Below are 48,619 nucleotides of genomic sequence, written 5' to 3'. Positions count from 1 at the left end.
TACAAAAAACTACATAGAAAATTATTCGGATATAAGTGTAGCATATTTTGGGTTAAAGTTAAGATGCGTTTACCCTGCCCTAACATCGACTTAATCTGCGACGAGGAATTCTTACACAAGCAATTGCCTTTAACCTGCATTACCACCCGAAGTATTGCACTCTGCGGTCAAGTAATTGCTGTTGCATCTACAGAAGATGGTGAAACAATAGGCTTGACCGAAGCTCAGTTTCAATTAGTAGCCACTAATCTGAGTTTGGTGATTCCTTCCTAAAAAAAGGTGCCTCAAGTTTTTACTTGGGGCAACTCCGCTATTGGAAAAGTTACCTAAAAACCCATAAAAAATAGGTAACAAAAGGAAAACAAAATAGCTATCGCAATCGGTGCAAACAATTAAAACAATAGGAAACACATCATGGCCAGAAAGAAAGCGCAATCAACCGTATCCCTAGAAGCTCCTACTTCCACTGCATTGATTGAATCAACGCCCAACACTTCCTTATTGGATGCCATTGTTGCTCAATTACTAGCAGCATCAGAGCAAGGAATAGAAGCACTGACTAACCTCAAAGCTCAACTAACAGCACAGCACGATACTTCCGATACTCCTGAATCCGACTCCATTGTGCAGCGAGCGTGGCAACACATGAATCCAGACCAACGTGCTCTTATCTCCAGTCGCTGTGAGGCGCACCGAGAAAAAGAACGAGTGCGTGGTAAATCATTGCACCAACTCACGGCTCAATTGGAGGATTTGGATGAACTAATCGACAGCACCGAAGGTGAAGAAATCACCCCTGAATTAGAAGCAGCGGTGCAACAACTCCTCGAACAACGGGATGGCACATACGAGCAATGGCTCACCAAAATTGATAACTACTGCGCTGTCATTACCAACCTCCACGCTTTAAGTAAACAACGAAAATCTGAAGCAGAACGGTTGAGTAAACTTGCAGCTACCGATAGCAAACGGGTGGATTGGATGAAGCAACAACTTAAAATTTGCCTTGAATCCCAGGGTGTCAATAAGCTAAGTTTGCACCGCTTTAACTTAACTATCAGCAACAACGGCGGAGTCTTGCCCCTCAAACTTTCTTGTGAACCCCAAGAACTTCCTCCCCAATTTCAGCGCGTTGAAGTATCACCCGATAACTCAGCTATCCGACAAGCCTTAGAAGCGGGAGATATCGAAGCTCAACGAGTTGCACAATTCGGAGAACGTGAAACTCATTTGAGAGTTCGATAGATTGCCAGCAAGCCTGAAATAATCATTGCCCAAAAGTGATTGTTTCAGGCTTAATGTTAAAATAAAAACACAAAATAAATTTAATAAGATGGCTATTGCTAGTGTAGAAACAATACTAAGTTAGAGGTAACATCATGCACTGCACTTTAGGGTTAGATTGCGCTCAAATGGGCTTAGATGAAGGCGGAGAGTGCATCAATGAAGAACTATGCCATGAATACACAAAAGCGTGGAATCTTTACGACATAGTGCTGTTAAAAGGATTACCTGGAGCGGTGTACGTATGCTGGTACGGCAAAGATTCGAGCACTGAATGGGCTGATGAAAAGTGGGGATTCAATCATCTCAACAACTGCGATTGGTTATTGCATTACACTGCATCCTTGAATGCGTTTGCAGAGTGGCAACACGCCTATTACAAACTGTCGAGCCGAAAAAGCAGCACCTACGTCCGCACTGAATTATTTGATGAATTTGACCTACTGAGAAAGCAGGTAGACATCGAATATGCCAAGAATCATGAAGATGATGATAAAGCGTTGTTTTTATTTGAATAGGAGAAGAATGATGTTAGGAACGCACTTTATCGAATTACCCGTACTTATGCCACCCATGCTGCCCGAAATGGTCGGAGTCAGCAACACTCAATACTTTGCTCTTTACTATCAAGGAAGCAAAGCTACATGGAGCAGTGGCAGAGCAATGGCTACATTCAGTTACTACGCCGTGTATGCACCCTTGGTCGAACACATAGCCTTAGCTATTCACTTAGAACCCTACAATTTAGGCTCCGATGATGAAATACCAGAACACGCTATTTTATGCGACACAGTTTGCCATAAAATGTATGTCGGCGCATACAAAGAAATCGATTATTTCCTGTTACAGCAGCATCCCAAGGAGTTACCCACCTTATCAGAGCAAGAGTTTAAAGAAGCCGTAAAAGCGGTAGAGGATATGACCTTAGAGCAGATGCAGAAGTTGGGAATGTTCGAGATGTTCGGCAACACCAATCCCCAAGCACGCCAAGCAACCATAGAATTGGTGCAATGGCTAGACCAACAAATAACCGAAGAATTGATACAGCAATATATTCAATTAGCTAACCGGGGTAATTGGACAGCGATAATGGCATTAGACACCCTGAAGCTTAGAATCTCAGAAGGTAAGAAGCAACAGCAGCAACTAGAGAACAACTAAATAATCCATGCCGGGGAAGGAAGTATCAATATTACAGCCTCGGCATGGGTACAAAACACCCATACTGTAGTCAAAAGGAAGCCAAGCAATGAAGCGAACGACTTGGAGAGATAAAGCAATTTATAGCATTGCCGATGCTCTTTTAGAGTACGAAGCTCAATGCTTGTTAATGGGAGAAGCGATAGAAGGAAAAGCGGCTAAGAAATGGATATCCAGAGAGCGCTTTCCATTTGGATTTAGAAAATACACTCCCTACAGAACATGGTTGCAAGAAGTTGCCAAGATTCCCCATTTTATCAGTACGGGATGGCCAGCAGAAACCTATCCGGGGTGGCGCAGCGGACTCCCAAAACGCCCTCGCAAATGCCCTGTAAGCGAGGGTCAACTCAGTCTATTTTAAAAAGTAAGGAGTATTAGATTCAGAAACACAGCGCTATTTCTTCATCTAATACACGCCAAACGATCGCTAATCTTTCCCTAGTGCTACTCCACAGCTCTTGTGCGTCCTGGATTTATGGTGTTTGCGATCGCGCCGGGGATTGCAGATAGGGCAGAGCAATCGGTTGTTGTGGAGCTTTTTAAGTTCCCGTTCCCGATGCCACCCCCCGCGCCAAGTCCTCACCAACACCAACTCCCGCCCCTGTTCCACCGCAGCTTTGGTGATTCGCGCTCCCACTTTGGACTTGTGTTCCCTCAAACGATCGCCCACGGGTTTATTAGTGCTGCCCAAATAGTGGGATGCCGTGGCTCTGGGATTAGTTAGATTACCAATGGCGGGTTGCCAGTGAATTAAATAACAGCCGGGTTGATTTTGGTTCATGGCTTTGATTAATCTTGTTTGCAACCAAAGCGTTAGCCATTTTATTGAAGTGACTTAAATTATCGATAAATCCTAATTTTAATGAGTTATAAAATATCAAAGTAATGGCTATCGCTTGGGGTGAAACTAGCCAATAATTTCCATGCTAATTCAACCCAATAAACCCATTCAATTACCCAAGCCTTACCGCATTCCATTAACTACTCAAACCATCGAGTTGCGCTGTTGCCTCGAAGTTGCAGCAGACTCAGACGAGTGGATAATCCCCACCCCGGCATACTTTATCGGTCAAAAAGTGTGGCTGATTAGCCCAGATTTACCCGTTGATGATTGGGAAGAAAAGCGCATCTTCGGCATCGAACTCTACGCCGCTAGGTGGCAGCACGGCTCTTTGATGGCTGAACCAGTTTGGTACTACGGAGTCAAAGCTCTCACGGGACAAGGAGAAACTAAGTGGCGGACGGAGGACGAGATCACCCCAAATCCCCAAGCTTATGATTTTGAATCAAACCATTTCTAACAGCATCAATAACCCACAAAACTCCCAAGTAATTGCTAACGCTTGGGGTGCAACACTAGGAAAAATAAACCCATGAACATCAGAACTATCGCCGTAAGCTACACCCGTAAATTTAACTTGGGTGGATTTAATTCAGTTGACTTATCCTGTTCGCTGTGGGCGCAAATAGACCCCGAAGAAGATGAAGATTGCTGCATCGAAATTTTACAAAACAAAGCAAGAGAAGCTGTGCGTTCCGAGTATCACAAAGTTACAAGCAATCACAAAGCTGTAGCCACAGTTAAAGTAAACGGCGCTTTAGTTGAAGACTTCATCCCAGAAGGCGAAGAATATGGAGCGCTTGTGGTGAATCCAGTACATCTGCAATAGCGGCTGACTGATGGAGAAAGAAAAGCCCCAGGTAAGTGCTATCGCCTGGGGTACAACATTCATTGAGTTGAGATAAAAGTGATCAACAATCGAGTATTTGAGGGTGAGTACCGCGTTGAAGGTGACAAGCGCATCTTGCAGTGCCATTCCCGTGGAGACAAGCGCTACAGCCCGTTCTTTTGCTTTGTGAAAGCTTTGGTACAACAGATTGCATCGAGAACCACTACCAATGCGCCAAGCGTTTTGAAGGTTGCCCCGAACCCGGTAACTGGATGGACTGCTGCGAGGTATTGGAAGCGCCAAGGATGCAAGCAAATAGCGTGGCAAATAGGCGATCGCGAGTTACCCGTGAAGTCGAACGAACAAGGCACCAGTTTTGCTATCGATGATTGGGGGATTCAATACTACATCGCTTTGTGGCACCGACACTTATCTCAACATCCTGAAAAAGTAGAATGGGCTCGACAATTTGATGAATTTGAAGACCCGTTTAAACGCAATTTTCCTTTCGGTCAAGCTGATGTTATCCGAGTTGCTGCTCGCGAAGGAGTAGAAGCATTGTTGCCTTATTTCGCTCCCCTAAAGCAACTCTTCGATACCAAGTAATCTTAGCTCGGCTGCAAGTTATGAACTATAAACTTGCAGCCAATCAAAGCTAAAACTCGATAACTAACAATCAATGAAAGTGAAAGTAAATGGCTTTCGCTTTGAGTGAAAAATAGGAGGTTTTATCATGGCTAAGAAATCAGATACAAATGTTCAATCCGATGCTGATGTCCAATCCGAAGCAAGGCCCGTACCCGAAATTGTAGAAGCTACCATCGAACGCGATGAGTTTGCCAGTCCCGATTTCGTAGACCCCGAAGCTCGCCTACCACGCATTCAAGCAGTGCGGGGGGAATCCAACCTTGAACACTGCGGCTACTTCATAACTGCGGATAATATGGCACAAGCAGGTTGGCTAAATTTCGATGAATCCCAACTAATCGAGTACACTTTCAATTCAGGAAAAACCGAGCAGGGTATCCTCATCCGCAAACCCCGGATGCTCGTTTGTCCTAAAACACCTGTGCTTGCCTTTGACCGGGATGAAAGTGAAAAGCTTCAACAAACGGTCATTCTGGGTCTGTACGATCGCACTTGCAAAGAGAACGATCGCATTGGCAACGTCCAGTATTTCCAAATCTTTCTCGTTAATGCCCAGAACCAACCCCTGCACTCCATTCCTTTGAGTTACAAAGCCAAGGGTGCGACTCAAGGCAGTTTTAGCCAGCACTGGCAGCAATTCTGCACCGAGATTACAGCTTGCCATGCCATCGAAAACCGCATCGCTGCCAAACCCAAGAATGCGGCTTTCAAGAGCTTGTGCGTGTTCGAGTTCGAGGTAGAGCGCCAGATAGTCGGAGAGAAAAAGAAATCAGCCTGCTGTTACGTTACCTCGCACACAAAACCCACTCTAGAAACTTGGAAGCAGCACTTTTTGGGTTACGACCAACAAACCAAAAAATGGACTTGGGAAGCCCTTGAACCGGAGCGCCCTTTGACCATCCCCGTACTCCCGCAATTTCAACCGCTAGCTTTATCTGAGAGCTAATTCACCTCTGGGGAATTGAGTAACTTCAATTCCCCAGAACTCAAACAATTTAAAAGCATAGAGGAAACCCCAACAAAACGGCTACCGCAATGGTGAAAACAACGATAACGAGGTACAATATGGCTCGCACAACTGCCAAACAACCCCAACCCCCTAACTTTGATGCAGCTTTTGGTGATGATTTCACCGTCAAAGATTACTCGGAAAAAGAGTGGGAAAGTGTGTATTATGCTATCCGAGAACTGCAAGGAAAAGCGCTCAGGAAATCTAAAATAGCTCAGGGCGAGCTGTTCTCTTGGGATACCTACAAAGCTAAATTTGCAGAAGTATTCGGAACGCCCCAGGAAAAGCGCTTTACTCTAGAACAACTCGCGAGTTACGGTATGCAAAAGTGGGGGATGAATTTGGAGGAGCTTAAAGCCTACAACCGCCGTTCTTGGGAAAGGCGCAATGTTGAAGTCGAGGTATCGGTACTTCCCGCATCTGTGAAAACTCCCAAACTGCTCCCAAATGTTAGTTCTTGGGATATTAGCAATCGAGTAACAGATACTTGGGCAACATGATATTCCCTACTAATTGAATCGCACTCCCAGGTTAGTCCTGGGAGGTACAATCTTATTAGTGGAATCAGCGCACCCAACGCCAAACAAAATGCTACACCGCCACAAAGCAGCTATCAACCGCCATAAACTATCGCGACCTTGCCAAAGAGCGATAGAGTTTGGATTGATTACCCCAGAAACTACCATTACCGATTACGGTTGCGGTTACGGGCAAGATGCAGAACGGTTGAGTGCAATGGGATATCCCGTAATCAGCCGTTACGACCCGTACTATTTCCCCGATTCGAGTCCCTTACCCGCTGATGCGGTAATGCTCAACTTCGTGTTATCGGTAATCGAAGACCCAGCAGAACGCGAACAAGTGTTGGTTGCTGCCTGGAACTTAGCTCAGAAATATCTCATAGTGGGATTGCTATCGGGTAGGGCAAAAGATGCGGCACCCCGCTTCAATGATGGCATCATCACCAAGTGGAACACCTTTGAAAAGCACTACTCCGCCACCTCGGGAAAAGCTTACCTGCAAGCAATATTGGGATGCGATTTAGTGCGCTTAGAAAACTGCATTTGGGCTATCCCCAAGGTTCCCTCAAAAGTCCTAACCGCTTACAATACTCCGCCTTCCGAACTTCAGCGCTTGCTGGTCAATTATAAGAAACAACGCTATCGGTTGGGGTGTCAAACTTTACTGCCCCAAGGTGCTTACATTGAAGATTATTCACCCAGCAATAGCAATCAAACTTATTACCGATTGCGCTCTCCCAATCGAGATTTACCGGGTAAAAAGGGCAAGAGCTTTGTAGTCCATTTGGGAACGGTTGAGTCTCCCGAGTTCAAGGAAGCAGCTAAAGCATTGCAACGCCGAGAACAATTGGATTTCCTTACCTCCCGAATCGAGTACATCCAGCAAGTTCTTAAAGAACCTGCACCCACCGCGACTAAAGTGACAGTGGCTCCCAAACCAGGTTTCATGGCTCACTTTTCTATGGCGCAAATGGATTTGTCACCCCCTTCCACGTTTTAGGAAGTACAGACCAGCGCCCCGGTCTAACTTGTTTGATGCCGTATTTTCCCTTCGTCTTCGGGTTCTCTTCCAGCATCGCTAACCTCTGAAGCGCTTCCTCAAACTTGTTGCCCCATCCCCCGCTGCTCCTACCGCCCATCCTTACCCGCTCCTTCTCCCTCAAATTTACCAGTTGCCCTTTCCCAAAAGCTGGGAGCCCATATCCAATGGCGCTTGGTACACTGTTCCTTAATTTTCTTGCCGCCTCCCACTACCAAAAATACGATCTCCTTCGTCTCGGCTCGTTCGCACGCCATCTCCCACTGGTCTAGGTTGTACTGGAAATTATCGCCACATCCCCGAGTCGAGTAAGCCCTCCATCCCTTGGGTACTCCCAACAGTTGCCAAGGAGCTTGTTCTGCTGCAAAATTAACATCCACCCAAATCCGAATTGCTGCTTCTGATTGCCAAACTCGGCTCGTCCACCGCTTGGCATAAATCAATCCCATCAGGTAAGCCAGGGGCGTATTGAGGTCGGTGCTGAAATTCAATTCGCAGGCTGCCTTGGGATAAAGCGCCGGTAATGCCATCGGATTCGACAGCAGTTGCGTAAATTTGTAATCATCTTGGTAAAAGTGGAACGTTCCCGTAGTTCCCCGCTTCTTGGCTTTACTTCCCCAAGCGTCCAGGGGAAGTTCTAAACCCGTTGCTTGCCATTCGAGCATCAGCATGGGTACATCCCAATCATCGGCAGGGAATACCAAACCCCCCGCCCGCAGCAGCTTCCTTTGCAACTTCCCCGCTTCAGTACGATCGCTCGCAATTGTTTCTGGCTTTGGATGTAACATTGTTCGTTGGCTCTTCCTTTGTTAACCCGCTCTACAAGTTGCTGCAAACCGTGGAAACCAACTTTATTGATGCTCTCCTGTTCGCCCGCTACTTGCTGCTAACCGTGAAAACTCAAACTCACCGATGTTATTTCGTATGTAGTAGTTGTCGAAAGTTTTGAACACAGAAGAAAAAAGCTCGTTTTCAATCACAATAAGCGTTTTGGAAAGTGTAGATTGTCCTTTTTTGAGCTTCCTGATGTTCCCTTTTAGCAGAATAATCAGCCTTATTTTAGGACAATTATAGTCAAGGAATCGGTGAATAGGGGGAACACCCATGCACCGAGCGGCGTGTCTGCATCCACGATCGCCCCCAGCGCTATTGGGATCGCGGTTGTCGATCGCGATCGCACTTTTTTGACCGCGAAGCGATTGTCCTACACGACCGCCCGCTGCAATCCAAACATTTGGGAAACCTTCACTACCCGCACTATCGATCGCACTTGAAATTCAAAAGGTTGCTGCGCTTTGGTTTCGTTGCCCCCCCCTGCCCCCTCGGGGGGAGACACTCCTCAGAAGTTCGGGGGAGGATTTCTAGCATGAATGCGAAATTGCTCCCCCGAACTTCCTCGCAAAAGCAGTTGCTTCGCTTTTATTTGTTTGGGGCCGCTCAGGCCGCTGGGCCGTCACTACATTGGGCAGTATACAGAGGCGGTCGGAAACGGTGCAAGGCCTCACGCACGCTAACTCCGACTAAGCAAATAGGCTTCACTAACAAACTGCAAGGAATTTTCACTGTCTCACTAAGCGAATAGGCTTTACTAAGTGTCAGTAAGCTCGAAGACTCGCTAACTGACACTAACTAAACCGTATTCGCTAAGTGAGTCTGTGAAAATTTGCAGTTTGTAAGTGAACCGTATTTGCTAAGTCTCCGTAAGCGTCCGAGAGCAAGTAAGAGTTTGCAATCGTTAGACTCGCTAACAATTGGGACGTGCCGCCGACAACGATTTTTTATTGGTGCTTGAGTGTTGTCGGCGGCACTAAGATTTCAAACGCCGCCAACGAATTTTTCTATTTTATTTACGCGTGTTGGCGGCGTCTGAAATCTTCCCAATTCTAACCTCTTCTAAGCGAGCAAACTCTAAGCCTTGACATAAGCAACATTTTGTAAGACTTGGCTCGCGGACAACTTCTAAGCTAATCGGGTAGCTGGCAGTTTTGTAAGCTTCACGCCCCGTATCAAGTAGCAGTAAGGCTCGAAGACTCGCTAACTGCTACTAAACACAGGGCGAGAAGCCAACAAAACGGTCGCAACTACCGGATTAGCTAAGAAGTAGTTGACGCTCACGCAAGCCTAACAAAATCTAACTTTTCCTCGCACCCCTGTCTCCTAAAAGTGTAGTGACTGAGGAAAAGAAAATGTTTAGAATCATCAACAAAGTAGACCAGGATTCAATCGAGGATTTGAGAAACTGGTGTCAAGATAGAACAATGAATATGAGAGAAGATCGATCCAGCTATGCACCCGGTCGATTGAGAATGTGGATTTTTGCCGAATGTGATTTGCGAACCAATGCCAAAATTTATCCAGCTTATTCGGACAATCGAATTGAGAAATTTGCTCAACGAGTTTTCCCCGGCTGTGATATTGCATTGCTGACTTATAACGGAAAAATTGATTGGCATCGAGATCACAACTACGCCACATTAATTGCACGAGGAGTGAACCTCGGACAAGCCAAGTTTGGGATTGGTTTACCCAACAATCGGGAAGTAATTGATTTGGAGGATGGAGATATCTATGAATTTAACTGCAAATTACCCCATGCAATCTTGTGGCACAGCCAAGAACGCTTCAGCATTACCTTTTGGAAAATGAGGAGCGAGTACAAACAATAACTGAATTAACGAGATTTGAAACGAGGTAGAGAGTAACATCTCTGCCTTTTTTTGTACTAACAACAGGAGGAAAAGACAATGCTCAAAGTAATCATCGCGGGTTCGAGAGATTTCAACGATTACCAATTACTCGAAAGCTTGGTAGATATGTACCTCCAGCGCTATTCTCCCGACCAGGTAGAAATAGTATCTGGAGGTGCGCGGGGTGCCGATCGCCTCGGCGAACGCTACGCCCGATCGCGGGGAATGGCACTCAAGGTAATGCCCGCCGATTGGAATCGATACGGTAAATCAGCGGGTTATCGGCGCAACGAATCAATGGCGCAATATGCCACTCACTGCATCGTTTTCTGGGATGGCTCGTCACGGGGAACCCAGCACATGATTAATCTAGCCAATCAATACAACTTGGCTCTGAGAATTGTGCGCTATCGTCCCTAGAAAGTTGCCCTGAGCAAGGCATTAAAAGGCTCACATACAAGAAGAGCAAAGAAAAAAAGGAAAGTAAATAAAACTGCTTTCGCAATCTGTGTAAACACAAGTCCACTCAGGAGAAACGACCGTGAACTTCATCAACAAATCCCAACTCGGAATCTACGCACCCAAGGCTTCAGAAAAAGCGGCAATCAGTGCCGAAGCCCAAACCGTTATCAAGGATGCCATCGCTACATACAAGAAACTCTACTACGGGGTGAGACAAGTCGCTTGGCAGCATCGAGATAAACGAGCCAGCTTCATGGATGCTAAATCCAAGGGAGAATTAGAGCAATTCATCATCGCACCGGGTTGCCGCCAAGATGATGGTTCCTATTCCAAAGATGAATGGGATTATCAACAGCTCAATAAATACCTGTGGGAGCGTTTCTGCGCCCATTTCGAGGATACCTTCGGCTTAGAACGCATTAAAGAATTGACAAAACTCAAGGATTTGTTAGCCGTTACCGAAGAACTGCTCTCAGTAGCCCTGGACGAGTGGGGACACCGCATCCTCGAACGCATTGAAGATGAATCATCAGAATCCCTAGATTCAGTACCCCGCTACACGACCGACCTTCCCAACGGCACCCGCATCGAAGCCGATTTCCGAAATCCCAACAAACGGACGATCGCCCTCTCCGCACCCAATTTCTCGAATATCCCGGATGTATTGGTCGAACAGATGCGGGGCGATACTTGCTGGCAGGGAAGGATTTACTTTGACAGCACGGGAGCAACGGCGCTCACATCAAAGTCAGCCAAACTTCTGGGTGAAATGCTCGAACTAGCCGCCAAAGTGAACAGCGGCATCAAGGAATTTATCGCAGCACCAGATTTCTTCCTAGGTTTGGAATCAGCCCAAGCCCGCAAGCGCAATCTCCAACGGGTGAAGGCAAGGCTCCTCGAAATTAACGAGAACAAACTCACCCAACGCCAAGTGGAAGCTCCCGAAAAGCAGGCAACCCGCCGCATCAACGAAGCGATAGATGCAGCCGAGAATGCTGAACCAGAGCAATTTGAGGAAGCTCGGAACCAAGCCAACCGCATCAAAGCCCAGCATCCGAAGCCCCAACAACCGCAACCAAGGCCGTTGAAACGGCGCGCTGCCACCCTAGATGAAGTTAGCGAATGGATGGAGCGCAATGTCCATTTATTAGGAATGGAACCCGACATCGACGCCGAACTCGGAATCAAAAGCGTAAAACAATCCAAACGCCGAGTTAGCGAAGCTGACCGAGAGTAAGCGCGCTCTCGAATAACTGAGCGGTCGTACTTAACCAGAGTGCGATCGCTTTTTTGTTTATCAACTACTTCAGGTAACAAGAAACAGGAAATACCAAGAAAACAGCTACCGCATGGGTGCAAACAATATGAGGCAACTGTCATGCGCTATTCCACCGATTCTGGATTCACGCTAACCGAAAAACTCATTCTCATAGTAGTCCTCAACATCCTGTGCGCCATCGCAGTGCCGGGATGGATTGGGTTTATGAATTCCCAACAAGTTAGCGTAGCGAACGATCGGATTTATTGGTGCTTCCAAAAAGCGAAATCGGAAGCTCGACGCGAAAGATTAATCATGGAGTGTCAGATTAGACAAACACCCCAGGGCATCCAATATTCGGTACACCGAGTTGATGAACCTCCCCAGTGGCAAAGTGCGGGCATCGACCCCAAAGTGGTTATCAAAACTGCCACTTTCTACTTTGATAAAAAAGATGGAGCTTATCGGATGCAGTACAACTGGCTCGGCGTGAGTAACGGGCGCTTGGGTCGCATTCACCTAACGAAAGAAAATGCAGAACGCTGCACCGTGGTGAGTACCCTTTTAGGCTCCACGCGCACCGGACGAAGGGGCAACTCATCCAATCCCTGCATCTAATCCCAAGCACAGCGTACCGAGAGTTTGTGCGCTGGGTGTTTGGGTGCCCCCGCAGACCTAGATTGCCCAGCAATCCTGAATTATATTGGTGCCTTGGTACATAAATTATGGGATTGCTGGGAATAGGAAAAACCAAGTATCAACGCTACACCATTACCAATAAAAATTTAATTAAACGGTTATCGCAAGGGGTATAAAACACAAATAGCAATCCTGATTCCCATGCTCCTAATTAGCTTAGTGCAATTCATTGCTGTGTTCTTACAGCAAGAATTAGCACAATACATCGACCCAGAACCATCCCTCGCACCTTATTTAGCTTACCTAGAACTCCAGCACGAAATAGAATCGGATTACTATCACGCTTGCGGGCGCTGGTAGCTCCTAAACTTGGGGCAACGGTTGCATTCTATCCACTTCTCCCGTTGCCCGATATTCCTCGCTATTTCAATGCTTTGGTACACTAAGGCATTGGTCGTGTTTCGGTGCTGGGGTACACTCTCGCTATTCGTTGTGTTTCGGTGCTCTCGCATGAGATATCCCTTGAGTTCTGGTACGCGAAGCCATTGGTCGTGTTTTGATGCTTGGGTACACTCCCGTTATTGGCTTGTTTCGGTGCTCCCACATACTCAGATATTCGCTGTGTTTCGGTGCTCCCGCATATCAAGATATTCGCTGTGTTTCGGTGCACTCGCCCATGAAGATAATCTGCATTTGTTATTCCCAGACTTGCCCTATTCAAGGTTACTTTGATGCTGCACTAATTAATCTTTAATCCAGGTTATTACAGTTTGTTACAGAACCATTACTTTCAACAACTTGGATTTGTTTAGCATTTCCAACAGGCGAGTATCATAAGGCACATGGTACTAGAAATAAAGCTGAAAATCATCCCCGATATTGAAACGGGCATCATCGCTCACCAAGTGTGCTGCACGGGTGTGCTGCATACGGGTTTGGGCAGGGCAATTGCATCCGAGTGGCCCTTTGTAGAGTTGGAGTATCAACGCTTCTGCGGCCCCGATGCAGGTGGAGAGCGCTTTGTTCCCGGCAAAATTCAAATGGTTCGGGTTAGCTCCACTCCAGAGCTTTGGGTGTGCAATATGGCTGGTCAAAACTTGCACGGCAGCAAGAAACGCTATACCGATTACGAAGCCCTGGCGCTTTGTTTGTCCAAACTCCACGCTAAATCTTTGGAATTGCAGCTAACTCCTTTCTTGCCTTACAAACTCGGATGGTCTGGGGGGCGTGGTGAGTGGAGTGTTGTCCGTTCCCTCATCGAACAACACTGCCCCAATGCCATCATCTGCATGGATTGATTAAACCTCAGTCAAGGTAAACTTCGAGGTAAACAAAGACCCAATGGAAGATTCAGTGCTGAACTGAATAAAGTAGACTCCAGGCTCCAAAGTGGTTGTCAAGTTGCTCGAATATCCGTCGCTCGAATCCACAACCACGCGGTAGCTAGAGTTCACAATTGCTGCGATGGCGTTGTCCGTTACTAAATTCACTTGCACCGGAACATTCACTTTAAACCTCGCCCAGTCGGTGATGTCGTCCCCCCCGATGCTTTCAGAGATACTCGAAACTCCGCTGCGGTTCTTGCTCGTTGCGCCCTCGTTCCAATCCGCACCAGTCAGGATATCCCTGCTTTCCCCGGTTTGGGGATTCCTCCGCCTTTTCGCTAAGGTTCCCATGTTCCACGCTCCGCTTTCCTTGTTGCCCATGTCGCTTTGCATTGTTTCTCATTCCAGCTTGGTTTGTTAGACACCGTTAAGTAACAAAATATACTAATTGTACGGATTTACTCACAGTGGAATAACGGAGCTAAACTCGTGGTGGATTCCGGTTCGATATTCCAGTTGATAAGTGGATTTTGTGCGGTGTATAGTTCATATTATGTAAATCTGATATTAAAAAACTACCAAAATTCCAATGACAACAGAACTTTCCACGAAATGGCGACCAGAACAAGTTTGTGAACAGTTAAGTATCGGATCGTCTACGTATTACAACAGATTGAAGCACCTGGGAATTGAGGCAAGCAAAGATGCGGATGGCCCGTATCTCAATGCCGAGCAAATGAAACTGATGGAGGATTTGAGCGAGCACATCAAAGCAACGGGGAAGATGCAGGGATTCGGTGGCGGCGGCCAACTAGCGCTATCAGAAAATTCCGGTTTGGCATCGGAATTAGATATTCCCGTACAGCCGGAGATACCGGGCATTGACGAAGATGAGGAGGTGCGAAACCGATTAATTTGGGAAGCAGGCGAACTCAAAGTGCAACAAGAAGCCACGCCACACCTCCTTAAGTTGCACCTGGCTGCCCTGATGACCGAGGAGGAGCTGTCTGACGAGCAAAGAGCAAAACTCCAAGCTATTAGGGAGGCAGCCACCCCAAAGCCGAATGCCGCAGCATCAATAGCCCAGCAACTGTTGCAGCGGCACCGTCAGAACCAAGGCAAGAATCCAGAAACGAAGTAACCAAAGTTTGTGAAATCCTCCGCAGCGGTCATTGCTGTATCGTCACCGGAGAGCTGGGAACCGGTCTGGAAGATGTAGCGACAGGCGTTGCTTTGGAATTGGCGGGGGAGTTCTCCATTGCTACGGCTACTTACAAAGGAAGTGGTAAGAAATTCTTTCAGCAGTTAGCCGAACAATTGGACATTCCTACCGAAGTGGAGGATGACAAAGGTAAAGTTAAACAATTGACCTTAGACCAACTCAAAGAAGAAATCGCGCTCAATATTTCCACGGATGCGTTATTGCTGCTGCCCGAAGCCAAGCGCCTCACCACGGGAATTCGATTCTGGCTTGAGGATCTAATCGAAGCTGGTTGTCGGGTTTGTTGCTTGGCTGTGGCTAACCCCGGTCGCGATATCTTCATCAAGATGATCGAAGTTGAATTAGAATTGCCCAGCGATCGCGCTATTAGATCTGCAATGGAAGATGAAGCGGCTAAGTTGGGTTTGAATCTCACAGCAGCTCGGCTTTCCCAACTGCAACCGCTAGCGGGGAGGAATCCGATGCTGGCGAGGAAAGTAGTGCAGCAAGAGAAACTCGGTATCAATCAAACAGTGGAGCACCGCCAATATTTAGTAATGATGCCCATCCTGCTAGCTGGATTGTTCTCTTTTGCCGTGATTCGCTATGTGGGAATGGGAACAGGCAACAAGAACTGGCAAATCTTTGGTGGCGTTGCTTTAACTGCGGCGATGGCTGCCAAACAATTAGGGCGGGTCGAAGGTGCAAAGAAGAGGCTGGGTCAATGATTAGAGGTATTCCTGCAACAGAATCGCACAACTTACACCCAGAACAATGGGTGAATATTTACGAGCTTGGCATTGCAGGCGATGCTGAGTTTTATGACTGCTGTCAGGTGTCAGATTTAGATTTAGATGACCCCTCCGAATACCGTTTAGAGCTAATAGATGAAGCCGGAAAACTTATGCCTGTGGGAGAAGCTTTGAAATGATGGCGCTCACCCACTCTATTATTTCAGCAGCAGGAGTTTCATTGCTCCTAGGTACTGGTAATTCCCTGCATCTGGCATTAGCAATTGCCGGCAGTCAGTTACCCGATGTGGATACTTCTACGAGTACCATCGGGCAAATCCTATTTCCGATTAGCAACTGGATTGAGGAGCGCTTTCCCCACCGCTCGATTACTCACTGCTTCCTGGCAACTTGCGCTTTGGCTTTAGTCTCTGTACCTGTCTACTTTTACGCTGATTGGAAAACGTGGCTATCTTTACCATTGGGACACTTCATAAGTTGCTTCTCCGATATATTCACCAAACAGGGAGTGCAGTTCTTCTGGCCCTATCCCACTTGGTGTATATCGGTTTCAAACCCCAATCGACGCTTGCAAACCGGAGGCGCTGGCGAATACTGGGTGTTAGTTATTGCCACCATTACTTTGGCTGTAGCGATTAAACTAAGCGGAACGGGTGGCCCGACAGCATTGGTGGGGAATTCCCTGGGATTGCGCTCGAATGCCACGGAGATTTATCAAACCAACTCGGCTTCTTACCACGTTTACGCTCAGGTAAGCGGCACTTTTGCCAGCGATTCTAGTTCAGCAAACGGTAAGTATTTTATAGTAGCGGGGGAAGGTAACGAGTTTATTATTTACAATCAAGCGGGTTTGTGGAAAACAGGTACAAATCTAATCAGCAGCCGATTAACTGCGGAAGTAGGGCAACCCGCATCTGCATCAGTTCAATTGTTGCAGTTTGACGAGGAAGAGTTTGCCATAGCTCCCATTCCCGATACTCTCATCTTTGTGACGGGTACGCTAACAGTAGATGAACCAGATTCAATTAAAATAGTCGCTAACCCCAAACAGTTAGAGATAGCGAAACTAATCGGTGATAAAATAACTTTTAACTACTGTCCACTAGAAACAGCCATCAAACTACTGAGCGGACAATACATCACGGGTTCCCTAGAAGCCAAGATATTTAGCCCTAAACCAGACTTATGAGGTAGCCTATGAAAGAATATATAGCAACTGCATTGGGAGCGGGAGTTGTCGGATTCTTGCCTTTCCTCAACCTCAACCCGCAGTCTAATACACTAACACCCTCACCCGCATCCGCACCCATCCCCCGCTTACAAAAGCAACCGATTATTCAGCTACAGCAATCAACAAAACCAGGAAAAAGACATCGCATTCAAGTGCAAGTGATTTCCCTCAACGATTTAAAGATTGCTGAAGGATCGGAGGTAGCAGCCGGACAAATCATCAGCGACCGCACCGAAGAACGCCAATCCTTGGAAGCAGAACGCAAGCAAATCGAGAACAGCATCCAACAATTATCAATTCCTACGAGTAAACTAGCCGAACTTCCCGCACCCAACTTTGCCATAGAAGAAGCAGCCATCCAACAAATTAAGGATGAACTGCAACTAATGGAAGCCCACTCGGTAGCACCAGCACCAGAAACCTCGTTCAGATTTAAGGATGAGACGCTCAGGAAGTTATTAGAAGCCAAACAACTAGAAGAAAGAGCAGAAGCCATCACCGTTGAAGCGAACAACCGCACCAAACTTGCTGAATCTAAAGCAAGATTAGTGGGGCAACTAAATAGCGCCATTGCTGCACTCAACAAAGCTAAGAGCAATTACCAACACCAACAGTACGAGCATTCGCTGAACCTGGTGAGGCAACAATCCGAGATGCAGAGGCAGCAGTACCAAGTAGCCAGCTTGGTAGCTCAGAAACAGGAAATAGAATCGAAACTGCGGGAAATAACTCAGATTAAATCCCCCGTAGCTGGTAGAGTACGCCGCATTAAAAACCTGGGTCAAAAGGACAGGCAGATTAACTTAGAGGTGGTGATTGATGTTAAGTAAGAGCTATCAAGACTGTATCATTACTCCGCAAGAAGTAGGCTTTTTAGTTCAATTTATTTCTGGTGGTAAGGTATTGATAAAAGATGCCCACTTTTTTGAAGATTGCGAGAATTGGATTGACAGACAATTGACACATTTGACAATAGAAAAAGCGTTGGGGCATCCATAAATGCAGAAGTTCCTCAATGCCCTACCCCTGTTAGCCATTGCAGGTTTGATTTGGTTCCACTTCTACCAACCCGACGGCGATCAACCTAAACTAGCCAAGCCTCCCAGTCAAACAGAATCGCGTCGGTGTCAGGTGGTTGAAGGCTCGATTTACGACGGCGATACTTTTCGGGTTAAGTGTGACAATCGCGAACAAAAGATTCGACTGTGCGGCATAGATGCACCGGAAGCCAAGCAACCCCTGGGTATTGAGTCTCGGAATTACCTGCGTTCCCTAGTTGCCCAAGCAAAAGGTCAGGTCATAGTTATTGAGATGGATCGGGACAAGTACGGTCGCAGTGTCGCCGAAGTATTGCTAGAGTCACCATCAGGCGAACAATCAGTGCAAGAGGAAATGCTCAAAGCGGGTATGGCTTATCACTACAAACAGTACAGCGCCAATTGTCACAACCGTGAGGCGTTCGATATCGCAGAGGAGATGGGGCGATCGCAACAGCGGGGAGTGTGGGGGTTTCCCAATGGTGGTGAAAGACCTTGGGATTATCGCAAGCAAGATAAGAGCTGATTTACGCCAATGTTTGGTATACACCAAGCCAGTCAGGAGCGATCGCAACAGCAGGAAATGTGGCAGCTTTCCAATGGTGATAAACAACGGTGAAATTATCCTCAGCCAAAGCGTTAAATAGGGGTGCGGAATTGTTGTTTTGCCCAATCCAAGAGTTCGTCATAGGTGGAATAAGCGCACAGTATCCGCGACGAATCCCCTTTTTTCCTTACCGCAATCACTTTGCCTCTTCTATCTTCATAACCGGGCTTCCCGGTCATTTCTTCTAGCTCTAACTCAAAAAATTTAAGCGCTTGAATGAATTGGGAAATCTTATTGTCTTCCATGAGTTAATAGCTTTTTAATTTAATTGGTTCACCATTACACTGGATATATTTTAACTTGTCCGACGTATCCTTACGCACATTAGAAAAACACAATCCGTTGAGCTTTGGAAACAGGAAAATCGCTGGCTTTGAGCCTCCTTGAAGGAATGCTTAAAGCCGGGATTGTGGCAGTTGCCGGGAGCCAGCGTCAAGCTGGATTATCGCAAACAGAAGTAGGATGGGTCCCGCCGATGCAAGTGCGACGGCAAGCAGTTGCGACAAATCCACCCACTCAAAGAAGTTGATGGGTGTTTGCTGCCCCGATCCGCCGAGTACAGCGTCATAAGGGCGGGGTTCTGATTGGTGCATATTTTGGTTCAATCCCAGTAAAGCCCCTTTTTAAGGGGGCATAATTCCTAATTTCCCTTGTCAGGGGTTAACTCCTCAAGTATCTGCCAGACAACTTCAATATCGCGTAAATCAGCTTTTGTTTTCTTGCGCTTACCTTTCAGTAAGTTAAGTACCTCTGGGGGTTGTAATAATTTAAATTCAGCCACTGCCGGAAAAATCGGCGAGCAAGTCGCTGAGCCAAGTAGTGAGCGCACTACTCCCACTTCCCATTCAAGCTCGTATTTTTCTTCCTCGAACCCCTTAAAAGCTTTTTCCCACCGTCGATTCTCAGCCCTTAGTGCTTCTAATTCTTGCCTGAGTGATTCAACCTCATCATTTAATCTATTTACTTCATCAATCGAACCGCTTGTGTCATGGGATTCATCTGTCTTTACCTCTACTTCTGATCTGAAATTATTATTTATGTAACGCGGTTCAGCACCTCGGTCAAGCTGTCGGGCATAGTCGAGAGTAGAGTCCGCTAGGGCGCTCGGAACTCGAATGGTGCGAGTCGGGCCGCTATGCCAAGCAGCTTTAAAACGGGAATTTTTGATTGAGTCTTCGTATTTTTTAGGGTTAGGCATAACAAGCGAATCCCGTGTGTCAAGCGTTTCATTTAACATGACAGTCATGCCAAACAGTGTCAAGCGCGTGACACACGGTTTCTTGATTCCTGGCAACAGTTAAGGAGGGTGGCGGCTATTTTTCCGACGGTCTGAAACCGATTTTCTTCATTTCAGAAAAAATTTAGCAGCCCGTCGAAAAAATCCCGCTAGGGCTTTAGGCGGGGAAACTGCAATTTCTATATCTAGGGCATAGAAGCAAAATAAAACTATGATATCTAATTTCCATTGTAAGAACAATCCTAAATTAACAAATTATAAAGGTGGAGTATATTTTTTTAGTGCAGATACAATATCATTTTTACGCTCACTAGACAGCAACCTTAAAATTAATTTAAGGTATCCATTAGATTTTAAATCAAAAAAAGGCGAAATTAGAGTATGTAAATTTTTTTGATGATAAACAATTAGCGCTTTCTTATAATCTTTAGACAAAATTATATTCTTATATAAATCCAAATTTTTTTCGTAAATTTCATTAGCATTAATAGATGTCACTAAATTATCAAAAGTTTTTTCCAAAGAAAATTTGTCTTTACTCTCTTTTTCATTAAACTTATTTAACTTAAATTGAATTTCTGATGCAGAACGTTTGGCTACCTGATTTTGCAAATCCTGCTCTAGTTTATTAATAACAAAATTTGCAATTCGCTGACAGATATCGGACGAGTTATCAAAATTGAGGTGATTAGCAACAACTTCTAATAGTTCAGGAACACAGAATATGTTCTCAATTTCAGCCACATTCAACGCAAATATATTAAATGTTCTCAAAGAATCAATCTGATTTTGAGGTCTGTAATCCATATCAATGATACCAAAAGCTTCAACATCAGGATAAAGAGCTGAATTACCTCGCATTGCTTTAGTTGCCTCAATCACTTTTTCACAACCACCGCAAGGCATTATCAAAAATTCTGGATATACCGCCTCATAAACCTTATAATCTAAACCTCCTATATTACTTTCGACAAAAAGAATTTTTTTCCTGCTTCCTAAAATTTCTAATAAAATTGGTTCGGGTAAACCTTCAGTTTCTGGAACTTCACCCCAATTCCAGTGCTTACCATCATAACTTTTGAGCCATAATTTTTTAGCGCCTACTCTAGAAGCTGCAAAATCAATGTCATGAGTAATATAAACAAACAAGCAGCCCGGTTGTGCTTCCTCAATTCTTGACCAAAGTTGGCTCATTAAGGATTTATGAAGATGAATTTCAGGCTCATCTATAATTACAATTGAATCAGACGGTACACAGAGGCATTGTGCCATTAAATAAAAAGCTATCCGTTCTCCATCACTCATTTTTCCCCCGTGATAGATAGTCTTACCTGAAGTTAAAACATTAATTTTGTTGTCTTCAATCACAAGTTCTCTATGAGGTAAGAGATCTTTCCAAATTTCCAATAAAATATCATCTGGAGACTTTGGTATTTTAACAGTCTCGTTTTTACCTTCGCGTTCCCTTTTTTTAAGAAGTTTAACTACTTGGCTATCTCTTTGAGCTTTTCTAGCAAAAAGGAGAGTAAGTGCTTTTTCAGAGTCATTTAGACCATCCCTTATAGCTGAGTCATCGGAGAGGCCAGCATTTGACCATCTACTCATCATCTTTGCTATAGGGAAGTTCGACTTTAACAAAGAAGAGTCGCTAGTACCAAACAGTAATTCCTTTTCGGCTTCCTCTAAGCCCTTCAATGGCACGTATTCCGGAAAATACAAAGATTTTTGTGCTGAAATTCTATGAACTTTTTCAGAATTTAATTGATTCTGCTCTATCCAAACACCAAACTTGCTTTTCCCAGCACCGTTAGCTCCTATAATTACTACTGACCCGCAACAATCTAAAATTTCGGGTTTACTGTTTGCCTGCTTAGGAGGAACTTTCAATTTGTGGGTCGATATTACTTTGTGTTTCAACATTACAAAGAAGATAAATAAGTAACGTCTGTTCGGAATAAGCAAGGAAAGGGAGAAGCCAGTTAAGCTGAAGATTGTCAAACCGATTCAGCACGCATCTCCCACCTCTAGTTTAGAAGAACTATAGTGCCACATCGACGGTTTCTGCAAAATTTGAACTTCTCTGGCAACAGCAGTTGCTCGGCCAGGCGGTGAAAACACACCGACGCGCACAGGGACGCTCGCCTGAGCGAAATCATGACTATCTTGGTAGTGTTCCACCAGCATCACTACCGCACATTCAAACACTTTTATCTGGAACAAGTATATCGCTACGGGAATACCCCATTTTCCAGCTCACTCCAAAACCTTGTTCTAGGCGGGGATACTCTAATTTCCCCGCCTAAGTCCTGTAACCCTTGCTGTTACGTCAGGAAAGGGTTTTAAACTTATTGGTTTCATCCCCGGATTAAACAACGCCTTTTGCCCGTATATCGGCTACACCCTTACTTGGGAACGCAAGACCAACTATGCTTGCACTTGGGACAGGTTAAATTCAGTTGTCCTAAATTACTTGGAGCGCGTAGCTTTTGAGAACAATTTGGACAATCAATAACTACTTTTATAGGTTGAGCTATTGGAGTATCTGAAAAAAGTTGTTCGACAAGTTGGTAGACTTCACTAAGGGAAATATGACCATTTTCTAAAGATTGCACCAATTGATGAGCATCGTCAGGACTAATTAAATTATTAGTGACCGCTTCTTTCAGCACCAAATAAAATCTTGTCTTATCTTGCTGATCAGAGTTAGACCGCCTCTCTTTAGCTTCCATTTCTCTTAACAGTTCTTCATACTCATTCAATAACTGCTTACGTTTACCTTCATGAGAACCACCATCTTTGATGAGTCTTGATACACCATATACAGTAGCTCCGCCAACTACAGCAGCACCCGCAACGAGGGCAGCAGGAGCAGCTAAAAGCATACTAATACCTGTTACGGCTGTGACAATGGGTATGGAAGCGGTGGTTGTCCCTAAAAGTGCTGCTGCTGCTCCAGCTCCACCAGCGCCTAATGCAGTCACTCCAGCACTAGCAATAACTTCCAATCCATCAGTCGGATTATTTTTCATTTCATCAATTAGTTTAATCAGTTGTTCTTTCGTCAATTCTTCCTTGTTATACATTAGTAACTCTCGGTAATTTCAGGTGGAAAATTAAGCTGTAACAACGTTACGAAATACAATATTGAATACGTCTGCAAACAGAGAAAAGAAATCTTTAACGATTTCACCAACATCTTCACCCACGTTTGGAAATTGTTTGTCTAGTCTATACCCAACCACAGCACCCATTACAGTAACAGTTATTCCCAATGCTGCTGCCACCGGAACTAAAACTTGTCCTAAAAATGGTACTGAAGTTATTAAACCTGCAATAGCAGCCCCAACTACAGCACCTATGCCAGCACCCACTACTAAAAATGGATGAGCCTTAACAAACTCAAGAATTTTTAGCAGTACAATTTTTCCAACAGCAAAAACTTTACCTCCAACCTTTTTGGTAAAGGTAATTAGTTCATGCAATCGACTGATAAATTCTTTGGGAAGGTTAAGCTCTTGAAGTTGTGCGTATACTTCACTACTTTTTGTTGAGTTAGCTTGTGCATTCCAAAGTGCAAGTTTTAAATTTGCTTGTCCTTTAGATAAATTTTGATTGTTCATCTGTAACTATTGATAGTGGCAGCTATATACATATAGTATATTTAACCTTTTTTCAATTCAGTGTCTACCGAAATAATACTTAAACATCAACTCTTTACATAAAGACCTGTGACATAAAAAAGCTAGAAAGTGCCAACCTTACCAAAAACCTCACCGCTCCGACCGCTCTCTGTGTGCCAGCCCCTCCCACCTCTCCCAGTTTTTAAAAAAGTGCGAGGTTTGATGTCGCACCTGTGAAGCAAAAAAGCTAGACCGCCACCGCTCCGACCAACACTGCCTGCCACTGCCACCGCTAGACCAGGGCAACTGTGGCAACACTCCGACCGATGCCGCTAGACCCGCACTAGACCCCCGTGTTGTGCGCTTGTGACGCACTTGCCACCGCTAAAGGTGGAATCATCCCCAAACCCGCTAGACCCCGCCAAATCGTGCTTTTTTCAGCCTGTCGCCGTCGGTTCAGTCGATTGCCCCCTGTCAAGACGATCGGATTGAAGCCCTAACCCCGTACTTATTGGTTGAAAACCCCCTGTTATTGACAGTAAAAAAGCCTCATTTCTCCGCCTAAGCCCTGTAAACTTTGACGCTTCATCAAAATACTCGCACATCCTAAGATACAGATTGAAACATCTATAAATCAAATTTCTGTAACTGATGTTTCAAAACCTGTATTACCTTTCTTGATATTTACCAGATAATTATTTTTATTGGCTGGTATAATTCGCTTATCTGGTAATATATCATCACCCAATTTATAAACAAAAATATTTAATTCACACTGATCTGGTTCCAAAAAAATACCAACACTTCTTATTTCAAAAACTTTGATTTTGTTATTATCCAATGTTATATCTTCAATATTACCATCTCGATAAATTACTTTTACCCGAACAGATTCACCATAAGTGTTGGCAACTTGTACAGTTCTAGAAGTCATGTTTTTATATTTCATTAATAGAGAGTAGATAAAATATATCATAATACATCAACTATTTATATAAATACCACTCAAACCCGCTGCCGTCAGGTGGTGGCGGGTTTTGCTTTTTAAAAATATGTGAGGTTTGCACTCGCACCTGTGACAAGAGAAAGCTAGACCGCCATCGCTCGACACTCCGATCGCCCCGACAGTGGCAAACGCATTAACACAAATTTCCCCGTCTAAAGCTTATAACCCTTGCTGCCACATCAGAAAATTTATTTTCTTTCAGTGTCAAAATATCTCTCAGATTCATTTTCTGGCGCTCTCCATCTAGCTCAAGTAGTGCACGATTGGGCGTGTGGAAGTAAGAGTCGAGAATGGTTCGCAAATCACCCCAACCTCCATAACTTTGACCGTACCCCAGAACTTACGGGGGAATTGGCACCGGATTACCTCACAAATCTAGTTTTTTCAAATTTTTCATGTTGCGAATCGCCTCCGGGATTTCAGTAATCTGATTATAACTGAGGTCAAGTAATTCCAAATTCGACAGTTGTCCCAGCGCCTCTGGGATGGAGCTAATCTGATTATAACTGAGGTCAAGTAATTCCAAATTCGACAATTGCCCAAGCGCTTCTGGGATGGAGCTAATCTGATTTTTACGAAGTTTAAGCTCTGTCAGATTGGATAGTTGCCCAAGTGCTTCTGGGATGGAGCTAATCTGATTGTTATAGAGGGCAAGCTCTGTTAAATTTGACAGTTGCCCGAGTGTTTCTGGGATGGAGCTAATTTGATTATCACCGAGGTAAAGCTCTGTCAGATTCGACAATTGGCCAAGCGTCTCTGGTATGGAAGTAATCTGATTCCAACTGAGGTAAAGCCATGTCAGATTCGATAGTTGCTCGAACGCCTCTGGGATGGAGGTAAGCTCATTGCCCCAGAGGTCAAGCCGTCTTAGGTTCGACAGTTGACCAAACATCTCTGGTATGGAAGTAATCTGATTCATCCTGAAGTCAAGCCGTGTCAGATTGGACAGTTGCCCGAACGCCTCTGGGATAGAAGTAATATTATTGTTACTGAGATAAAGACTTTTCAGATTGGACAATTGCCCGAGCGCCCCTGGAATGGAGGTAATCTGATTGTTATAGAGGTCAAGCCCTCTCAGATTGGACAATTGCCCGAGCACCTCTGGGATGGAAATAATTTGATTGTTAGCAAGGTCAAGCCATTTCAGATTGGACAATTGCCCGAGCGCCTCTGGAATAGAGGTAATCTGATTGCCCCTAATGTCAAGCTCTATCAAATTGAAAAGTTGCCCAAGTGCTTCTGGAATAGAGGTAATCTGATTGTTACTGAGGTCAAGCCGTGTCAGACTTGACAGTTGCCCGAGCGCTTCTGGAATAAAGATAATATTATTGTGACTGAGGTCAAGACCTTTCAAATTGAACATTTGTCCGAGCGCTTTTGGGATGGAGGTAATCTGATTGTTATTGAGCTCAAGCCGTTCTAGATTGGACAATTGGCTGAGCGTTTCTGGGATGGAGGTAATCTGGTTGTTATTGAGGCCAAGCCATGTCAGATGCGTACACTTGACAATTTCCGGTGGTACTTCTTGCAACTGCAAACCCGATAAATTTAATTTAGTCAAATTTTCATCAGCAACCTGCTCAATTCGTCGCACTGCTTCTTCTCGACTCATGCAGTTTACCTCTCAGTAACATTTATTTCATTGTGACCAGAATTTAGCTTGTTGGAAAGCGACATTTTCCTGCCTAAGCCCTGTAACCCTTGCTGCTACATCAGGATATCAGCATATCCTGAGCCAGAGCCTGGAACCGCTAAGGTCATTGAATAGTTTCAAGCGCGTGACACACGAGTTTGGGTGTCCTTTCGGACGGCAGTGCGGAGATTTTTCCGACGGGCTTCTAAATTTTTTCACTTCGGCAAAGGTTTAACAGCCAGTCGTAAAAATCCCGCTAGAGGTTTAGGCGAGGATACCCATTTTCCCAGCCTAGAGCTTGAAAGCATTGCAGTTACATCAGTAGGACTTACGCATCGAAAAGAAATCTCGTTGGTCTGGGCATCAGTTATGAGGCTGAAAAGCTCACTGCCTCGTTGAAAATTTGACTGAGTGCGTAAGTCCTAATATTGTAGAGCGATCGTTCTACAAGGCGTAAATATCCGGGAAGAGTTATGGTGCTCTACCCCTGAGTTTATTTAGGTAGCCATCCTAGATAAGATTTCCGACATATTATAATAACCAATACTCATCCAGACACAGACTCCAATTATGGTTATGATAGCCGCCCAACGGCGAGTTTTTATTGGGTGAGCGAGGATCATTGCTAGTAATAAAGCTGTTAGACTAAGTGCAGCAACAATCAAATGCACTTTGTCATATACTAAATAAAGTAGCGTAAGAGGACCAGCTAACGCTCCTGCTATCCAAACTGGAACTAATATCATATAACCAATATTATAAAATGCAACGTGCAAAATTATTATTACGCAGCATACTAAGATTGTTGGTAGAAGAACAGATAAACGTCTTGGCATAAGTTATGGGGAATTTAAGAAGGACAAATCTAGTTTACAAAAAAGGCGATCACTAATTGCACAAAAGTCAAAGCACCAGATAATGCCAGTTAGTCTTAACTTGCTGGGAAGTTAGCGATCGCGTCTACTCCGGAGATTGCGAAGGAAGTTCCGCTGATTGCGAGAGAAGTTCCGCGCAATAGTAGTTGATTTGTCTCGAAGTTAGAGAGTAGGGTGCTAAGTAAGACAAAATGTAAGACAAGTAAGACACCCCAACACCCGACAAAGCAAATTTACCCATAACATTTACACCTAAATTAGGCGAGCTGACAATGTTGGCATCAAACCTATACGGGGTAAAGTGTTAAGCGTTTTTAGATGTTTAGACTTTTGGTGGTGAATTTTAGATTCTCGATTTCAAGTTTCAAGTTCAAATATTTAATTGTCAAATTTTTTAAAAACTGAGAGAAACACAAAATTTCAAATCCAGATAGCTCTTATACGATGTTCACGGGGAAATTCCCCGGCGATCGCAACGAAGATTGTAGGTAAGGATTCAGGTCACTGAACTCCTTGCTGGGCAAAGACTTTAGATATGGAGCTTGATACTAAATCAATCTCTATTCTCAATAAACCACGAAAAACTGTCACTTCTCCTCGTTTATTGACAATTAACCACGAAAGACAAAAACCCTTATTTTGCCCTAAAACCCTTGCCAGACAAGCGTTGGAGCCGCAAGTTTTTAGACCTGAATCCTTACGATTGTAGATTGCAGCCGATGGCAACCCAAAGCGAGTTATACAATGTTCACGCCCAAAAAAGTTTCGGAGCGGAACGAAGTTTGTACTTCCTAACCATCGGCAGAAGGGTAGTGCTGGATGAGATGTGAGGCTAGGCGAGTTGATTAGTATCTCAAACTCGCGTTATCCCGCATGACATAGCACAGATTCCACAGTTTTTGGACAACATCAGTTGTTGGGGTCATAAAGCAAGATTTTGACTCGACAAAAATTAAGCATTCAATCCAATCAACTCATAAACCTTGAATGGGTTTCCTTCAGGTTTGAGTTGGGTCGAGTCTCTTTCTCTCACCTGAACATACTCTACACAACTTTCATACGTCTTTTGACCAATCAAAATGTCGCAGCCATATGGGTGCGCTTGTTGACTCAGGTGATTAGCCACATTTACCCCATGCCCCACCGCAGTGAACTCCATTCGTTGAGGGGAACCAACATTACCGCAGAAAACACGATCTGTATTGATGCCAATTCCTATCCTCAGCGGATGTTGCTCTTCTGGGAACCAGGAACTGTTGATTTCTGGTAGTCGCTCTCGCATTGCCAATGCCGCTTTAATTGCCATCAGCGCATGGTCTTCTAAGGGCAGTGGTGAATTAAAAACTGCCATAATCGTCGAATCAATGTATTTGTCTAATGTGCCTCGATGATTGAAAATGGTTTCCACCATCACTCCAAAATAGTGGTTGAACAGCTCGACGCGAGTTTCTACTTCCATTTGCTGAGTTAAGCGCTCAGCTCCGTAAAGATTGGCAAACAAAATAGAAACTTCTTTCTCTCCATCGTTTGAGGAGGGATCGCTTGAATCTACTAGCTTTTCCTTACGTGGCTTTAAAGATCCAACATTGGGGCGAAAGTTTTTCAGTTTTTCCAGTAATTCATCAAACTCATCAGATTCATTCGGCATATCGCCCAAGGGTACGTTTTATAGATGGAACACTAACTGATATTCTGCCAAAGCCGATCGCGGATGTCCGTTAAGAGCCACTCTAACTGACTGTTAAATTGCCGTTATAAATACTTATTCCCTCAACCCAACCACTAGAAGCGCTACAGATTCATCAGGATATAAGTATATCCTGAGCCAGAGCCTGAAACCGCTAAGGTTATTAAATAGTCTCAAGCGCGTGACACATGGTTTTTGATGTCCTCAGCCGGACGGGCAGGCGGCTATTTTTCCGACGGTCTTCTCAGTCTTTTCACTTCAACAAAGACTTAACAGCCCGTCGAAAAAATCCCGCTAAAGCTTTAGGCGGGGATATCCCAATCTTCCCACTCACTCCAAAACCTTGTTATAGGCGGGGAAACCCAAATTTCCCCGCCTATGACTTGAAACTGCTACAGCCAAATCAGAATAAAAATTTGACTACTTTCCAAATGCCTGCTCCAACAAAGTAGAGTCTTGGGAAATATCACGCAAAAACTTTTCAACTAGACCTTAAAAGAGTTTATTAAAATCTTCTTCTCCTAAGGTAACGTCCTCATTTGGATTACCTTTAGTTACCTTACCTTGACCTACGGAATGATACGACTTGACTTTGACTCATTGTAAACACCCTGTTTACATTATTTAATAATGACCCAAAATGCTTACAAATTTAAAAATTAAAAATTTTAGTGCTACACGTGTTACAATAAATGGGTTCTTTCATAAAAAATCCAATGAGCAAAAAATTGCTTAAACCTGGTGAAAAAACCCCCGTAAGCGGTCAGTATGAAATCACTGGTCCGCGCGGGGGTAGTACGGGAAAAGAAATCACTTCTATCAAAGGGAAACCCTTGCCCCCTACTCCAGAAGCCAATCAACGATTAAAGTTGACCGATGAAACTAAACACTAAGGGAAGTAAGAACCCTTATTAAGCGCTAAAGGCTCATCAGTTCACGCTGGTGAGCCTTTATTAATTTATACTTTATCCTTTTTTAGCCCTTAATAAGTAAAATCCAACTAAATAAAATGAGAAAAAGTGTAAAGAAATGTAAAGAAGTAAGCCCCAGCTCCTCAAAACCTTTGGTCAGTTTATTATCAACCCTGAGTTACTCAATATCAATAACGTGAAGTTTGGTCAAGATATATGTATTTCCTAGCCTAAGACGTGTAACCGTTGCAGCTACATCAGGTTAGTCCAGTATCCTGACCCAAAACCTAAAGCACTACAGCTAGGCGGGAATATCGAGTTTTAACCACGTTAGGTAACGTCCCTTAGAGGAGCCAAAAGAAGGGTCAATTAAGACCTCCAATGATTAGCCTTTATTTGATTACAATCTGTAATTTATGTTGCATACATAGCGGTCTAACGGTGAACTTGTGCGGCGGCAAGTAAGCTTGAACTCTTACAAATAGCCTCTATTCCGCCCTCACTAATACAGTGTTAAACTACGGTTTAACCAATATACTTGATCGTGATTGGATAATTAACTAATTATGTTTTCTAGCACCTCCACAGCTTTTTTAACGTTCTTATAGTAATTTGACACTGTAGAGTAGCTTACGCCTACACTCTTGCCATGAGCTATTGCATGACGGGTAGTAACTATACTATCTATAGAGTCTTTAATTTCATTATCGATGTTGCTTTTCGCTGCGATCTGACTAATAAAATTAGTTCCCCAATCTGAATGGAATTTGCCCAATATATCTATAATTTTGTTGGTTTTACAATTGGTTATCCCTTTAATTTCTTTACAAACAAAATTTTGAATATAAGGCGAGGCATTTTTTACGGCATATGTTTCCAGTAAGATTCTTAATGACTCTTCAATATAACCCGATACTAAAATACATAAATATCTTGACCACTCGCCTTGGTCAGCGGGGTCTGAAATAGAAGAGACTTTGTTAAAACGGGCATCGATCTTTTGACGATGAGAGGAAATAAATGAATTCATCAGTGCATATTTCTGTAAAGCTCTTCAACATATTCCATCCTCGACATTACACTCCTTCTACTTATAGTTGAACGTCGAGAAAGCGACCAGAAATACTCATCATCAATAAGCAATTTATAGAATCTTCTAAATGTTGGAAAACTTAATTCTTTTGGCAACTCTCTAGCTACCAAAACCATTAAACTCTCATACAATACTCGGTTGAACACTTTTTTAGGGTAGAAAGCCTTTGAGCCAATGCAGCTATGAATAAACTCAATGGTATTTAGAAATATATTTTGAATCTCATCTTTGGAAATTGCTTCTAAGTTCATATTCCTCAGCATAAAATGATTGAGAAAAAAAACCACATCATCTGAATAGCTTTTTATGTCAAAGTAAAAGGCTAGGAATCTCAGTATTAACTCTTGCTCAGTAGATCGATTATCAGATTTACTATATAACGCTCTCCAAATATTATTTTTTGAGAGGTCTTTAATTAAATTACTGAAAGAACCATGATAAAGAGCGTTTCGGATTTCCTGCGGATTTAAAGGAGTACCTGTAGTATTTAATCTTTCAAATAAGTAAAACATCCCAATGGGGTCATAATTCTCAGAGATAATTGTGCAATGGATAATTGCATTATCAAGAGAGCGTCGATTAGTGGGAGACAAATTGGAATAAGTCAAACCCGAGAAAGGGTGTACCACCCGTTTCAGCTTAAATGGTGTTCCATTTGGAAAAGATTCTTTATAAAAATATTGCAGGGTTTTCAAGCGTTGCTGACCGTCTATAACGAGATACTTGCTAGAAAATTTATCCCTAGCTAAGAAGAGCGCAGGAGTAGGTAGTCCAATCAACAGGGATTCAATAAAACGTGATGCTTCATCTTCTTTCCAAACATACTCTCTTTGAAAGGCTGGAATAATGAAGTCTTCTTCCTCCATCCTCTTAACTAGGACATCAACAGGAAAATCTGCGCCGTAGTATTCTACGTCTAATCTAGCGCTTGTAATTTCTTCGGTGTCATGGTTCATCGGTATCTATGTTTAATGGGGAAGTCAAATAAGTCTTGGAAATCTTAGAGCTCATCCGTCACTTTTGCTGGACATCACCCCCTATATCGGTCTTATCCCAGATTAACCTAATATCGTACCTACCACTCCAATGTGGCTTTGTCGCTTGCTGGAAGCGGAGCCTTCGGGGAGCATACCAAGGTGGAGTATTGGAGTGTGATCACCCCTTGCTGTAAGTTGGGTTGAGCCGGGCAAATCCTTCATTGTGAATCACTAGATAAGGTGAAACCAAATCATAACTCGATGGGGCGATCACACCAAGGGTTTTATCCTTCAACCCGACCTACAAGGTCGAGTGTCAGTAGAAAGATATGAACAATGTTCCCCTAGGAATCTAAGCGGTGCTGCTAAGTCAGGATAGGAGCATATCCTGACCCAGGGCTTAAAACTGTTAAGGCTAGGCGGGGAAAACCAATATTGCGGGTATACACCAAACTCTGACACGCATCTTGGTCTTAGATTAAAGTTGAGTTTGGCTTTTCTTCCAAAGTTTAACTAGCCGTCTAAAATCCTCATTTTCATCGTTTGTCAGCACTGCTTTAACAGCTTCTTTGACTCCCAATTGATGCACTCGGCAATAGACATCATGGGCTGCTGCGGGGTCATTGTCCGCGATTGCTTGGAGTATCCGCGCTTGCAACCTTTGAACCTGCTCTTGATGGGTGGCGGCAACTCCGTCGGCGGTTGGTTCGACTGACAGAGTGGATTCATCGGATGAATGCGGGGTGTGAAGGGGTTGAGACGGGGTTGGCAAGGGGTTTGTCTGTTGGCTTAAATTCGCATCTGGTAAGGGTTCTGGTATTTCAACGGGGTTGGTGGGGTACGAACCTACTTTTTCTATTATTTCTGACTGATGATTTGTGATGTGGTTTTCTTCAGTTAACGAAGAGGAAGATTCTAACTTTTCACAAAAGTGATGACTTGTGATTTGGATTTCCTCAGTCAACGAAGAAGATTCTAAGTCTGAAAAGTTTTGAGTATCATTACCCCGTAAATGGCTGTAATCCACGTCTGACAAGGATTCGGAACCCCTTACTAACCCCTTGCTAACCCCGTTGCACCCCGTATCAGTGGGAAGATTCTGGGGAATAAGCGCCGAAAGTGAATCGGAATGAGTGGGTGATGTTTCCCCCTGGTCGCGAAACCTCAACCCTTCAAACCAACTGCGGCCGCCAGAGCGCTTCCACTTGACACCGCTAAGTTCAAGGTAGTCGTTGCAGAGTTCCGAGAGCATCTTGGGATACTTGATATGAGAAACGGCCTTGAGATTGGAGTCGCACCAATTTTTGTAATGTTCGTAGAGTTTACCCGTCGGCACAGAAGCAGTTGGATCTACAATCAAGCAATCGTCGAAGTGAGCCGCGACGCTGTTGGTTTGCAGCTTCATATCCCACTCCTGGAGTTTGAATTCTGCAATCTGATTCTTGCCCACTCCTTGAATGCGTTCGCTAACGGTGCTGTCAGACAGGTTGAGAGCTACGGCAATAAGCTGAGAGATTTCTGCATCCATCCCCGTTTCAATCCTCGAATTTCGCAGCACCGTTGGCAGCGGATTATCGAAATGAACGAGGCACAAGCGGCGGTCTAAACCGGTAGTATCGCCTACAAAGATTGGGTTGTTGCTTCCAACAATTAACAAGCCGTAGAAGAAAGCATCAGAAGCCGGCTTGTACACTTCCCGGTAGCTGACGGCATCGCCACCAGTCAGGGATAATATGGCATCCACACCCGTAGCAGCGCGCTCGTCTGGACAGGCTACCAATTGCTTGTCGATGATGCTGGCCATTGTGGAGCCGTCATCCATATTTCTGAGCTTGCATCCCTTCCAATTCTCCCGCCCTACTATTTTCTGGAGCAGCCGAATAAACGTACCCTTACCGCTACCCGGCTTTCCGATTAAGTGGACGAACATCTGCAAGTCAAAAAACCGGAACTTAAGCAATCCATTGATGACTGCCAACAGCTTGAGGATTTTCTGGCGGTCGCCCTGCATTGCCGTATTCATCCATCGGTAGGTGTTTGGGCAATTGTTGCGGAGCGTTTCAATCACATCGGCGTCAGTTCCCGTCAATGGCTTGTACGGGTAAGGCAAGTAGGAAGTAAAGCCCATACCCGGAGAATGTTTGAGGATTTCTCCCGTCAGGCTGTCCCATACCGAATCGTCGAAAGCGATGTAGCGCTTCCTATCCCAGATATCCCAATGCTTAACTCGCAAGTCATCAGTCAGCAGGCTCAGCACGTCTGTGATGTAACTAGAACCTTTGTACTCAATATTTCTGGCATCAATGGTGGTTTTGACCAGGGTTCTAAAATTCCCGTCGTCGGTACGTTCCCAATGCTTGCCCGTCCAAATCCGCCAAGTTTTGGTTTCGTTATCGAATTTCCAAATCTGACCGTAATCTTCAGCTAACTGATGGGCAAGCCGTCTCGGTGTGGGTGGCTTTGATGCTGTTTTGTTGTCACCCTCGTCGTCAAGATTGCTCTCCCAGTCCTCAAAGCTAATTGACTTGACGAGCATCCGCCTGAACTCTTCTATTCCTTTTTTCTGGATAAAATCATCCATACCTTTGGTTTCTCCCTCAGTGCCCGGTTCCCATTGTGCAGTAATGCTGCGAACGGGAATGCCCAACTTAAGCAACTGGTGGCCGAGTTTCCGCTGTTCCCAAATGACGCTCTTGTTGGTCGCTGCATCTGCATCAAAGGCAATGATGAAGCCAAAACCGGCACGGGCGTAAGCTTCCAGGGTGGGAACGAGATAGCGCTTGTTCTGCAAATCGCTAGCTTTGGCCGTCAGCCCCATACTGATGCCCATTAAGGCAATTGTAGGTAAACCGTTGCTGCATCCAGCGATCGCCTTAAAAACCCCCTCTGTGATGATGAGGTAAGGCTGGTCGTTGATGCGGTAGCAGTGTTGCTTGAGATTTTCTGGCTCCCAGTAGCTTTTATCGGTAGGATGCTGGGGTAAGAATGCGTCGTATTCACCAACGGGAGTTCGATATTTGGGTGCTTTCTTGCAGCTTTCTGATTTCCAAGGCTTGTCCGGCCTGAATTGAAATTGTGTGGTTTTTCCCACGAATAGGATGCCGCCAGACTTCGCCGTATAGCCCAAGTAAACTGATGCCTCGTCTGCAGATGCGGTTCGGCAGTTGGCAAAGCTCCAATCGTTCAACAATCCCCGGCTCTCAATGTGGCTCTTGTGTTTGGAGGAAAGATACGCGGTAGATTCAAATTGCTGTACAACGTTCATAGATGCCTCTCTTCGCTACTCATAGCGGTGCTAACTGGTTTTTTTTGCAAAAACCCGCTAAATGTAGAAGAGACGGCCCGGCGCTGTAACTACCGTTGACGTGCAAAGGTGCAAAATCTGCGGTAATGGCAGAAATGAACTATGATGAATCTAAACTTTTTTTAATTTGTTTGTCTGCCGTCTCTTCTAAAGACTGCGGACTCTTTTTTTTGGTCTGGTCTAATCGATGCGGTCGCTTGTCGGCAACAGCCTTTTCAAATTTTATACGCCGGCGTATTGCAAGCGAGCGTTAGCTGGCAAGGAATTTGGGAATCAAAAAATCCCAATTGTTGCCGAGGACAATTAGCTCGGTTCCTCCTCACCCCCCGGCATTCTCCAAGGATCGATGCCGTTTTCTCTGAGTAAACGCTCAAAGTAGTCGCGCTCGCTTCTTGCTTCATCGTCAACCCAAAACGCTTCTCTAATATCCTGTTCGAGTTCTTGAACTCGTTGGCTCAGAAGCTCGTTTCTTTCAGTCTCGGTGCGGGTAACGCCGAAGGCAGCGTCAAAGCGACGTTCGAGAGTTTCAGTCAGCAAAGACATGACCAGACTTAACGCTGTCTTGTTTCCTCGTGCCGCTTGCCACAGCCAGTAAGCTCCGACAATTTCCAACGGCAAAGCCCGAATTCGACTACCCCCACGCACTTGCCCTGCATCGGGTTCTATTTCAGAAGTCGCGGGCGTATAACCTTCTCCTAGTAACGTTTTCAGTGCTTTGGATTGCAAAAATTCGCGGGCGTTTCTTTCTGACAAACCAACACATTCCGCTGCCTGTGTCTGGCTCATCCGATAACTGCCATCTGGCAGCATAAACCCATCGATTGTGAGGGAACCTATTTGCACCGAGGCTCGAACGGCTCTAACTGATTCGGTCATATTTTCTCCCGTGTTTGACCTTTACTCGAACGCTTGCTGATTGTTGTCGCCGGCTTCCTGTGTTGTACCAACGCCGTGGTTCTGCTAAGCCTGAGCTTTGTTCGCAAACCGCTGTGGAGTTTTAACCATTCGTTACATGATATTATCGTGTAAATCCAAACGATTCTTTCTCCCTAGTTTACCATAAGATATAAGGTGAACTAGGGACAATTATGTTGGTAATAAAAAGACGTTCTATCGATAAATTTGTAAAACCTGTGAAAGCACGCGAGTTTTGTAGGCTGTGGTTCAATGCCGATGCCCAGATGGAAGCTACTAGGGGCTATAGAGCGGAATGCGTTCGCTTGTTGAGTCGTATCCTAGCCGTGCAAACAGAGACTATTTCGAGTAAATGGGGAAGCGGCATTGATTTCGAGAAAATGCCCGAACAGTACGAACGAACCCTCGCTTATGCCAATTCTCTCCGTTCTATCCTTGACGCAGCGGGCAACAACCCCGAACTCTCCAACATTATTGCCGAGCGCCTCAAACAATCCCATTAGTAATTCACCGGAAAATAATACCAGATAGTATATGGTAAACTCCTTGACCGACCCTAACGCAGGTTTTAGTGTGGGAATGACGCCCTGGTGCAGTGGTGCAAACACTTTACCCAGGACTTCTCCCATTCGCTGATAACACCAGCTACCAAGGAGCAACCTTATGTTCGCAGATTACGGGCAGCCATCGCAACCCGCCCAACCAAGCTTTGTAGAAATACCCAATCCCCGCGTCACCACCACAATGGGACGCATGGAAGTGACCGATGTTCGCTCTGAAACTGTCACCGGTCGCGTGTTGGATGACCGAGATAATTTGATAGAGGAAGACGGAAATCCAGTTTACATCTGCGTTCGGAAACACGAGATTTTGTGTGACACCGAACGAGCCAACATGATGAGTTGGTGGGAACTGGAGGAACAAGCGGTTGCGGGACACACAACGCCCCGAAAATATTCCCTTGAATCCTTGATTAATCGCTTGGACGGACTCAACTTGGATGAGCTTTACGCTGTGCGAACCTTTGTTTGTTTGGAGAGCGACCCGTTCAAAGCGTACTCCGGCACCGTCAACAGCGACTTATCCCACTTGCAGGCTTGGTTCCCGACAGTGCGAGTTCTTGAGCGTGTCGAACAAAACCAACTAGCAAGCGCATTGTGCTGGCGGATAGCTAGCGACTCCAACGCATCAAGCGCACCCACACCGGGTGATGGGAGGAACGATTAATTATTGAGTTGATAGAAGATGCCGTCTTCAATTTCTCTTTTAGTCCAGTTAGTGGGTTGAGTGTTTTTATTGAGCAATGATGCAACCTATAACTAATCACGCCAAGAAAGAATATCTGGAACATCCCCCATGCGACTAATCCCCTAAAACGAGTATGAGGCTCGAATTATGACAACAAACTTTGATATCGGGTTGCCAACAACACCAAGTTTCAGACCACAAGTGGTTTATTCGCAAAATCTAAATTTTGTCCCTAGTTCAGACGATACTTTACCGTCGGTCATTCCTGGTGCGGTCAGTTTGCCAGCTCAATCTGATGGCTGTGAACGGGTAAGGGTAATGGTTTTTGGATCGAGCTACGGGGTAACATACACGATTCGCTGGCTTTACGGGCTACAGTTCGCTCATATCAGCGAGTGGAGTTTCCTTATGCCTGCTCCAAATGAGGGTGAATTTATGAGCATTGTTACTAAGCGAATCCCATTGAATCCAACTAACTAAGTGGCATAGAACTTGGTAACAACTTGGTAATAAATTGGTAACAACTTTGTAGCAAGGCTGGCGATAGTTTCATCTGTATCAAAAGCAATCGCCAGTTTCTTCTATCAGACATCAGTGAGGCACGACTATGACCAACGGCAACGGGTCTAACGGTGACACGTCTAACGGTGACACGCCCCAACCTGATCCAATACAAAAGTTAACGGAATACGTCGAATCTGTGGAAATTTCTCTGGAAATCCAGGAGGATAAAACAGATGCCATTGAAGATCAGGTGGCAAATCTTACTGAGCAGATAACCGAGTTAAAACAAGAAATAAAAGAGATGTATGGAGATGAAGAGGACTGGCAACGTATGTCAAAGACTTGACGGGCTTATCACACGCCGTCAGGCTAAAAACCGATTGCAACGCTCCAAGCTGGAGCGAACCCAGCGCTTGCGAGATGAAGCTGCTTTGACCCGACCTTTTAGAAAGTCTCCCCTGCTAGACTTCGTTGATGATTTGGTACATAGACCCCCAAATCAAGAACAGATGCGCCAGCTCAAAGAACTACTTCTAGAAGAACAGAAGGCGATCGCTAAACTGATTGCCTTAGTTGACCAGCATCTAGATTGAGGTACTCCCCTGATTGAAGCAGAGGTGATTCTTGAAAGATGTTATGAGGCGGTCAATAGACACGCCTCTTTATCTTTTTAAGGGCGCGAGCCTCAAAGTTATCAAAACTTTTAAACCAAAACCTACACTGTTTTAATACTTTTAACTTATTATTGATTTTTTGCAACCAACTGAGAATATGGCAGCTCCAAAGTTAACGAAAAAGGAGCGATTTTGAAGGTAACAGGTAAGAACGGCAAACCTTTGTACGGCATGGTATTAGAAGCAGTTCTCGAAAAATAGAGCCGAACGAAGAGTAACGGTGAAGCGGGATGAGTTGTTTCAATTCGCAGACTGTGACACTTATTTGATAACAATACTCCGGACAGTTTTTAAGCAGCCAGAGTACCATAAGACAAGACTGAAGGAAGGTTAGGGTGATTTAAAATCAAATCCGGGTCTAAATCTAACTTATCAATAAAGGTAGAAAGTAGATGCTTATTGAATTCCAGACGTTTATAAGAGGCCATAGAAAACACAAAAGATTTGGCAGATGAATGACAACTAGAAAGTTCATGTTTGGCTAAGTTTAAGGCAATTAGACTGGCATTAAAGTGAAAATCAAGCCGTGGTAAATGACGAGCTTGACAATCTGAAAAGCCCGTAAATTGCTTGGCATCACGAAAAATAAATTCTATCTGAAAACGAGCCTGATAATATTCAACAATTTGCTCAGGCGGTAAGTGAATATCAGTGCTAAATAATAAAGCATTTTTAATTTTTCCGTTGGCTTGAACCTCAGAGATACAAGCCAACCTAATTTGGCAATTTAAACAACAACTCCACACCACCAAGGTATATAATGAAACTCCGGGTTTTATTTCTTTAACAAAATTAAGACGACTCAAATCATGGCAGTCAACCTTGCCATCATATTTACGTGGAACCCCCAGTTTCTTTTGTTCACCTGTATAGAGATAGCGTAAGTTAGCATCAACTCTTAGCTTGCCAATAAAGTTTAAATTTAGCTCCCGCACAGCCTCCCAGAATTTAGAGCGGTAGTAATAGCCATCAGCTACCAAATAACGTACAGAACTTGGGAAGAAATAACGAGTATTCTTCAAATGTTGTGCATAGTCATCAATTCTTGTGATGTCAGGCTTTGAGCTTTGAGAGTCTGGTTTTTTGCGAGATTTTTTTGACGAGCTATTCTTCGGATTTTTGGGCAATTTTTTTACTGGCTTTATTTGAGGACGTGATGGAGTTTGTTGCACGCTTAAGCTATAAGATAAACGACTCTCAATTTCGACAATAGAAATTACAGAAATTTCCAACCCCTGTTCCGATTTCCCCGCTACACCATTATAAAAATAACCCTTACCGTCTGTTTTTTTGCCACTTTTTCTTAAAAAAGAACAATCGATAACGGCAATGACTGTGTGTTCAGGATTTAAGGCAGATTCGAGGAAATATTGATTAAATTGTGGAAAATTAAAGCTTTTGAGAAAGTGACGACGGTAGGTTTTTTCGCTCAAATAACTATAACGACTGAGATTCGTGAAGTTGACCTTACCATAGACCAGCAAAATAGTTGAGAATAAAGTGATTAAAAACTTCTTTTGGGGTTGACTAATTCCTGGCATTTGTTGTAAGATGGATTCAATAATCTTCATAAGGCAATCTGTTGAGCTTGTGTGTTTTTATAGCTTAACCTAAAAGAGTGCCTTTTTTTCTGTTTATTTTGGGTTCAGATAGCACTCAGTTTTTTCGCTTCTGTGCTTTATTGCGTAAGCATCCCTATTGAAAAACTGTCCGGAGTATTGTGATAAAATAATTAGATTGTCGTTTAGTTTTGCAGCGGGCGACCATCCCCCAATCTGGGGGGTTTCTACTTTGATGGTATTATTTTGTTAGCTGTTGCGTGGGTTCTCCCGTGCCGTAAATCGAGCTATATTTTGAATGTGCTGTTTTGATATTAGCTATCAAACATGGAACTCATAAAATACAGTTGGTGGGGTGAATCCAACGAGCCACCAGAACATCTGAAAACTAAAAAGCAACTGGGTGAACTTGGTTTATCGCCTCTGAAACCTTCAGGCATCATCGAAACGCGGAAATACGATGTGTTCCTCTACGATTCGACTAATCCTGAATGCTGCCGTCCCAAAAGAAAACCCACTCCCAAACAATTGGAAATTTTAGCAGCCAACCGTCTCAAAGCTAAAATCAAACGAGATTATCAACAATGGTATCGAGAAGTAGGTTTCATAGAAAAAGATAGGGTGAGTGCTGTTCTTTGGGCAAGAGAACAATTAAGCCAGAACGATTGGGTGATTCTGGATACTGAAACTACGGGACTAGATGATGCGGAAATGGTGGAAATTGCAGTTATTAATCCGTTGGGAGAAGCGGTACTCAATACCTTTATCAAACCCACAATTCCCATACCCGTAGAAGTAACAGAGGTTCACGGGATTAGCGATGAAATGGTAGCCGATGCTCCGAGTTTCCTCGAAGTCTATCCCCGCATTGTTGAAGTCCTTAAAGATAAACGGATTTTGATATACAATGCCGAATTCGATATTAAAATATTGAATTACTGTTGCTATTTGCACGGCTTGTCCATTCTCAATTTAAAACAACGCTCTGAATGCCTCATGGAATGGACAGCGCAGTGGAGGGGAGATTGGAGCAATTATTATAAAAATTATAGGTATTTCCCTCTCAACGGCGGACACCGAGCATTGGGAGATTGCACGGCTGCTCTCAAATTAATTAAGAAGATGGCAGCGGATTCGGATCAAATCAATTGTCCCGTGCCGATTCCCCAAAAGAAGCGATGAGCTCCCAATCAATGCCATCATCGGGGAACAGGGATAACTGCCCTGGAGATACGTTAGACTGACCCCTATTGTGATACGACAGGTGACACGCGGTACACAGGGCGACTAAGTTTTCAGGGCGGTTATCCTCTGGTATTCGATTGCGGTGGTGAACAGTCAAAGTTACTTTTAAGCGTTCAGATTTAGTTAAGCCGCTGGGTTTACCGGGTCTGAGACACTGTTGGCGACACTTAGCACAGCGCCACCCCGCGTTTTCTTTGATTGATAGCGCGATTTCTTGCCAGTTGTCGGGATACCTCTTTGGTTTAGGCATAGCTCATTTCTCCGCAAATACGGCGATCGCTTTTCCTGTTACCAGCTCAATCCCATTTAGAGAGCTGCGAACCCCCTAAAGATGCCGCTGCAATAGCTTTCCAAGTTTGCTTCAATCCATTGGGCGGTTTCTAGATATCCCAAAGCTACGGCCTGAAGTCGAACCGTGTTGGCATTAAACATATTAGTTGTCTGTGCCTCTCGAACTGCATCAATACCTTGGAGGATGCGTTCTGGGATTTGGATTGGTTCCTCTGACTCTAGAGAAGTGGGTAGTTTTCCCAAGAAACCGAGATATTCCTTGACCCGCAGCTCGAAGTTAGCCTCAGCTTCAGCTAAATTAGTGAAGTACCGGCCGTAATAAAATCCCTTATCTTGCAGGTTGAAAAAGTGCGTTGCCCATTCTTCATCCTTGCGCCATTCTCTGAGAGTAATGTAACCGGGGGCTTGACCGCCATCGCCGGGAATTGGATGCGATTTTAATATGGAGTGGCTTTGAGCGTTCATAAACAATTTGTGTGTGTTGAATTAGGAGAATTTGCAGTTGATGGGCTTGCGTAACTTCAAAACTAAGTAGCAACTGTCGCAGGGGTAAACACAGGGCGCGTTGCGGGTGCATCGGTATTCTTTCATCGGTTAACTAAGCGCGAGGTTTGAGAAATTGTAAAAGTTCATCTCCGTGTTTTCCAATCGGGTTGTAGCCTATTGGCAGCCAAAAGTAATCGGAAGCCCAATAATCGCCGTCAAAATCTTTCAGCCACCAACCGTCATCTACACCGCCCAAACAAATCTTGTCTGCGTTGAAGTAAAGCTCGATCCGTTGAAAGTTATCAGCCATCGGTTGAACCATCAATCAAAAAGCTGGGGGATACTCAAAAGCAGGTTGCCAGTTACTATTAATTAGCCTACCCGTTTTTGCTGCATTGTAGTTCCTCTCCAAAAAAGAGCGGCGCTTGAGTTCTGAATCACCCGTCTGCTGTATCAGCGTTTCGCGTAACGGGTGGTGGCTGCCAATCAAAAACTCGTTCCTGGTGTTGAGCCTTTCTAGATAGCGTTTATGGGGGAGCTGGTCAAACTTCCCACCCACCCCGCGATTGCAGCTAACGCAAGCTAGCACGAGATTCCAGATGCCGTCAATCGGATGAGCGATGTTGTCGTTAATGAGAACGCGGGGGAAAAAGTGGTCTACATCCGTTAAATCGGTCGCACTGCTGATAATCGAAATATCGCCAAAGCAATAGAAACACTTACCTCTTTGATAGCCGTTTAAAGCACCGCGACACGAGGTAATATTGACGCGGCTCATCGGTTTGCGAACGAATAGCAGCTCTAGGTCAGCATCGTAATCCACACCAATCAGATTGCGGGATACTTTCAACTCCCATGCCGTCTCCACCAACCGCCACCGCGCATCAACCTCTTGGGGTAAGTTCTGCCCTTGGTTTCCCTCCAACATCCCAAATAACTCATCGGTCAGGGCGATCGCTTTAGCACCCCGCCGTTCGTAAGCGAAGAAACGCATCGGTGTCTCCGCTTTATTGACGTTGTGGAACTTATCGAGCACTATCTTGAACCCTTCCTTTGCCGTAATCGCAATCAGCTCCTCGTAGCTAATCTCACCCCGGTCGTATCGGCGGCAAGCTTCCAAAAACGGGTAGGGAACATTGGTTTGTTGAGATTGGCTATCGCACAAACGCAGGTGTTCCAGAGTATGCCGCGCATAAGCTTGTGCCAACTCCTCCAACGTGATGATGCTTTTACCACCGGGCGCTAACTCCAACAACGACTGAGCTAGCGCAAACTTGTACGAGGCAACGTTCTTACCAAAGAGAATGATACCCCGCCAATAATCCTCTATTGATGGTGCATCTCCCCAAAACTCTGACATACGCGCCTTGACAATAGTTCGTAAACTAACTACACTAGCTAGCAGGTTATCAAAAAGGCGATCGCCCGAGTCCGGTCAAAGTCAAGAGCGATCGCCCAGCACCAAAAGCAAAGTTCGGATGCAAGATTAATGAAAGCACAGATTTACGTCAACAGACACATCACTGCCGCCAATAAAAAAGCCAGCAAGCTCAGGGGAGTTTTTGTGGACGAGCGGGCTATCAGCATCAATACTTACTTGGGGTCGGTGTACGCCAAGCGGGTAGAGTTCACCAGCGGCTGCGTGTTGATTCAGGATGCAAGCAAAGCGCGGTGCTCGGGAGCGACTATTTGGATTGAAGCTCAGTTCGAGAGTCTGGTGATAGATGGGATAGCAGCAGACAGAGCTATGTTTGAAAAGGAGGGAAGATGACAGTCATTCAGACAATCCCAGAATCAAGGTGCATTTAAAAATAACTGCATCCCGCGCAAGTTGAAATCGACAGTTTCTTCACTAGCAAGATATTAGATATGTTCAAAGGCAAAGAATACATGAGTCAACAGCAGCAAATCCTTGTGGAAGAATTCGAGGCTGAAATTGAATCGGAGTACGCACTGTGTGTAGCCCAGCTCCACAAAGCCAAGCAAGCCATTGAATGGGCGACGACAGGCTTAACCGAACAACAGCAAAACTTAGCCAATTCCGAAATTGATGCGCTCCGCAAGTATTGGCACGAGCGGTTAGAAGCTCTAATCAATCTTGTATCCTGGAGAGCTCCGAAGTGGCTCCAACAATTGAACGAAAAATATCCGCTATCGCTATCTTAAGCACCTTATTAGAAGTTGAGTTCGAGAATTTGGTGATAGGTGGTGTGATGGCAGACAAAACGGCGTTGAAAAAGGAGAAAGCATGAAGACAACTGAGCTAATTATTGCCGAACTACAGAAAGCCTTGTCCTTGAAAGGGTTACAAATCAACAAACGAGACTCTCCCGTTACGAAGGGCTATTCAGAAGAATGGGTAATCCAGGATAGCGAGGAGTGGAACTATGCAGGTTTTGGGGTAAAAAATGGCAGGTATGAATACACCCTTGTCTCCAACAAATCTTTACCTTTTGAAGCTCAATCAACAATCGATTGGGTGCAGAGTGAGATTATCCGAGTTCACCAATTAGCTTCTAACACTGAGGCCACCTCAACAAATAACCCGGAGTCTATCATGTATCGTGAATTAATCGAAATACTAGCAGTAGAGCTAGCCAGACGACAGGGAAACTCGATTAGAAACAGCAATACCACTAATCCCAAGTTTCAGGTCTACCCAGCAATGGCTAAAGTTTCTCTTGAAACCATTGATGGGTTATTGAAAGAAGAAAGTATCAAATTCAAAGACCTGGAAGTCTACACGATTGGGCGAACATCTTCCTCTCCCAGTGCCAACATTCTGCTGTTGGATGAATTGACCGACCGACTGATCGTTAATCTAGCTAAGGTTAACGGACAAAAGATTGAAAAGATATACTTGGGCGATGTCATTATCCAAGTGTATTTAGGAACGGTCAGAACTTGTTTGAGTGTAATCGATAGTTTCCTATCACAAAGAAAGCTAGAGTTTGAGGACTTAAAAGTGTCCGAAATGTGTCAGATACCAACCCTATAAAATCAGGAGTCGTAACAATGTATCACGAATTGCTCGAAAGATTGGCAATTATACTAGCCAAAACCGAGGGTTGGGAAATAGGAGATATTCACGCCGACAATCCGAGAATAAAAGTGTATTTAAAAATGGCGGCAGCCTGCTTGGGTGAAATAGACAATTATCTGGAAGAACAAGAGGTAGAATTCGGAGATTTGGAAGTTAATGCAAGGTACGAGATGCCTCACGCTTTAGACCAACAGTAATGTGTTTAGATTAGCGCAATTAATCCTAGTTACACTAATCTAAATAACCAAATAGTGTCACAGGTAAAAATGCTAACTCCATTTCCCCAACCGGAAAAAAATCAAAACGCTTAGAAAATAATGCTGTATTTAGTTCAACTCAAATTAGAAGGCAAAGCTTTTTTTGCGTATAGGGATTCAAATGGTGTGTGGGATAAAGTGTCTCTTTTTTCCCACGCTACTACTCAATTTAAAACGCAGAAAGGAGCATGGGATGCACTCAAGCGAGTTCCCAAATATTGCAATGAATCTGGGTATGACTCATTGCAGAAAGCAGGCTATGAAATAGACGTAATTGGATTAACTGAATCTGACGTTCAAGCTTACATCTGTGAAGAAGAGCAAAGAAGCCGCGCTTCCTTGTTGGAAGACAATAAAAGGAAAATTTCTCGATACGGACGCGAAGCCGAAAAGCAAGTGATGGAATTTTTCCTATCATCTACCATTGGTACTCAAGTCAGGATTTACAAAAGGTTTTCATTTGATTGGGAGGTGGCACAAATCACTAATATCAATTTAGATCGCTTTGAAGCCAAGAACATTGAATTTGAATTACTTACGGGTAGAAGCCCAGAGTTTTTAGCTTTACCTCCTGATGATGAGGTGAGCGAAGCTATTATCTCTCAGCAATTGCTCGAAGATTTTACAGCAAACTACTGGAAATGGAAGCTGACTCCTAAACAGCAGATTGCTATTGCAAAAATCCTCACAACCTTTTTATCGAATTCCTAGCAATCCATCAATTTACTAGCCAAAACAGCAACAACAAAAAGCAACAAAATGAATCAACCCAATCAATACGACGCCGTACTCGGTGGCAACAGCCCCTTGCCACTGCAAGGAAGCGCGGTTATGGGAACAGCGAACAGATACTCGGAACCGGAACACCGCCAATTTTGTTTGGACATGGCAGCAGCTCAGTTGCCAGTTACCCATTATGACGGTCGCTTCTATTGGTCGGGCCCGTCTGCGATAGTTGGCGACCTCCAAGATGTTCTCGGCGCAACTAAAGTCAAGTGCGTTTGGGATGAGTTGGATTCTCGGTTTGCGGTGTATCCCAGAGCCTACAGCCGCGAAGCGATCGCTCTCATGCGAACTTTAGATGAGGCAGACATTCTCAGCATTTACTTTTTCGTGAAAGCAGGAACGCAACCATACAAAAGGCTAGCAGAGAATTGCTTGAAAACTATCCATTCAGAATTGGGTTTAAAGGTGGAAATTTTAAAACTTATTACAACGGAGGGTGTTTCATGAAAGCTCATAATTCAGTACCTAGAACCTGAGTATCGACTCCGTTAACCAGTAAAGTTGCAACACAATCGAGCTTTTACTACGCCGTATCTAAAGCTCGGTTGCTACACAGTATAGAACAACAAAAATTATGTTTGTAGCTCAATCCATCAGACAACCCGAACAGTTTTACTACGCCCATACTTTGTCGAGTGCTAGGCGCTGGAAAACGCGCCGTGGTGCTGACAAAGCCGTCGCTCAATATCCCAACAGTTACATAGTAATCGCAGAAGCGGAAATAGGTTCGCCAGAACACAAATCTCTGTTTCTGATAGCTCGCATCCAAGTAGAAAAAGCAGCAGAACAGGCTTACCGCAACCACAGTTCCGAGGCTTTATCTTTCGACTATCCTGACACTCATTTTGAAGAATTGGCGGTGCGGGCTTGGGAGCGCTACCAGCAGCAGCGGTTGCAGGAGGCTGCGAGTTGAGCTTGTACGCCATAAGGTTCAAAAAGGATAGCAAAGTGCGCTACCCTCGATAAATTAGAAAATACTTTTTGCGTTAAAGGACTGATAGATGACAATAAACAAGCCTATTCTTGAAACTTTGCAGTCCATTATTGCTACAAAAGAGTTCAGGCTTGTTAATGGAGACAGCGAGCGGTGGAATATTACCGATGCAAAAGGAGTTATTTATGCGACAGTTGCCGAACGACTTTACGGCGGTTGGGAATATACTTTAGCTGAATCGCTCGAACTATCAACCCTGGACTGGATTGAAAAGCAAATAAGTTTAGTGCTTTCTAGCGGCTTTTTCCTTCGCGTTAGGCAAGGAAGAAGCAACAAAATGTACTATGTTATCCGTTGTGGTACTGAAGAGAGTTACTTCTATGTTACAGAATTAACTAATGGCTTTAAACTTGACCTTAGCAACGAGATACAAAATGCCAAGCAGTTCAAAACATCCGACAGTGCCTTGAGATTTATGTCGCGATATGTGACACCCGGAATTCGCAGCGTTAATATTTATAATCAATATGAGGTTGCCATCGTAAAAATAGAACAAAGGAAAAAAAATGCCTAAAAATTCCTTAACATCCGACAACTTAGAACAATTACCAGTTCCTAATGGGTCAATTCAATTGGACTATCAATGTATGGCGACCGTTCAGCAGCGGTTGCAGGAGGCTGAGAGTTGAGTTTGTACGCCATCAGGTTCAAAAAGGACAGCAAAGTGCGCTACCTAATCCAAACTCAGGGGAATCCCGAATACAACTCCATTGATTCGGGTACTTTGGAAGGAGCGAAGACTTGGAAAACCGAACGGGGCGCTAACAATTACTTAGCTAAGCTCTTGGTAGAGCCAGGTGGCGACAAACTCCGAAACCGATGGACGACCATCGAAGTTGTGGAAATCTCCCCGCAGCAACAATGGCATACTAAGAATTCAGGCGTTATCAAAGAAGCCAAAGCTAAATACGACAGCAAGCGCCCTGTGTTCTCGTTTCGCCCCAAGCCTGAGATTCTAGAATGGTTAGAGAAGGAGCGATGCGAGGGTGAAAGCGATGCCGATTTGCTCAACCGCAAGCTAGGAAAGTTAATGAAGTTGGAAGAATGATCGAAGTGTCAGCTTTGTTTTTGTGCTTCACTGACCCTCAGTTCCATCAATAATTGATATTTACCAATCAAATTATTGACTTTAGAGCTATCGATATTGGTGTGGGAGGCGACTGCATCACCTTGTTGCACCTTGCGTGCAATTATCTGCAAGCTTTCTTGTAATTCTTGAATTTCTGACAGCAATGTTGCTTTAACTATTTCCAGGTTCATAGATACCCTCACCTCTGAAAGCTCTAATGCCTGCTATTTTCATTGTACAATAGAAGTGGTTAGCGCTGATAAAGTTAGTTTTTTTTGCATGAGTTTATCTTAAATACCCTGTCACTTATGGACGAACTAAACATCAAAAAACAGCTAAAAATAGAAATGGATGCTGCTTATAAAGCTTTCACAAAGAATCCGAGTGCTATCAATTATGTCAAGCTAGAAAGAGCCATGCTCAAATACCAAATGTACGACAAAAACCGAGATCATTACGCAGCAGGTGGATAGCAACACCGCACCACACAGCAAATACAGTATCGACTCAATAGATTAGCCCAACCTTAATTATTAGAATGAACTCTCCTACTGAAACTACCGAGATAGAGCAATTTAAAGGATACTTGCAAGATTTAGCGGCAGTGATGAAAAATGTACCGGGCAGAACGGATT

At 44.4% G+C, this 48,619-nt stretch carries 65 protein-coding genes (1 of these 65 running past the window's edge); 43 read left to right on the top strand and 22 right to left on the bottom strand.

What is annotated here, in order from left to right:
* From QUA45_RS03630 to QUA45_RS03610, 5 genes are all read left to right on the top strand, one after another.
* On the top strand, positions 1-273 hold a 273-nt coding region (locus QUA45_RS03630), incomplete at its 5' end, for a DUF3846 domain-containing protein (protein WP_445305287.1).
* Between the two features lie 141 nt (positions 274-414).
* Entirely contained in the window at positions 415-1,245 is an 831-nt protein-coding gene (locus QUA45_RS03625) for a siphovirus Gp157 family protein (RefSeq protein WP_333219524.1), read from the top strand.
* 134 nt (positions 1,246-1,379) lie between these two features.
* Positions 1,380-1,802, top strand: a complete 423-nt coding sequence (locus tag QUA45_RS03620) for a hypothetical protein (RefSeq protein ID WP_333219522.1) — start codon at positions 1,380-1,382, stop codon at positions 1,800-1,802.
* A 7-nt stretch (positions 1,803-1,809) separates the two neighbouring features.
* Positions 1,810-2,445: a hypothetical protein gene (locus tag QUA45_RS03615; RefSeq protein ID WP_333219520.1), complete on the top strand. Its 636-nt coding sequence runs from the start codon at positions 1,810-1,812 to the stop codon at positions 2,443-2,445.
* Between the two features lie 88 nt (positions 2,446-2,533).
* Positions 2,534-2,845 (top strand): hypothetical protein, encoded by a 312-nt coding sequence (locus tag QUA45_RS03610; RefSeq protein WP_333219518.1) that lies wholly within the window; start codon positions 2,534-2,536, stop codon positions 2,843-2,845.
* Positions 2,846-2,911: 66 nt separating this feature from the next.
* Here QUA45_RS03610 and QUA45_RS03605 read toward each other — a convergent pair whose 3' ends face one another.
* On the bottom strand, positions 2,912-3,265 hold the full coding sequence (locus tag QUA45_RS03605; protein ID WP_333219516.1) for a hypothetical protein: 354 nt from the start codon (positions 3,263-3,265) through the stop codon (positions 2,912-2,914).
* A gap of 142 nt (positions 3,266-3,407) precedes the next feature.
* On the opposite strand from QUA45_RS03605, the gene QUA45_RS03600 reads away from it, so the two are divergent.
* The 6 genes from QUA45_RS03600 to QUA45_RS03575 all read left to right on the top strand — a co-directional run bounded on the left by QUA45_RS03600 (position 3,408) and on the right by QUA45_RS03575 (position 7,332).
* Positions 3,408-3,785, top strand: coding sequence for a hypothetical protein (locus tag QUA45_RS03600; RefSeq protein ID WP_333219515.1), 378 nt, complete (start codon positions 3,408-3,410; stop codon positions 3,783-3,785).
* A gap of 72 nt (positions 3,786-3,857) precedes the next feature.
* Positions 3,858-4,154 (top strand): hypothetical protein, encoded by a 297-nt coding sequence (locus tag QUA45_RS03595; protein ID WP_333219513.1) that lies wholly within the window; start codon positions 3,858-3,860, stop codon positions 4,152-4,154.
* Between the two features lie 78 nt (positions 4,155-4,232).
* A complete protein-coding gene (locus tag QUA45_RS03590; protein WP_333219511.1) occupies positions 4,233-4,760 on the top strand; it encodes a hypothetical protein in 528 nt (175 codons plus the stop codon).
* Between the two features lie 127 nt (positions 4,761-4,887).
* The gene (locus QUA45_RS03585) at positions 4,888-5,748 is read left to right on the top strand and encodes a DUF5895 domain-containing protein (RefSeq protein ID WP_333219509.1); all 861 of its coding nucleotides are present in this window, start codon (positions 4,888-4,890) and stop codon (positions 5,746-5,748) included.
* Positions 5,749-5,867: 119 nt separating this feature from the next.
* Positions 5,868-6,311, top strand: a complete 444-nt coding sequence (locus QUA45_RS03580) for a hypothetical protein (RefSeq protein ID WP_333219508.1) — start codon at positions 5,868-5,870, stop codon at positions 6,309-6,311.
* 88 nt (positions 6,312-6,399) lie between these two features.
* The gene (locus QUA45_RS03575; protein ID WP_333219506.1) at positions 6,400-7,332 is read left to right on the top strand and encodes a DNA phosphorothioation-associated putative methyltransferase; all 933 of its coding nucleotides are present in this window, start codon (positions 6,400-6,402) and stop codon (positions 7,330-7,332) included.
* Positions 7,333-7,460: 128 nt separating this feature from the next.
* Here QUA45_RS03575 and QUA45_RS03570 read toward each other — a convergent pair whose 3' ends face one another.
* Positions 7,461-8,159 (bottom strand): DUF4417 domain-containing protein, encoded by a 699-nt coding sequence (locus tag QUA45_RS03570; RefSeq protein WP_333219504.1) that lies wholly within the window; start codon positions 8,157-8,159, stop codon positions 7,461-7,463.
* Positions 8,160-8,456: 297 nt separating this feature from the next.
* Here QUA45_RS03570 and QUA45_RS03565 point away from each other — a divergent pair, with 297 nt between their 5' ends.
* From QUA45_RS03565 to QUA45_RS03535, 7 genes are all read left to right on the top strand, one after another.
* On the top strand, positions 8,457-8,645 hold the full coding sequence (locus tag QUA45_RS03565; RefSeq protein WP_333219502.1) for a hypothetical protein: 189 nt from the start codon (positions 8,457-8,459) through the stop codon (positions 8,643-8,645).
* Between the two features lie 984 nt (positions 8,646-9,629).
* Positions 9,630-10,037 carry a hypothetical protein gene (locus tag QUA45_RS03560; protein ID WP_333219500.1) on the top strand — a complete coding sequence of 136 codons (408 nt, stop codon included), beginning with the start codon at positions 9,630-9,632 and terminating at the stop codon, positions 10,035-10,037.
* Positions 10,038-10,115: 78 nt separating this feature from the next.
* On the top strand, positions 10,116-10,478 hold the full coding sequence (locus QUA45_RS03555) for a DUF2493 domain-containing protein (protein ID WP_333219498.1): 363 nt from the start codon (positions 10,116-10,118) through the stop codon (positions 10,476-10,478).
* A 121-nt stretch (positions 10,479-10,599) separates the two neighbouring features.
* Positions 10,600-11,757 (top strand): hypothetical protein, encoded by a 1,158-nt coding sequence (locus QUA45_RS03550; protein WP_333219496.1) that lies wholly within the window; start codon positions 10,600-10,602, stop codon positions 11,755-11,757.
* 141 nt (positions 11,758-11,898) lie between these two features.
* Complete coding sequence (locus QUA45_RS03545) at positions 11,899-12,396, top strand: hypothetical protein (RefSeq protein WP_333219494.1); 498 nt, start codon at positions 11,899-11,901, stop codon at positions 12,394-12,396.
* Positions 12,397-12,618: 222 nt separating this feature from the next.
* A complete protein-coding gene (locus QUA45_RS03540) occupies positions 12,619-12,777 on the top strand; it encodes a hypothetical protein (protein WP_333219492.1) in 159 nt (52 codons plus the stop codon).
* Between the two features lie 482 nt (positions 12,778-13,259).
* A complete protein-coding gene (locus tag QUA45_RS03535; RefSeq protein ID WP_333219490.1) occupies positions 13,260-13,715 on the top strand; it encodes a hypothetical protein in 456 nt (151 codons plus the stop codon).
* Here the strand turns inward: QUA45_RS03535 and QUA45_RS03530 are convergent, their stop codons facing one another.
* The gene (locus tag QUA45_RS03530; RefSeq protein ID WP_333219488.1) at positions 13,716-14,135 is read right to left on the bottom strand and encodes a hypothetical protein; all 420 of its coding nucleotides are present in this window, start codon (positions 14,133-14,135) and stop codon (positions 13,716-13,718) included.
* Between the two features lie 196 nt (positions 14,136-14,331).
* Between QUA45_RS03530 and QUA45_RS03525 the strand changes: the two genes are divergently transcribed.
* The 6 genes from QUA45_RS03525 to QUA45_RS03500 all read left to right on the top strand — a co-directional run bounded on the left by QUA45_RS03525 (position 14,332) and on the right by QUA45_RS03500 (position 18,489).
* The gene (locus QUA45_RS03525; RefSeq protein WP_333219486.1) at positions 14,332-14,883 is read left to right on the top strand and encodes a hypothetical protein; all 552 of its coding nucleotides are present in this window, start codon (positions 14,332-14,334) and stop codon (positions 14,881-14,883) included.
* Positions 14,884-14,975: 92 nt separating this feature from the next.
* Positions 14,976-15,671, top strand: coding sequence for a hypothetical protein (locus QUA45_RS03520; protein WP_333219485.1), 696 nt, complete (start codon positions 14,976-14,978; stop codon positions 15,669-15,671).
* Positions 15,668-15,874, top strand: coding sequence for a hypothetical protein (locus QUA45_RS03515; RefSeq protein WP_333219483.1), 207 nt, complete (start codon positions 15,668-15,670; stop codon positions 15,872-15,874). The genes QUA45_RS03520 and QUA45_RS03515 overlap by 4 nt, the downstream gene beginning before the upstream one ends.
* Complete coding sequence (locus QUA45_RS03510; RefSeq protein WP_333219482.1) at positions 15,871-16,884, top strand: metal-dependent hydrolase; 1,014 nt, start codon at positions 15,871-15,873, stop codon at positions 16,882-16,884. The genes QUA45_RS03515 and QUA45_RS03510 overlap by 4 nt, the downstream gene beginning before the upstream one ends.
* Positions 16,885-16,892: 8 nt before the next feature.
* Positions 16,893-17,756 (top strand): hypothetical protein, encoded by an 864-nt coding sequence (locus tag QUA45_RS03505; protein WP_333219480.1) that lies wholly within the window; start codon positions 16,893-16,895, stop codon positions 17,754-17,756.
* A gap of 169 nt (positions 17,757-17,925) precedes the next feature.
* A complete protein-coding gene (locus QUA45_RS03500; RefSeq protein WP_333219478.1) occupies positions 17,926-18,489 on the top strand; it encodes a thermonuclease family protein in 564 nt (187 codons plus the stop codon).
* A gap of 1 nt (position 18,490) precedes the next feature.
* Here QUA45_RS03500 and QUA45_RS03495 read toward each other — a convergent pair whose 3' ends face one another.
* Positions 18,491-18,652: a hypothetical protein gene (locus QUA45_RS03495; protein WP_333219476.1), complete on the bottom strand. Its 162-nt coding sequence runs from the start codon at positions 18,650-18,652 to the stop codon at positions 18,491-18,493.
* A 267-nt stretch (positions 18,653-18,919) separates the two neighbouring features.
* Here QUA45_RS03495 and QUA45_RS03490 point away from each other — a divergent pair, with 267 nt between their 5' ends.
* On the top strand, positions 18,920-19,099 hold the full coding sequence (locus QUA45_RS03490; RefSeq protein ID WP_333219474.1) for a hypothetical protein: 180 nt from the start codon (positions 18,920-18,922) through the stop codon (positions 19,097-19,099).
* A gap of 111 nt (positions 19,100-19,210) precedes the next feature.
* On the opposite strand, the gene QUA45_RS03485 is transcribed toward QUA45_RS03490, so the two are convergent.
* The 12 genes from QUA45_RS03485 to QUA45_RS03430 all read right to left on the bottom strand — a co-directional run bounded on the left by QUA45_RS03485 (position 19,211) and on the right by QUA45_RS03430 (position 35,789).
* Positions 19,211-19,807: a hypothetical protein gene (locus tag QUA45_RS03485; protein ID WP_333219473.1), complete on the bottom strand. Its 597-nt coding sequence runs from the start codon at positions 19,805-19,807 to the stop codon at positions 19,211-19,213.
* Between the two features lie 255 nt (positions 19,808-20,062).
* Entirely contained in the window at positions 20,063-21,694 is a 1,632-nt protein-coding gene (locus QUA45_RS03480) for an AAA family ATPase (protein ID WP_333219472.1), read from the bottom strand.
* Between the two features lie 117 nt (positions 21,695-21,811).
* Positions 21,812-22,012: a hypothetical protein gene (locus tag QUA45_RS03475; protein ID WP_333219470.1), complete on the bottom strand. Its 201-nt coding sequence runs from the start codon at positions 22,010-22,012 to the stop codon at positions 21,812-21,814.
* Between the two features lie 197 nt (positions 22,013-22,209).
* A complete protein-coding gene (locus tag QUA45_RS03470; protein ID WP_333219469.1) occupies positions 22,210-22,890 on the bottom strand; it encodes a hypothetical protein in 681 nt (226 codons plus the stop codon).
* Positions 22,891-22,920: 30 nt separating this feature from the next.
* The gene (locus QUA45_RS03465; RefSeq protein ID WP_333219467.1) at positions 22,921-23,427 is read right to left on the bottom strand and encodes a hypothetical protein; all 507 of its coding nucleotides are present in this window, start codon (positions 23,425-23,427) and stop codon (positions 22,921-22,923) included.
* 634 nt (positions 23,428-24,061) lie between these two features.
* Positions 24,062-24,361, bottom strand: coding sequence for a hypothetical protein (locus tag QUA45_RS03460; protein WP_333219465.1), 300 nt, complete (start codon positions 24,359-24,361; stop codon positions 24,062-24,064).
* A 439-nt stretch (positions 24,362-24,800) separates the two neighbouring features.
* Positions 24,801-26,045, bottom strand: coding sequence for a leucine-rich repeat domain-containing protein (locus tag QUA45_RS03455; RefSeq protein WP_333219463.1), 1,245 nt, complete (start codon positions 26,043-26,045; stop codon positions 24,801-24,803).
* Positions 26,046-27,893: 1,848 nt separating this feature from the next.
* Positions 27,894-28,589, bottom strand: coding sequence for an adenylate/guanylate cyclase domain-containing protein (locus QUA45_RS03450; RefSeq protein WP_333219461.1), 696 nt, complete (start codon positions 28,587-28,589; stop codon positions 27,894-27,896).
* Between the two features lie 1,506 nt (positions 28,590-30,095).
* Positions 30,096-30,569, bottom strand: coding sequence for a HEPN domain-containing protein (locus QUA45_RS03445; RefSeq protein ID WP_333219459.1), 474 nt, complete (start codon positions 30,567-30,569; stop codon positions 30,096-30,098).
* Positions 30,569-31,588, bottom strand: a complete 1,020-nt coding sequence (locus tag QUA45_RS03440; RefSeq protein WP_333219457.1) for a DUF262 domain-containing protein — start codon at positions 31,586-31,588, stop codon at positions 30,569-30,571. Before QUA45_RS03440 ends, QUA45_RS03445 begins: the two co-directional genes overlap by 1 nt.
* 499 nt (positions 31,589-32,087) lie before the next feature.
* Positions 32,088-34,874, bottom strand: a complete 2,787-nt coding sequence (locus QUA45_RS03435; protein WP_333219455.1) for a DUF3854 domain-containing protein — start codon at positions 34,872-34,874, stop codon at positions 32,088-32,090.
* 342 nt (positions 34,875-35,216) lie between these two features.
* Positions 35,217-35,789, bottom strand: coding sequence for a hypothetical protein (locus QUA45_RS03430; RefSeq protein ID WP_333219453.1), 573 nt, complete (start codon positions 35,787-35,789; stop codon positions 35,217-35,219).
* Between the two features lie 257 nt (positions 35,790-36,046).
* Between QUA45_RS03430 and QUA45_RS03425 the strand changes: the two genes are divergently transcribed.
* The 5 genes from QUA45_RS03425 to QUA45_RS03405 all read left to right on the top strand — a co-directional run bounded on the left by QUA45_RS03425 (position 36,047) and on the right by QUA45_RS03405 (position 38,173).
* Positions 36,047-36,331, top strand: a complete 285-nt coding sequence (locus QUA45_RS03425) for a hypothetical protein (protein ID WP_333193927.1) — start codon at positions 36,047-36,049, stop codon at positions 36,329-36,331.
* Positions 36,332-36,491: 160 nt separating this feature from the next.
* Positions 36,492-37,055 carry a hypothetical protein gene (locus QUA45_RS03420; protein WP_333219451.1) on the top strand — a complete coding sequence of 188 codons (564 nt, stop codon included), beginning with the start codon at positions 36,492-36,494 and terminating at the stop codon, positions 37,053-37,055.
* A gap of 168 nt (positions 37,056-37,223) precedes the next feature.
* Entirely contained in the window at positions 37,224-37,556 is a 333-nt protein-coding gene (locus QUA45_RS03415) for a hypothetical protein (protein WP_333219450.1), read from the top strand.
* Between the two features lie 127 nt (positions 37,557-37,683).
* On the top strand, positions 37,684-37,926 hold the full coding sequence (locus tag QUA45_RS03410) for a hypothetical protein (protein ID WP_333219448.1): 243 nt from the start codon (positions 37,684-37,686) through the stop codon (positions 37,924-37,926).
* Between the two features lie 34 nt (positions 37,927-37,960).
* A complete protein-coding gene (locus tag QUA45_RS03405; protein ID WP_333219446.1) occupies positions 37,961-38,173 on the top strand; it encodes a hypothetical protein in 213 nt (70 codons plus the stop codon).
* 371 nt (positions 38,174-38,544) lie between these two features.
* Here QUA45_RS03405 and QUA45_RS03400 read toward each other — a convergent pair whose 3' ends face one another.
* Positions 38,545-39,825, bottom strand: coding sequence for a transposase (locus tag QUA45_RS03400; RefSeq protein WP_333219444.1), 1,281 nt, complete (start codon positions 39,823-39,825; stop codon positions 38,545-38,547).
* A 315-nt stretch (positions 39,826-40,140) separates the two neighbouring features.
* Here QUA45_RS03400 and QUA45_RS03395 point away from each other — a divergent pair, with 315 nt between their 5' ends.
* Positions 40,141-40,995: a 3'-5' exonuclease gene (locus QUA45_RS03395; RefSeq protein WP_333219442.1), complete on the top strand. Its 855-nt coding sequence runs from the start codon at positions 40,141-40,143 to the stop codon at positions 40,993-40,995.
* On the opposite strand, the gene QUA45_RS03390 is transcribed toward QUA45_RS03395, so the two are convergent.
* The 4 genes from QUA45_RS03390 to QUA45_RS03375 form a co-directional block, all read right to left on the bottom strand.
* Positions 40,958-41,308 carry an HNH endonuclease gene (locus tag QUA45_RS03390; RefSeq protein WP_333219440.1) on the bottom strand — a complete coding sequence of 117 codons (351 nt, stop codon included), beginning with the start codon at positions 41,306-41,308 and terminating at the stop codon, positions 40,958-40,960. The genes QUA45_RS03395 and QUA45_RS03390 overlap by 38 nt on opposite strands.
* A gap of 56 nt (positions 41,309-41,364) precedes the next feature.
* Positions 41,365-41,814, bottom strand: coding sequence for a DUF5049 domain-containing protein (locus QUA45_RS03385; protein WP_333219438.1), 450 nt, complete (start codon positions 41,812-41,814; stop codon positions 41,365-41,367).
* Between the two features lie 133 nt (positions 41,815-41,947).
* Complete coding sequence (locus QUA45_RS03380; protein ID WP_333219436.1) at positions 41,948-42,145, bottom strand: hypothetical protein; 198 nt, start codon at positions 42,143-42,145, stop codon at positions 41,948-41,950.
* A 15-nt stretch (positions 42,146-42,160) separates the two neighbouring features.
* Complete coding sequence (locus tag QUA45_RS03375) at positions 42,161-43,195, bottom strand: hypothetical protein (protein WP_333219434.1); 1,035 nt, start codon at positions 43,193-43,195, stop codon at positions 42,161-42,163.
* A 129-nt stretch (positions 43,196-43,324) separates the two neighbouring features.
* Here QUA45_RS03375 and QUA45_RS03370 point away from each other — a divergent pair, with 129 nt between their 5' ends.
* From QUA45_RS03370 to QUA45_RS03325, 10 genes are all read left to right on the top strand, one after another.
* Complete coding sequence (locus QUA45_RS03370) at positions 43,325-43,606, top strand: hypothetical protein (RefSeq protein WP_333219432.1); 282 nt, start codon at positions 43,325-43,327, stop codon at positions 43,604-43,606.
* A gap of 98 nt (positions 43,607-43,704) precedes the next feature.
* On the top strand, positions 43,705-44,001 hold the full coding sequence (locus QUA45_RS03365) for a hypothetical protein (protein ID WP_333219431.1): 297 nt from the start codon (positions 43,705-43,707) through the stop codon (positions 43,999-44,001).
* 82 nt (positions 44,002-44,083) lie between these two features.
* A complete protein-coding gene (locus tag QUA45_RS03360) occupies positions 44,084-44,833 on the top strand; it encodes a hypothetical protein (protein ID WP_333219429.1) in 750 nt (249 codons plus the stop codon).
* Positions 44,834-44,850: 17 nt separating this feature from the next.
* A complete protein-coding gene (locus QUA45_RS03355) occupies positions 44,851-45,075 on the top strand; it encodes a hypothetical protein (RefSeq protein ID WP_333219427.1) in 225 nt (74 codons plus the stop codon).
* Positions 45,076-45,195: 120 nt separating this feature from the next.
* On the top strand, positions 45,196-45,846 hold the full coding sequence (locus tag QUA45_RS03350) for a hypothetical protein (RefSeq protein ID WP_333219426.1): 651 nt from the start codon (positions 45,196-45,198) through the stop codon (positions 45,844-45,846).
* A gap of 48 nt (positions 45,847-45,894) precedes the next feature.
* The gene (locus QUA45_RS03345; protein WP_333219424.1) at positions 45,895-46,368 is read left to right on the top strand and encodes a hypothetical protein; all 474 of its coding nucleotides are present in this window, start codon (positions 45,895-45,897) and stop codon (positions 46,366-46,368) included.
* Positions 46,369-46,495: 127 nt separating this feature from the next.
* Positions 46,496-46,834 (top strand): hypothetical protein, encoded by a 339-nt coding sequence (locus QUA45_RS03340; RefSeq protein WP_333219422.1) that lies wholly within the window; start codon positions 46,496-46,498, stop codon positions 46,832-46,834.
* A gap of 88 nt (positions 46,835-46,922) precedes the next feature.
* Positions 46,923-47,429: a hypothetical protein gene (locus tag QUA45_RS03335; RefSeq protein WP_333219421.1), complete on the top strand. Its 507-nt coding sequence runs from the start codon at positions 46,923-46,925 to the stop codon at positions 47,427-47,429.
* Positions 47,422-47,544, top strand: coding sequence for a hypothetical protein (locus tag QUA45_RS03330; protein ID WP_333219419.1), 123 nt, complete (start codon positions 47,422-47,424; stop codon positions 47,542-47,544). Before QUA45_RS03335 ends, QUA45_RS03330 begins: the two co-directional genes overlap by 8 nt.
* Before the next feature lie 35 nt (positions 47,545-47,579).
* Positions 47,580-47,963, top strand: coding sequence for a hypothetical protein (locus QUA45_RS03325; RefSeq protein ID WP_333219417.1), 384 nt, complete (start codon positions 47,580-47,582; stop codon positions 47,961-47,963).
* Positions 47,964-47,971: 8 nt separating this feature from the next.
* Here QUA45_RS03325 and QUA45_RS03320 read toward each other — a convergent pair whose 3' ends face one another.
* Positions 47,972-48,175: a hypothetical protein gene (locus QUA45_RS03320; RefSeq protein ID WP_333219415.1), complete on the bottom strand. Its 204-nt coding sequence runs from the start codon at positions 48,173-48,175 to the stop codon at positions 47,972-47,974.
* 117 nt (positions 48,176-48,292) lie between these two features.
* Between QUA45_RS03320 and QUA45_RS03315 the strand changes: the two genes are divergently transcribed.
* Together QUA45_RS03315 and QUA45_RS03310 are read left to right on the top strand one after the other, a co-directional pair.
* Positions 48,293-48,457 carry a hypothetical protein gene (locus tag QUA45_RS03315; protein ID WP_333219413.1) on the top strand — a complete coding sequence of 55 codons (165 nt, stop codon included), beginning with the start codon at positions 48,293-48,295 and terminating at the stop codon, positions 48,455-48,457.
* Between the two features lie 65 nt (positions 48,458-48,522).
* Positions 48,523-48,619, top strand: the beginning of a protein-coding gene (locus QUA45_RS03310; protein WP_333219412.1) for a hypothetical protein. The gene runs 416 nt beyond the window's last position; 97 of the gene's 513 nt are visible here — the first part of the coding sequence; the start codon lies at positions 48,523-48,525; its stop codon lies beyond the right edge, outside the window.

Origin of the sequence: Microcoleus sp. Pol12A5, from assembly GCF_036701435.1 — a bacterium.
In the GTDB taxonomy this organism is placed as follows: Bacteria; Cyanobacteriota; Cyanobacteriia; order Cyanobacteriales; family Microcoleaceae; genus Microcoleus.
This window is presented reverse-complemented; position numbering and strand designations above follow the sequence as displayed.

What these genes read in the sequence shown, in the direction of transcription:
- QUA45_RS03385 (WP_333219438.1), bottom strand. Translation starts at nt 41,814, where the DNA reads ATGAACGCTCAAAGCCACTCCATATTAAAATCGCATCCAATTCCCGGC.
- QUA45_RS03440 (WP_333219457.1), bottom strand. Translation starts at nt 31,588, where the DNA reads ATGAACCATGACACCGAAGAAATTACAAGCGCTAGATTAGACGTAGAA.
- QUA45_RS03320 (WP_333219415.1), bottom strand. Translation starts at nt 48,175, where the DNA reads ATGAACCTGGAAATAGTTAAAGCAACATTGCTGTCAGAAATTCAAGAA.
- QUA45_RS03625 (WP_333219524.1), top strand. Translation starts at nt 415, where the DNA reads ATGGCCAGAAAGAAAGCGCAATCAACCGTATCCCTAGAAGCTCCTACT.
- QUA45_RS03315 (WP_333219413.1), top strand. Translation starts at nt 48,293, where the DNA reads ATGGACGAACTAAACATCAAAAAACAGCTAAAAATAGAAATGGATGCT.
- QUA45_RS03495 (WP_333219476.1), bottom strand. Translation starts at nt 18,652, where the DNA reads ATGACGAACTCTTGGATTGGGCAAAACAACAATTCCGCACCCCTATTT.
- QUA45_RS03350 (WP_333219426.1), top strand. Translation starts at nt 45,196, where the DNA reads ATGCTGTATTTAGTTCAACTCAAATTAGAAGGCAAAGCTTTTTTTGCG.
- QUA45_RS03610 (WP_333219518.1), top strand. Translation starts at nt 2,534, where the DNA reads ATGAAGCGAACGACTTGGAGAGATAAAGCAATTTATAGCATTGCCGAT.
- QUA45_RS03515 (WP_333219483.1), top strand. Translation starts at nt 15,668, where the DNA reads ATGATTAGAGGTATTCCTGCAACAGAATCGCACAACTTACACCCAGAA.
- QUA45_RS03560 (WP_333219500.1), top strand. Translation starts at nt 9,630, where the DNA reads ATGAATATGAGAGAAGATCGATCCAGCTATGCACCCGGTCGATTGAGA.
- QUA45_RS03485 (WP_333219473.1), bottom strand. Translation starts at nt 19,807, where the DNA reads ATGTTAAATGAAACGCTTGACACACGGGATTCGCTTGTTATGCCTAAC.
- QUA45_RS03540 (WP_333219492.1), top strand. Translation starts at nt 12,619, where the DNA reads ATGCTCCTAATTAGCTTAGTGCAATTCATTGCTGTGTTCTTACAGCAA.
- QUA45_RS03355 (WP_333219427.1), top strand. Translation starts at nt 44,851, where the DNA reads ATGTATCACGAATTGCTCGAAAGATTGGCAATTATACTAGCCAAAACC.
- QUA45_RS03435 (WP_333219455.1), bottom strand. Translation starts at nt 34,874, where the DNA reads ATGAACGTTGTACAGCAATTTGAATCTACCGCGTATCTTTCCTCCAAA.
- QUA45_RS03340 (WP_333219422.1), top strand. Translation starts at nt 46,496, where the DNA reads ATGTTTGTAGCTCAATCCATCAGACAACCCGAACAGTTTTACTACGCC.
- QUA45_RS03605 (WP_333219516.1), bottom strand. Translation starts at nt 3,265, where the DNA reads ATGAACCAAAATCAACCCGGCTGTTATTTAATTCACTGGCAACCCGCC.
- QUA45_RS03470 (WP_333219469.1), bottom strand. Translation starts at nt 22,890, where the DNA reads ATGTATAACAAGGAAGAATTGACGAAAGAACAACTGATTAAACTAATT.
- QUA45_RS03460 (WP_333219465.1), bottom strand. Translation starts at nt 24,361, where the DNA reads ATGACTTCTAGAACTGTACAAGTTGCCAACACTTATGGTGAATCTGTT.
- QUA45_RS03600 (WP_333219515.1), top strand. Translation starts at nt 3,408, where the DNA reads ATGCTAATTCAACCCAATAAACCCATTCAATTACCCAAGCCTTACCGC.
- QUA45_RS03505 (WP_333219480.1), top strand. Translation starts at nt 16,893, where the DNA reads ATGAAAGAATATATAGCAACTGCATTGGGAGCGGGAGTTGTCGGATTC.
- QUA45_RS03595 (WP_333219513.1), top strand. Translation starts at nt 3,858, where the DNA reads ATGAACATCAGAACTATCGCCGTAAGCTACACCCGTAAATTTAACTTG.
- QUA45_RS03430 (WP_333219453.1), bottom strand. Translation starts at nt 35,789, where the DNA reads ATGACCGAATCAGTTAGAGCCGTTCGAGCCTCGGTGCAAATAGGTTCC.
- QUA45_RS03395 (WP_333219442.1), top strand. Translation starts at nt 40,141, where the DNA reads ATGGAACTCATAAAATACAGTTGGTGGGGTGAATCCAACGAGCCACCA.
- QUA45_RS03525 (WP_333219486.1), top strand. Translation starts at nt 14,332, where the DNA reads ATGACAACAGAACTTTCCACGAAATGGCGACCAGAACAAGTTTGTGAA.
- QUA45_RS03410 (WP_333219448.1), top strand. Translation starts at nt 37,684, where the DNA reads ATGACCAACGGCAACGGGTCTAACGGTGACACGTCTAACGGTGACACG.
- QUA45_RS03335 (WP_333219421.1), top strand. Translation starts at nt 46,923, where the DNA reads ATGACAATAAACAAGCCTATTCTTGAAACTTTGCAGTCCATTATTGCT.
- QUA45_RS03535 (WP_333219490.1), top strand. Translation starts at nt 13,260, where the DNA reads ATGGTACTAGAAATAAAGCTGAAAATCATCCCCGATATTGAAACGGGC.
- QUA45_RS03555 (WP_333219498.1), top strand. Translation starts at nt 10,116, where the DNA reads ATGCTCAAAGTAATCATCGCGGGTTCGAGAGATTTCAACGATTACCAA.
- QUA45_RS03330 (WP_333219419.1), top strand. Translation starts at nt 47,422, where the DNA reads ATGCCTAAAAATTCCTTAACATCCGACAACTTAGAACAATTACCAGTT.
- QUA45_RS03380 (WP_333219436.1), bottom strand. Translation starts at nt 42,145, where the DNA reads ATGGCTGATAACTTTCAACGGATCGAGCTTTACTTCAACGCAGACAAG.
- QUA45_RS03445 (WP_333219459.1), bottom strand. Translation starts at nt 30,569, where the DNA reads ATGAATTCATTTATTTCCTCTCATCGTCAAAAGATCGATGCCCGTTTT.
- QUA45_RS03615 (WP_333219520.1), top strand. Translation starts at nt 1,810, where the DNA reads ATGATGTTAGGAACGCACTTTATCGAATTACCCGTACTTATGCCACCC.
- QUA45_RS03465 (WP_333219467.1), bottom strand. Translation starts at nt 23,427, where the DNA reads ATGAACAATCAAAATTTATCTAAAGGACAAGCAAATTTAAAACTTGCA.
- QUA45_RS03450 (WP_333219461.1), bottom strand. Translation starts at nt 28,589, where the DNA reads ATGCCGAATGAATCTGATGAGTTTGATGAATTACTGGAAAAACTGAAA.
- QUA45_RS03530 (WP_333219488.1), bottom strand. Translation starts at nt 14,135, where the DNA reads ATGCAAAGCGACATGGGCAACAAGGAAAGCGGAGCGTGGAACATGGGA.
- QUA45_RS03580 (WP_333219508.1), top strand. Translation starts at nt 5,868, where the DNA reads ATGGCTCGCACAACTGCCAAACAACCCCAACCCCCTAACTTTGATGCA.
- QUA45_RS03575 (WP_333219506.1), top strand. Translation starts at nt 6,400, where the DNA reads ATGCTACACCGCCACAAAGCAGCTATCAACCGCCATAAACTATCGCGA.
- QUA45_RS03620 (WP_333219522.1), top strand. Translation starts at nt 1,380, where the DNA reads ATGCACTGCACTTTAGGGTTAGATTGCGCTCAAATGGGCTTAGATGAA.
- QUA45_RS03585 (WP_333219509.1), top strand. Translation starts at nt 4,888, where the DNA reads ATGGCTAAGAAATCAGATACAAATGTTCAATCCGATGCTGATGTCCAA.
- QUA45_RS03365 (WP_333219431.1), top strand. Translation starts at nt 43,705, where the DNA reads ATGTTCAAAGGCAAAGAATACATGAGTCAACAGCAGCAAATCCTTGTG.
- QUA45_RS03545 (WP_333219494.1), top strand. Translation starts at nt 11,899, where the DNA reads ATGCGCTATTCCACCGATTCTGGATTCACGCTAACCGAAAAACTCATT.
- QUA45_RS03400 (WP_333219444.1), bottom strand. Translation starts at nt 39,825, where the DNA reads ATGAAGATTATTGAATCCATCTTACAACAAATGCCAGGAATTAGTCAA.
- QUA45_RS03500 (WP_333219478.1), top strand. Translation starts at nt 17,926, where the DNA reads ATGCAGAAGTTCCTCAATGCCCTACCCCTGTTAGCCATTGCAGGTTTG.
- QUA45_RS03415 (WP_333219450.1), top strand. Translation starts at nt 37,224, where the DNA reads ATGACAACAAACTTTGATATCGGGTTGCCAACAACACCAAGTTTCAGA.
- QUA45_RS03360 (WP_333219429.1), top strand. Translation starts at nt 44,084, where the DNA reads ATGAAGACAACTGAGCTAATTATTGCCGAACTACAGAAAGCCTTGTCC.
- QUA45_RS03345 (WP_333219424.1), top strand. Translation starts at nt 45,895, where the DNA reads ATGAATCAACCCAATCAATACGACGCCGTACTCGGTGGCAACAGCCCC.
- QUA45_RS03455 (WP_333219463.1), bottom strand. Translation starts at nt 26,045, where the DNA reads ATGAGTCGAGAAGAAGCAGTGCGACGAATTGAGCAGGTTGCTGATGAA.
- QUA45_RS03570 (WP_333219504.1), bottom strand. Translation starts at nt 8,159, where the DNA reads ATGTTACATCCAAAGCCAGAAACAATTGCGAGCGATCGTACTGAAGCG.
- QUA45_RS03370 (WP_333219432.1), top strand. Translation starts at nt 43,325, where the DNA reads ATGAAAGCACAGATTTACGTCAACAGACACATCACTGCCGCCAATAAA.
- QUA45_RS03375 (WP_333219434.1), bottom strand. Translation starts at nt 43,195, where the DNA reads ATGTCAGAGTTTTGGGGAGATGCACCATCAATAGAGGATTATTGGCGG.
- QUA45_RS03420 (WP_333219451.1), top strand. Translation starts at nt 36,492, where the DNA reads ATGTTCGCAGATTACGGGCAGCCATCGCAACCCGCCCAACCAAGCTTT.
- QUA45_RS03390 (WP_333219440.1), bottom strand. Translation starts at nt 41,308, where the DNA reads ATGCCTAAACCAAAGAGGTATCCCGACAACTGGCAAGAAATCGCGCTA.
- QUA45_RS03510 (WP_333219482.1), top strand. Translation starts at nt 15,871, where the DNA reads ATGATGGCGCTCACCCACTCTATTATTTCAGCAGCAGGAGTTTCATTG.